Here is a 57671-nt window from a genome sequence, read left to right as displayed (position 1 = left end):
GACGTTATCACCCTCTTTCACCGCGCCGATACGACGGATGTCCAGACGAACGGACGCATAGAATTTCAGCGCGTTACCACCGGTCGTGGTTTCCGGGTTACCGAACATGACGCCAATTTTCATACGGATCTGGTTGATGAAGATAAGCAGCGTGTTGGACTGTTTCAGGTTACCAGCCAGCTTACGCATCGCCTGGCTCATCATACGCGCCGCAAGGCCCATATGAGAGTCACCGATTTCGCCTTCAATTTCCGCTTTCGGCGTCAGTGCCGCAACGGAGTCAACAACCAGCACGTCAACCGCACCAGAGCGCGCCAGCGCATCACAGATTTCCAGCGCTTGTTCACCGGTATCTGGCTGGGAGCACAGCAGGTTGTCGATATCAACGCCTAACTTACGTGCATAGACAGGGTCCAGCGCATGCTCTGCATCGATGAAGGCACAGGTTTTACCTTCACGCTGTGCTGCGGCGATGACCTGCAGGGTCAGCGTCGTTTTACCGGAAGATTCAGGCCCGTAGATTTCGACGATACGCCCCATCGGCAGACCGCCTGCACCCAGTGCGATATCCAGTGAAAGCGAACCAGTGGAGATGGTTTCCACGTCCATGGTACGGTCTTCACCCAGGCGCATGATGGAGCCTTTGCCGAATTGCTTCTCAATTTGGCCCAGTGCTGCCGCCAACGCTTTCTGTTTGTTTTCGTCGATAGCCATTTTTACTCCTGTCATGCCGAGCAAGCCCGGGGAATGAATTCTGTTCTGTTGAAGCAATTATACTGTATGGTCATACAGTATCAAGTGTTTTGTAGAAATTGTTGCCAGAGCAGTTGTAAGGCAAATGCCGTGGCCTGTCGGCGTACCGATTCCCGGTCGCCCGCAAAGCATTCACGCTGGGTTACACCTTGTCCGGCGGCACTTGCCACGCCAAACCACACGGTGCCGACAGGCTTCTCATCGCTACCGCCATCCGGCCCGGCAATGCCGCTAACCGATACCGCATAAGAGGCACGCGCTGCCCGTAACGCGCCCACGGCCATTTCGACCACGACCGGTTCGCTCACCGCGCCGTGCTGTTCCAGCGTCACCGCACTGACGCCAATCATTTGTGATTTAGCTTCATTACTGTAGGTGACAAAGCCGCGCTCAAACCACGCGGAACTTCCCGCGACATCGGTCAGGGTTTTGGCAATCCAGCCACCGGTGCAGGATTCAGCCGCGGTTACCGTTGCGCCCTGCGCCTTCAGCGCTTGCCCGACCTTTTCACTCAGTTGAAATAATTCGCTGTCAGTCATCACCCCTCCTATCAGGTAGATATCTGTCGGACAAGATAGCACTTTCCCAACACAGATGGGGGCGAGGTGTCGATTTTACGAGGGGGGTTCAGAAAAAGTGGAAAATCCCCCGATGGAGCCTGGGGGATGACAGTCATTACTGCATGCTTTTGACAATAGTATCTACGTTATGCCGCACCATATTCACGTAGCTGTCCGCCACACCGCCCGGTTTTGATAACGCTTCAGGATAGAGCTCGCCACCCGCCTGCGCACCGGTGGCGGATGCAATCTGTTTGACCAGGCGCGGATCAAGCTGGTTTTCCATAAACCAGGTATGCACACCGTCGGCCTTGATTTGTTTAATCAACGTGCCGACATCCGCCGCGTTCGCTTCGCTTTCCGATGACAGCCCCTGCGGCGACAGGAAGTCCACCTGATAGGCTTTGGCAAAATAGCCGAATGCATCGTGACTGGTCAGCACCTTACGCTTCTCGCGCGGAATGGGGCTGAAACGCTGCTTCACCCAGCTATCCAGCGCCCTGAGCTTAGCGACATATTTCGCACCGCGGGCTTTAATGACGCTGGCGTCCTGCGGGTCAGCTTTGGCGAGCCCCTCGGTAATGTTCTGCGCATAAATAACGCCGTTCGCCACGTTATTCCAGGCGTGCGGGTCCGTCACCGTTTGTCCGTCTTCCTCCAGCGTTTGCGTGGCAATGCCCTGAGAGGCAACGACCAGTTGGCCTTTAAATCCAGACGCTTTGACTAAACGGTCAATCCACCCTTCCAGCCCCAGACCGTTCACCACCACCACATCCGCTTTACTCAGCAATGCGCTCTCTTTCGGCGACGGCTCAAAAGTATGCGGATCGCCGTCCGGCCCCACCAGCGTCGTTACCTTCACCACATCGCCCCCAACCTGCTGCGTGATATCGCCCAGCACCGAAAAACTGGTGACCACATTGAGCGTTTTCGCCATCGCACCCTGCGCGATTAACCCCAGCACCAGCGCCAGAATTACCTTCTTCATTTTCATACCATCCCCTCAGTTAAAAGCGCTCGCAAGCGATAAGCCAGCCTGCTGCGCGTGCCAAAAATCAGCGAAAAAAGAAAAATCAGACTGGCGGTCAGCACAATAGCCGGCCCGGCCGGAAGGCTAGCCGCCCACGAGAAGCTCAGCCCAATCCAGGCACAAAGCACGCCGCAAAGCCCCGCCAGCCCGAGCATAGCGGGCAGAGTCTGTGCCCAGCAGCGGGCCGCTATTGCGGGCAGCATCATCACGCCCACCGCCATCAATGTACCGAGCACCTGAAACCCGGCCACCAGGTTCAGCACCAGCAGAGCGAGGAATAAACCGTGTAACGCTGATGGCAGCCAGCGGGCATTCACCTGCAACCAACTGCTGTCGAACGCTTCAACCACCAGGCCGCGATAACACACCGCCAGAGCGATCAGCGTGATGCTGGCCACCAGCGCGACAAACAGTGCCGAAGGTCCGTCTACTGCCAGAATCGAGCCAAACAACAAATGCAGCAGATCGACGTTTGAGCCGCGCAGTGACACCAGCGTCACGCCCAGCGCCAGCGAGCCCAGATAGAATCCGGCAAAACTGGCATCCTCCTTCAGCAGCGTGCGGCGACTCACCCAGCCCGCCCCCAGCGCCACGGCGATCCCTGCCACGAAACCGCCGATCGTCATTGCCAGCAATGACATTCCATTCATTAAATAGCCCACAGCAACGCCGGGCAGAATGGCATGCGACAAGGCATCGCCCATTAAGCTCATTCGCCGCAACAGGAGAAATACGCCCAGCAGCGTGGTGCTCAGTGAGAGCGCGAGGCACACCATCAGCGCCCGACGCATAAAGCCAAACTCGATAAACGGTTGAAAAAAGGTATGCCAGATCATGCTGACCTCGCGGGTAACATCGGGGATATTTCGCGCACACCGCCCAGCTCAAGCACCTGCGGAAAAAAGCGCGCTACTTTTTCGCTGTCATGCAGCACCGCCAGCACCGTTTGCCCATGCCGCTGCATATCCAGGATCAGCGACATCAGCATCTCAGTCGTCGTTTCATCGACGCCGGTAAAGGGTTCATCCAGCATTACCAACGGGGCCTGCTGCACTAAGATTCGGGCAAAAAGCATGCGCTGAAACTGGCCGCCGGATAAACTGCCTATCGCTGTTTTCGCCAGCGACAGCAACCCTACCCGATCCAGCGCGTCAGCTACGCGTCGGCGCACCATCCGATCAATGCCGAAACACAATGAGATGCGCGGCCATACCCCCTGGCACACGACGTCCTGCACCGTTACCGGAAACTGCTGATCGAGCGCCTGCCGCTGCGCCAGCCAGCCGATAACCGGGCGACGCGTCTGCCAGTGCACACGCCCGCTTACAGGCGGAATAAATCCGGCGACGGTTTTTAGCAGCGTCGATTTACCGCAGCCATTCTCACCCACAATCGCCATCAGGCTGCCACGCGTAATGCATCCATCAATAGGCGGCGCAATCGCCTCGCCGTCATAGCCGACAAGAAGGTTATCCAGCACAATCATGGCAGTGATACCGCCCACCAGGTGACCAGCCAGATAAACGCCAGCAGCAGGCATACGCCCGCCAGGCGTTTCAGGCTGGAGAGGGAGAAAAGCGAAGATGACATCAATAGCGCCCCAATGTTTATGTTATAACATAACAATAAACAGCGAGCAGATGAATGTAAATCCTTGTCAGCGCCTGAGGGTGTATCGAAATGTAACTCCCCTCCCGGATGGGAGGGGAAGAAGGATTACTGAACGCGAGCCAGTGCGACAGCCTGACCAAGCTGCCAGACAGCCATCGCATAGTGCGTACTGTGGTTATAGCGGGTGATGGTGTAGAAGTTCGGCAAGCCGTACCAGTACTGATAACCGGTGCCGACATCCAGACGCAGCAGGCTGGCCTGCTGATGATTGCCCAGCGAATTCATCGGCGTCAGCCCTGCGGCAGCAAGCTGCGACACACTGTATTTAGTTTTAAAGCCGTTTTCCAGCCCCGGCGCCTGGCCCATCGCCTGCACCGCCACCTGGTCGCCCTTCACCCAGCCGTGCTGTTTGAAGTAGTTTGCCACGCTGCCAATGGCATCTTCAGGATCCCACAGGTTGATGTGCCCATCGCCATTAAAATCAACGGCATACTGTTTGTATGAGGACGGCATGAACTGGCCGTAGCCCATTGCGCCTGCGAAGGAACCTTTCAAATCAAGCGGGTCATCGCTTTCATCACGCGCCATCAGCAGGAAGGTTTCCAGTTCGCCAGAGAAGTACTCCGCGCGGCGCGGGTAGTTAAAGGAGAGTGTCGCCAGCGCATCGAGGATACGGGTTTTGCCCATCACGCGGCCCCAGCGGGTTTCAACGCCGACAATGCCGACGATAATTTCCGGTGGCACGCCGTACACCTGCCATGCGCGTTTCAGCGCCGCTTCATGTTGATTCCAGAACGCGACGCCGTTTTGTACGTTGTCCGGGGTGATAAACTGTTTGCGATAGCGCAGCCACGCGCCGTTTGGCCCACTCGGCGGTAGGCCGGTCGGTGCCTGGCGATCCATCAGACGCAACACATAATCGAGACGCTTCGCCTGGGAGAGAATTTCGTGCAGTTGTTGTCGGTCAAAGCCATGCTTGCTCACCATCTTATCGATGAACTGCTCTGCCGCCGGGTTGTTAGCGAAATCACCGGTCGGGATCAGCGCATTGTGCTGCGGCTCCAGCAGGAAGCCGCCGGATGGCGTGCCAGCCGTTGCCGGTGCGGCGGCGGTGGTTTTTGGTTTGCTGCTACAGGCAGCGAGCAGGACACACAGGGGCAGTAAGGCGATATAACGACGCTTCAACATGGGACATCCATTTAACAATATCGGCAAGAGGTAATTATGGTAAAGCAATCGCGACGCCTCAAGGAAGCGCCATCACGCGTTGCAAAGAAAAAAACTTCACCCTAAGCAAAACGCCCAGACCTTGATCGCGCTATTGGTATTGAAGATACGAATTCAGTACCCTTACGCGCGCATCGGTAAACGCCGATCCCTACACCTTTGACATACAAAAATGACAGGATGCAACGCCATGATTGCGGACAACACTTTTTTACTGGAAGCGGGCCGTCAAACGCTAATGCTGGAACTTCAGGAAGCCAGTCAGCTTCCGGACCGCCTGGGTGATGACTTTATCAAAGCCGCCGAAGCCATCATTAATTGCAAAGGCAAACTGATTGTTTCCGGCATCGGAAAATCGGGCCATATCGGTAAAAAACTCGCCGCAACCTTTGCCAGCACCGGTACACCCGCGTTCTTTGTTCACCCGGCTGAGGCGCTGCACGGCGATTTAGGCATGGTGGAAAGCCAGGACGTGATGCTGTTTATCTCCTACTCCGGCGGCGCGAAAGAGCTGGATCTCATCATCCCGCGACTGGAAGAAAAATCCGTTGTTCTGCTGGCGATGACCGGAAAATCCCACTCGCCGTTGGGTTTAGCGGCAAAAGCGGTGCTGGATATTTCCGTGGAACGTGAAGCCTGCCCGATGCGTTTAGCCCCCACTTCCAGCACTGTGAATACGCTGATGATGGGCGATGCGCTGGCGATGGCCGTAATGCAGGCCCGTGGTTTCAATGAAGAAGATTTCGCCCGTTCGCATCCGGCTGGCGCACTGGGCGCGCGCTTGCTGAATAAAGTGCATCATCTGATGCGCCGCGACGCCGACGTGCCACAGGTGAGTATTCACGCCAGCATCATGGACGCGATGCTCGAACTGAGCCGCACCGGGCTCGGCCTGGTTGCCGTATGTGATGAGCAGTTGCAGGTGAAAGGCGTATTTACCGACGGCGACCTGCGCCGCTGGCTGGTGGGCGGTGGCGCACTGGCAGATAACGTCAGCCTGGCGATGACGGTAAATGGCACGACGCTGAATGCGCAGAGCCGCGCCATTGATGCCAAAGAGCAATTGATGAAGAAAAAAATCAGCGCCGCGCCGGTGGTGGATGACAACGGCCAACTGGTCGGCGCAATCAACCTGCAGAACTTCTATCAGGCAGGCATTCTTTAATCCTTCATTCCCAGACGTTTCGCCAGCCGATGCAGGTTGGCGACGTCTGTCTCCAGCGCCCGTGCGCTGGCCGCCCAGTTGTTGCTGTTTTGCGCCAGCGCCTGGCGGATCATCTCGCGCTGAAAATGTTCGGTAGCATCGCGAAGGTTGTGACACGCAGGTAATACCGGCGCTTCACTTTCCATTACTGGCGCCACCATACTCTCTTCAAACGCAAAATGCTGCGCTTCGAGGATCACTTCGCCACCGCTGCGCGTTGCGCGCGCCAGCACTACCGCGCGATGAACCGCATGTTCCAGCTCACGCACATTGCCCGGCCAGCCATAACTCTGTAAATGCGCCCGCGCCCCGGCGCTTAAAATCACCCGCGACAACCCGAGACGTAACCGACACTGTTCGCAGAAATAGCCCGCCAGCAGCACCACATCATCACCACGTTCACGCAGCGGTGGAACGGAGAGCGGGAAGACGCTCAGACGATGGAACAGATCGGCACGAAAACGCCCGGCCAGCACCTCTTCGCGCAGGTCGCGGTTGGTGGCCGCCAGCACGCGCACATCGACGCGCAGGCTACGGTCATCGCCGACGCGCTGTATATCGCCATACTGCAATACGCGCAGCAATTTGGCCTGCAACGCCAGAGACAGTTCGCCAATTTCATCGAGGAATAGCGTACCGTTATCGGCCATTTCAAACTTACCGCTACGGTTGCTGATTGCCCCGGTAAACGCGCCCTTTACATGGCCAAAGAGCTCACTTTCCGCCACGCTTTCCGGTAGCGCCGCACAGTTGAGATAGACCAGCGGGTTAACCGCACGCGGAGAACCTTCATGAATGGATTTCGCCACCAGTTCCTTCCCGGTACCCGTTTCGCCACTAATCAACACATTGAGATCGGACGCCGCGACGATTTCTATCTCTTTTTTAAGCTGCATCATGTACGGAGACAGGCCAATCATGTCGGTGCTGGCGACAGGTTCAAACGCTGCAGGCGCCCCCGGCAACATATTCTGGCTTTCCAGTTGTTCAATCAGAAGCGCATTACTCAGCGCCCCGGCAGCCAGCGCGGATATCAGGCGCAGTTCCTCATCGCTGAAGACATCAAACTGCTCCGGCTCCATCGCATCCAGCGTCAACGCGCCGATCAGGTTCTGCCCGGCAAACAGCGGCAAGCCGACGCAGGCGTGCACTTTCAGGCTCTCCTGGCCGGGAATTAAACCATCGTAAGGATCGGGCAAATCACTGTCTGCCGGGAAGCGGACGACATCCCCGGCGCGGGCAATGGCCTCAAGACGCGGGTGCCCTTCCAGCGTAAAGCGACGACCCAGCACATCCTGCGCCAGCCCATCGATGGCCAGCGGAACAAACTGACGTGCGTCATAGCGCAGTAATGCCGACGCGTCGCACTCCAGCACCTGACGCAGCGTGGTGATTAAACGCTGAAAGCGGTCCTGATGCCCGATCCCGCGTTGTAGCTCAATGGCGATATTCGCCAGCACATCGACCGAAAAACTCATCACAACCTCATTGTCGTTTTGACAATGCATATTGTCATATTGACTGTATCAATAACAGTCATTTTGACAATAAAAATGCACACAAAAACATTAAACACATATAAAACAACATGTTAAAAAGTTGGCACGCGACCTGCAATAAGCAAAACATCTTTTTTAAAAACACTGCATTTGATTGAGGTTGCTATGTCTATTCTGGTTAAAAATAACATTCATTGGGTTGGCCAACGTGACTGGGAAGTGCGTGATTTTCACGGTACCGAATATAAAACACTGCGTGGCAGCAGCTACAACAGCTATCTGATCCGTGAAGGTAAAAATGTCCTGATCGACACCGTTGACCACAAATTCAGCCGCGAATTCGTGCAGAATCTGCGCAGCGAAATCGACCTGAACGACATCGACTACATCATTATTAACCACGCGGAAGAAGACCACGCCGGTGCGCTGACCGAGCTGATGTCTTACATCCCGAACACGCCCATTTACTGCACTACCAACGCCATTGATTCCATCAACGGCCACCACCACCATCCGGAATGGAATTTCCATACGGTGAAAACCGGCGACAGTCTGGATATCGGTAACGGCAAACAACTGGTCTTCGTTGAAACCCCGATGCTGCACTGGCCGGACAGCATGATGACTTACATGACTGGCGACGCGGTTCTGTTCAGTAACGATGCTTTCGGCCAGCACTACTGCGACGAACGTCTGTTTAACGACGAAGTGGATCAGACCGAACTGTTCGAACAGTGTCAGCGCTACTATGCCAATATCCTGACGCCGTTCAGCCGTCTGGTGACGCCAAAAATTACTGAAATCCTCGGCTTCAACCTGCCGGTCGATATGATTGCCACCTCACACGGTGTGGTATGGCGTGACAACCCGACGCAAATCGTTGAGCTGTATCTGAAATGGGCGGCCGATTATCAGGAAGATCGCATCACTATTTTCTACGACACCATGTCAAACAACACCCGCATGATGGCGGATGCGATTGCTCAGGGTATCAACGAAGTTGACCCACGCGTAGCGGTGAAAATCTTCAACGTCGCCCGCAGCGATAAAAACGAAATCCTGACCAACGTTTTCCGTTCCAAAGGCGTGCTGGTCGGTACGTCAACCATGAACAACGTGATGATGCCGAAAATTGCCGGCCTGGTGGAAGAGATGACGGGCCTGCGTTTTCGCAACAAACGCGCCAGCGCGTTCGGTTCACATGGCTGGAGCGGCGGCGCGGTTGACCGTCTCTCTACTCGTTTGCAGGATGCGGGCTTTGAAATGTCACTGAGCCTGAAAGCCAAATGGCGTCCTGACTTCGACGCGCTGGAAGTGTGCCGCGAACACGGTCGTGAAATCGCCCGCCAGTGGGCACTTGCGCCGCTGCCAGAGGTGAGTGCCAAAGTCACAACCGCGCAGGAAGAATGCGCCTGTGCCGCAGCCGCTGACCTCGGCCCAAGCATGCAGTGCAGCGTCTGCCAGTGGATTTACGATCCGGCAAAAGGCGAGCCGAACCAGGATGTTCAGCCGGGGACGCCGTGGAGCGACGTGCCGGATAACTTCCTGTGCCCGGAATGCTCACTGGGTAAAGACGTCTTCGACGTACTGGCCACGGAGGCAAAATGAATAATGGCATCGTGATCATCGGGTCGGGCTTTGCGGCCCGCCAACTGGTGAAAAACATTCGCAAACAGGACGCTGCCGTGCCGCTGACCTTGATCGCCGCCGACAGCATTGATGAGTACAATAAGCCAGACCTCAGCCACGTCGTCAGCCGGGGGCAAACCGCCGCCGACCTGACGCTGCAAACGGCAGGTGAGTTTGCCGAGCAGTACAATCTGAACCTCTTCCCGCAAACCTGGGTGAGCGACATCGACGCACAGGCCAAAGTGGTGAAAAGCCAGGACAGAGAGTGGCGCTACGACAAACTGGTACTGGCGACGGGCGCATCGACCATCGTCCCGCCGGTTCCCGGAAAAGAGCTGATGCTGACCCTCAACAGCCAGCAGGAGTTCGGGGCCGCGCAAAGCACCCTGCGTGATGCGCAGCGCGTACTGATTATCGGCGGCGGCCTGATTGGCAGCGAACTGGCGATGGACTTCAGCCGTGCAGGTAAAGCGGTGACGGTGGTGGATAACTCCGCCTGCATTCTGGCGTCACTGATGCCGCCGGAAGTGAGCAGCCGTCTGCAACATCGTCTGACCGACATGGGTGTGCATCTGCTGCTGAAAACCCAGTTGCAGTCGCTGGAGCAAACAACATCCGGGATTGTGGCGAAGTTTGACCGCCATCGTCAGGTTGAAGTGGATGCCGTTGTTGCGGCCACTGGCTTGCGCCCGGAAACCGCGCTGGCGCGTCATGCGGGTGTAGAGATCAATCGTGGCGTGAAGGTCAACAGCGCGATGCAGACCAGTAACCCGGATATCTACGCGCTGGGTGATTGCGCGGAGATCAACGGGGCCGTGCTGCCCTTCCTGCAACCGATTCTGTTAAGTGCGATGTGTCTGGCGAAGAATCTGCTCGGCCAGAATGGCGAGCTGAAGTTACCGCATATGCTGGTGAAGGTGAAAACGCCGGATCTGCCGCTACATCTGGCGGGGGAAACGCGCCGTCAGGATCTGGACTGGACTATCGCCACCAGCGCACAGGGCATGCTTGCTCAGGGCTATGACGACAACCAGCAACTTCGCGCGTTTGTGGTGAGTGAAGAGAGAATGAAGGAGGCGTTTAGCCTGTTGAAGTTATTGCCGAATTGATTTGCTATGCCATTGCTGAACTTAACCTTGCTCGCGAATTTTGCAGAGCCCTTCTTAACCTCAGATACATGGACGTATCGCGTCTGATTTTTGCCCCGGTCGCCGGGGCTTTTTTTGGGCTCCGTGCGCGCGTTGTTGTCGGGTGGCGGCTACGCCTTACCCGACCTACCTATTTGCACCATCAGACAAGCCCAAACCACTCGGCATTACGCGCACGACCCGTAGGCCGGATAAGGCGCAGCCGCCATCCGGCATCACGCGCACCGGGCCGCTGCCACCACCGCCTGCCCGAACGCAATTGCCCCATCGCCTGCGGGCAAACTGTGTGGGAAAAGCAGCGTAAAATCAGCCAGATGGTGCTGTAACCGCGCACGCAGCAGCGCGTTATGCAGCACGCCGCCAGCAAATGCCAGCGTTGAGATGCCCCGCGCCTGCGCTTCGCGACGCATCATACCGCCCAGCCCCTGCGCCAGCGCATCGTGAAACACCCACGCTTTCTCCGCCGGGCTGGCCTGCCAGCTCAACCACTGCGGCCAGAATTCTGCAAGGTCGAACCGTTCACTTTGCAGCGGATGTTCGACGCCGGTACACGTCGCCGCCAGCGCTTCCAGACGACAAGCCGCCTCACCTTCATAGCTCAACGTCAGCGGCGCACAGCCCAGCGCGCAGGCCACCGCATCAAACAATCGCCCGCACGATGACGCGCGCGGCGCATTAATACCGCGCTCAATCGCCCGCGCCAGCAGAGGCCAGTTTTGTTCGCGCACGATGGCGGTTTCCGGATAACTTTCCCACTCCGGCACAAACGCCAGGCAGTGCGCCAGCAGGTTACGCCACGGCTGACGTGCCGCCAGGTCGCCCCCCGGCAGCGCTACCGCAGGCAGGCCGCCAAGATGTTCACACTCGCGGTAGTTCACCCGCAGACATTCACCGCCCCACAATGCACCCTTTTCCCCCATGCCAATGCCGTCCAGCGCCAGCGCAACCACATCACCGCCGTCCAGCGGCCAGTTGTGTTCCGCCAGGCACGCGGCAATATGCGCATGATGATGAAGCACCGTTTGATGGGGTAAATCGCGGGCCGCAGCCCACTGCGATGAGTGGTAGCCAGGATGCGCATCCGCCACCACCGCCTGCGGGGTAAAATCGTAGATAGCCTGCATCAAACGCAGCGACTGCTGCCATTGCGCCTCGACACCTTCATCCGTGAGATCGCCAAAATGCTGGCTTAACACCGCCTGCTCGCCGCGTACCAGGCAGAAGGTATTTTTGAGATCTGCCCCCAGGCAAAGCATCGGCGGAATATCGTGAAAACCCGGTGGCAGTGGAATGGCATCCGGTACATAGCCGCGCGACCGGCGTAGCATTTCGCCGTTTTGCCGCACCACCGAGTCATCCATCCGCTGCACAATATCGCGATTATGCAGCAAAAATCCGTCGGCGATATCTGCGAGTTCCGCCAGTGCCAGCGCATTGGTCAGGGCTGGGGGCTTACCGCTAAAGTTCCCGGATGTCATCACCAGTGGGCGATTAAACGCCTGCATCAGCAAATGCTGAACAGGGTTAGCCGGGAGCATGATGCCCACTTCTGCCAGCCCCGGCGCGATGTCATCACACAAGCCGCTGACGCAGGATTTATCCACCAGCACAATCGGTGCTGCCGGGGTGCGCAGTAATCGGCTGGCGTCATCGGGGAGATTCATCGTATTGGGGAGCATCACCGCCAGCGGTTTCGCCGGGCGATGCTTACGGGCGCGCAGCGTCGCTACCGCGCGGGCATTGCCCGCATCACAGGCCAGATGAAAACCACCCAGCCCTTTGATCGCCACAATGCCGCCCGACGTGAGAAGCGTAATCGCCGCCTGTAGCGCCGCCTCGCGGTGCAGCGGTTCGCCTTCGGCATACCACGACAGCCACGGGCCGCACTCGGCGCAGGCCACAGGCTGGGCGTGAAAGCGACGATCGTAAGGATTGCGGTACTCCGCCTCGCAGGCAGAGCACAGCGGAAACGCCGCCATCACCGTCAGGGGACGGTCATAGGGCATGGCGTTAATAATGGTAAAACGTGGGCCACAGTGGGTACAGTTGATAAAGGGATAACGATAACGGCGCTCCTGCGGGTCATTCATCTCCGCAAGACACGCCGGGCAGGTTGCCGCATCCGGGACAATCTGCGTGCTCATCGCCCCCGCGCCGCTCTCGCGGATCACAAAGTCGTCTGGCACGCTCTGCCACACATAAGGCTGAACCTGCGTCTCATCAATGCGCGCTAAAGGCGGGCAGTGTTGATGAAGCGCGGCAAGGAAATCCGCTTCCTCGCCCAGCAAACGAACGAGCACCCCCGCACCGTCGTTGCAGACATCGCCCACGCGCGCCTGCTGCTGAGCCAGCTGCCAGACAAAGGGGCGGAAGCCCACCCCCTGTACTTTACCGCGAATGCGGATTTCGACGCCGTTATGCGTTATCGTCATTCATTACCCTGCCACCGCCTCACGCAGGCGGGATTTCATCGACTGGTAGCTTTCCAGCGCGTAGTTTTCCGCCCAGTTTTGATCCTCAATCGCACTGATATTCACCGCACAGTACTTGGTTTCCGGCGTTTTAGAGATGGGATCGAGGTTGTCCTGGGTCAGTTCGTTACAGGCGCCAATCCACCACTGGTAGGTCATATAGACGCTGCCATGATTGATACGCTCGTTGACGTTGGCACGCGTGATCACTTTACCGCGACGCGACGCCACCCACACCAGTTGTTTGTCTTTTACGCCCAGCTTCTGCGCATCCTGCGGGTTGATTTGCACAAAGCCTGGCTCATCGGCCAGCGATTGCAGCGCCGCACAGTTACCGGTCATCGAGCGGCACGAGTAGTGCCCTACTTCGCGTACGGTGCACAGTACCAGCGGATATTGATCATCCGGGCATTCGGCTGGCGCACGCCACGGCGCGGCAAACAAATGACCTTTGCCATCCGGGGTGTCAAACTGATTACCTGCGTAAAGATACGGCGTGCCTGGGTGATCGAGCGTTGGACACGGCCACTGAACGTGCCCCATGTCGCCCATTTTATCGTAAGTCACGCCAAAGAAGAGCGGGCAAAGCTCACGCATTTCGTCCCAGATTTGCTGGTTATTGTCGTAATGCATGGGGTAGCCCATTTCCTGGGCAATCAGGCTGATAATTTCCCAGTCGCGTTTGACGTTATATTGCGGTTCGATTGCTTTTTCGAAACGCTGGAAGCCACGGTCAGCACAGGTGAAGACGCCGCCGTGTTCGCCCCAGGAGGTAGCGGGCAGCAGCACATCGGCCTGCTCGGCGGTTTTGGTCATAAAGATGTCCTGCACCACCACGAAATCGAGTGCTTCGAACCCTTTGCGCACCAGGCCTAAGTCGGCTTCGGTTTGCAGCGGATCTTCGCCCATGATGTAGTAGGCTTTCAACTTCCCTTCCAGCGCCAGATGCGGCACTTCGGTAATGCGCACGCCCACTTTGTCATCCATCAGGCTGGCGTCAATACCCCATGCTTTGGCGAATTTCGCCCGCACGTCGGCATCGACCACGTCCTGATAACCGGGGAACTGGTTAGGGATCACGCCCATATCGCACGCGCCCTGCACATTATTCTGACCACGCACCGGGCCGACGCCGACATGTTCACGACCCAGATTGCCGGTGAGCAGCGCAAGCGTTGCCAGCCCTTTGACCACATCCACGGCCTGACCAAACTGAGTGACGCCCATGCCCCACATAATGGTGGCGCTGGGAGCCGCCGCGTAGGTACGCATCGCCTGACGAATCTGTTGTGCCGTCACGCCGGTCAGTGCTTCCACCGCTTCCGGCGCATAATCTTTCACGATTTCACGCAACTCATCGATACCGGTGGTGTAGCGCGCAACATATTCTTTGTCGTAGAGATTTTCTTCCAGCAGTACATGGGAAAACGCATTGACCAGCGCCATGTTGCAGCCGTTTTTAATTTGCAGATGTTGATCGGCGATACGCGCGGTTTCAATACGACGCGGGTCGCAGACGATAATTTTCGCGCCTTTCTCTTTGGCCTTGATCACGCGACGCGCCACGATAGGGTGAGAATCGGCGCAGTTGTAGCCAAAGACCAGCAGACAGCTTGAGTGTTCAATGTCTTCGATGGAGTTACTCATCGCGCCGTTGCCCAGTGCTTCCTGCAAGCCCGCTACAGAAGGCCCGTGGCAGACGCGCGCGCAGCAGTCGACGTTATTGGTGTTCAGCACGCCGCGCGCAAATTTTTGCATCACATAGTTGGTTTCATTCCCGGTACCGCGCGATGACCCGGTGGTCATAATGGCGCGCGGGCCGAATTTCGCTTTGATCTCACCTAAGCGTTTTGCCGTATAGCGGATGGCTTCATCCCAGCTCACTGGCGTCAACTTGCCGCCTTTTTCATAGCGGATCATCGGCTGCGTCAGGCGCGGCGTCAGCAGTTTGGTATCGTTCAGGAAATCCCAGCCGTAATAGCCTTTCAGGCACAGCTCATGCTGGTTAGTTTTCCCGTCGGCCGCTTCCGCGCGGATGATTTTATTGTTGTCGACAACCAGCTTCAGTTTGCAGCCAGCACCACAATACGGACAAACACTTGTAATTTTTTTCATCAGTAACAGACCTGTTAAAAGTGAAACGGAGGATCATTAAAACGACAGAGAAATAGAGGTATCGAGCGCAGCGCGACGACGTTTTTCGGCACTGATTTGCTCAAGCTTGTCGCGGTCAACGCAGAAAATGGCGTGCGTCGGGCAGGCTTCCATACAGGCCGGGCCTTGCTCGCGGTGGAAGCACAGGTCACATTTGTTAGCTTCGGCTTTTTCGGCACGCACGTTGAGGCCCGCGCCGCTGTTGCGTACAACCGGGCGAACGACCACTTCCATCGCGCCATACGGGCAGGCCACGACGCAGGTTTTGCAGCCGATGCAGCGTTCCTGCATCACATGGACAAAGCCTTTTTCACGGCGAATTGCGCCGTTCGGGCAGACGTTCGCGCACGGTGCGTCTTCGCACTGACGGCACGCGGTCGCGGTAGAAACATTTACGCCTTTGATCACATGAATTCGCGGCAGGAAAGATTCCGGCGTCAGCGCGGCGCAATCCTGTTCGGCCTGGTGGCTGACCACGCACGCCACTTCGCATGTCCGGCAGCCTATACATTTACTCGCATCTGCAATGATGAAACGGTTCATCAAATTCTCCAGCAATGACAATGAATGAGCCGGAGAATGCATTATTCGCGCCAACTTTTAGGTAACTGTTTATTAAGTATTTTTTATTTGGAACGCGGTGTCTAACCCTGTCATCGTCACGAGTGACGATGACAGGTGACGAGATTACCCCTGCGGGCCTGCCCCCAGAGAGTCGCGCGCGATAAGCTCGCCGAGGAAGGAAGGTTGTGGTTTGAATTCGCCGCCGTCGAGCATGAAAATCAGGCGATGGATGATCTCCTGAATCATCTCTGTCACCGGAATTCTAACGCTGGAGAGCGATGGCAGCATGTACGGCGCAAGCGCGATATCATCAAAACCGACGACGGAGACCTGCTCCGGCACGCGCAGGCCGCGCGACTGAAGCTGTTTCATCGCCCCGATGGCCATGTCATCGTTGCTGGCGACCACCGCGCTAAAGTTAACGCCGCGCTCAAGCAGCATATCAACACCTGCCGACCCCGTCGCTGGCGTCCATTTCCCTTCCACAATCAGCGCATCACGCAGTGGAAGATGGTGTTCAGCTAAAGCGGCCTTGTAGCCTGACAAGCGTTCAATGCCGGTTGGCGAATCAAGCGAACCGGTGATAAACGCGATATCGCGATGCCCCTGTTCAATCAACTTTTCCACCGCATTCTGGCTGGTACGCGCCTGGTCGCAGTAAACACAATGACTGGCGTTACGGCGCAGGCGACGGTTAAGCACCAGCACCGGCTGTTCATGCTGCTGAATAAGTTCGTCGATTTCGTCAACGCTGAGAAATCGCGGGTAGATAATGATGCCGTCACAACGCATATCGAGCAGATACTGAATCGCCGCCCGCTCCTCTTCCGCACTGTGTTTACCATCGGCGAGGATCAACTGACGGCCCTGATTTTCGGTCATCCGCGCGGCGTGAAACAGTAACTCGCTAAAATAGACGCCATGATACAGGGTGTTGGTGACCACCAGCCCCAGCGTTTGCGTGCGTTTGGTCGCCAGATTGCGCGCCAGCAGATTAGGCCGATAGCCGCTCTGTTCAATCGCCTGCCAGACCCGGTCTTTGGTTTCCTGACCCACATAGCCGTTGCCGGTCAGCACGCGTGAGACCGTCGCTTTCGACACGCCAGCCAGCTTTGCCACCTCCAGCATCGTCGCCATTTCGCTTCCCTCGTCAAAAATGATGGGCAGAAGTGTACTTCAGCCACGGCCCTTTTTCAGCTTTTGCCATACATGGCGATCGTCATCACAAATTTAAAAAAATGAATTTTCACCATCTTGTCAGTTTCCAGGAAACTAATCATGATTTTGTGGAACCGGTTTCCTATGCAACGTTTCATCGCCTGGCGATGAGGACCCTACAGATAAGAACAGGATAGATTCCGATGTCCAAAAACTATGCGGCGCTGGCGAAGTCCATCGTCGATTTACTGGGCGGCGTCAGTAACATCAGCGCAGTGACCCATTGCATGACGCGTCTGCGCTTCGTGCTGAAAGACGATTCTCTGGTGGACAGCGCCGCGCTGAAAAGTCTGCGCGGCGTGCTCGGCGTAGTGCGCAGCGATAACCAGTGCCAGGTGATCATCGGCAACACCGTTTCCCAGGCGTATCGGGAAGTGGTGAGTTTACTGCCGGAAAATATGCAACCTGCCGTACCAGAGGGAAAACCGAAGATAACGCTGAAGCGCATCGGCGCGGGGATCCTCGACGCGTTGATCGGCACCATGTCACCGTTGATCCCGGCGATTATCGGCGGATCAATGGTGAAACTTCTGGCGATGATCCTTGAGATGTCCGGCGTGCTCACCAAAGGCACACCCACTCTCACCATTCTGACGGTGATTGGCGACGGGGCATTCTTCTTCCTGCCGCTGATGGTTGCCGCCTCTGCCGCCGTGAAATTCAAAACCAACATGTCGCTGGCGATTGCCATTGCGGGCGTGCTGGTGCATCCGAGCTTTATCGAGCTGATGGCGAAAGCCGCGCAGGGCGAGCATGTGGAATTTGCTTTCGTGCCGGTCACGGCGGTGAAATATACCTACACCGTTATTCCGGCGCTGGTAATGACCTGGTGCCTGTCGTACATCGAACGCTGGGTGGACCGCATCACGCCCGCAGTCACCAAAAACTTCCTCAAACCGATGCTGATTGTGCTGATTGCCGCCCCGCTGGCTATCCTGCTTATCGGCCCGATTGGAATCTGGATTGGCAGCGGCATTTCTGCACTTGTTTACACTATTCACGGCTATCTGGGCTGGCTGTCGGTCGCCATTATGGGCGCGCTATGGCCGCTGCTGGTAATGACCGGGATGCACCGCGTCTTTACGCCCACCATTATTCAAACCATCGCTGAAACGGGTAAAGAGGGCATGGTAATGCCGTCGGAAATCGGCGCGAACCTGTCGCTGGGCGGCTCATCGCTGGCGGTGGCGTGGAAAACCAAAAACCCGGAACTGCGCCAGACGGCGCTGGCTGCGGCGGCCTCGGCAATTCTGGCGGGCATCTCTGAACCGGCGCTGTACGGCGTGGCGGTCAGGCTGAAACGCCCGTTAATCGCCAGCCTGATCAGCGGCTTTATCTGCGGTGCCGTTGCAGGCATTGCCGGGCTTGCCAGCCACTCGATGGCGGCGCCTGGCCTGTTCACCAGCGTGCAGTTCTTTGACCCGGCGAATCCGATGACCATTGTGTGGGTCTTTGGCGTGATGGCGCTGGCGGTGGTGCTCTCCTTTATTTTGACGCTGATCCTCGGCTTTGAAGATATCCCGGTCGAAGAAGCTGCCGCCGATGCCCGCGCACGTCAGGCCGCAGCACCAGCAACAGTCTGAATGACATAACATTTAACGAGGAAACGCATGTCGACATTTCCGGAAGGATTTTTATGGGGCGGCGCACTGGCCGCTAACCAGTGTGAAGGCGCTTATCTTGAAGGCGGGAAAGGCCTGACGACGGTAGATATGATCCCGCATGGCGCAAATCGCCTGCCGGTCAAACTGGGCCTGGAAAAACGCTTTAGCCTGCGTGACGATGAGTTTTACCCCAGCCATCAGGCGACCGATTTTTATCATCGCTACAAAGAAGATATCGCCCTGATGGCGGAAATGGGCTTTACCGTGTTTCGCACCTCCATTGCCTGGGCGCGTCTTTACCCGAACGGCGATGAGCTGACGCCGAACGCGGAAGGCATTGCGTTTTACCGCGCGGTATTTGCAGAGTGCAAAAAGTACGGCATTGAGCCGCTGGTCACGTTGTGCCACTTCGATGTGCCGATGCATCTGGTGGTGGAATACGGTTCCTGGCGCAACCGAAAAATGGTCGAGTTCTTCACTCGCTACGCGCGCACCTGCTTTGAAGCCTTTAACGGGCTGGTAAAATACTGGCTCACCTTCAATGAAATCAACATCATGCTGCACAGTCCTTTCTCCGGTGCCGGGCTGGTGTTTGAAGACGGTGAAAATCAGGATCAGGTGAAGTATCAGGCGGCGCACCATGAGCTTATTGCCAGCGCGCTGGCCACCAAAATCGCCCACGAGGTTAACCCGCAAAACCAGGTGGGCTGCATGCTGGCGGGCGGCAATTTCTACCCTTACTCCTGCAAGCCGGAAGATGTGTGGATGGCGCTGGAGAAAGACCGCGAAAACCTGTTCTTTATCGATGTACAGGCGCGTGGCGCGTACCCCTCTTACTCTGCCCGCGTGTACCGCGAAAAAGGGGTGGTGATTGAAAAAGCCGCGGGCGATGACGAAATCCTGAAAAATACCGTCGATTTCGTGTCGTTCAGCTACTACGCCTCTCGCTGCGCGTCTGCCGGGATGAACGCCAATAACACCAACGCGGCGAACATTGTGAAATCGCTGAAAAACCCGCACATCCAGGCCAGCGAATGGGGCTGGGGCATCGACCCGCTGGGGCTGCGCATCACCATGAACATGATGTACGACCGCTACCAGAAGCCGCTGTTTTTAGTGGAAAACGGGCTGGGCGCGAAAGATGAAGTGAACGCGCTGGGTGAGATTAATGACGACTATCGCATCAGCTATCTGCGCGAGCATATCCGCGCGATGGGCGAGGCGATTGGCGATGGTATTCCGGTTATCGGTTACACCAGTTGGGGTTGTATCGACCTGGTGGCGGCCTCGACGGGCGAGATGAGCAAACGGTATGGTTTTGTCTATGTCGACCGCGACGATGCAGGCAACGGCACGCTGGCCCGCACGCGCAAAAAATCGTTCTGGTGGTATAAGAAGGTGATTGCGAGTAACGGGGAAGATTTGGAGTGACCCCTCACCCCGGCCCTCTCCCACAGGGAGAGGGAGAAACCTCGTTTGTAACCCGGATAAAGTGAAGACACCATCCAGCTACTGCGGGTCAATCAAATCCACCACCATGCCGAGAATTTCATCCATCACCCAGGGCGAAACGGTTGCGGCGTAGCGTGCTTTACGCTCCAGCAAATCAAGAGCACGAAGCTGATAACACAAAACCACTCCAGTGATTTTTCCGCTATCCATGCTATCACCATCCAGCCAGACCGTTACCGCTTTCGAGCGTGCCAGACCGCCACCGCTGGTAATCGGCAGGCATACCGCCGTACCTAAAGCGGCGACCAGTTTTTTTTCTGAAAGCACCAGATAATAGTGTGCACCTTTAAATTCGTGCCCCTCCACCGGATCGCCGTTAACGTGCCAGATTTCTCCCTTTGCCGGAATCCGCTTCCCCTGCGCCATTAAATTTTCTCCTTACCCTTAGGAGTATCAGCTAAATCATCAGCTAATGACTGGTTGAGGCTGGCAATTTCGTTTTCATCGATGCCATCCAGGATTTCAGCAACCGAGCGACGCCCTCTGGCCCGACGCTTTGCAGGCGTGATGCTGACGGTATCGCCGTGCGCTTTTACATTGAGCATCGTGCCAACGACCCAGCCCATTAACGATGCAATTTCGCCGGGGATGGTTACCACGACCGCCCCGCCCTGCTGCCTGAGTTTTGTTAACGGCATATATCCTCCGATGAGTGCAACAAAGTCTCACTCAGCATATATCCCGAGTAACACAAAGTCACACTGAAATCGTGCGATTTTTATTACTGACACAAGGGAGGAATTACAAGAAACGGGGAGAATGTAAGGTTACAGCAGTGCCGGATGGCGCTAACGCTTATCCGGCCTACGATATTGCATAGATTGGTAGGCCGGATAAGGCGTAGCCGCCATCCGGCATTGTTATTCCTCGGCCTCTAACTGCGCAAACCCGCCATTGCCTTCCCAACCCTCAAGCCGCTGATAAACCACGTCTACCGCGTCTTTAATCGCCTGGGTCATCGGGTAATAGAAGCCGACAATATCCGGCTGAATGCCGAGGAAAATCACCTCGCCGACATCTTCTTTGAGCTGATCGACCAGGTAGTTCAACGGCATGTTATGGGTGGTCATCATAAACATCTCGGCGATGTCGTCGGGGTCGATAATGCGGATCTCGCCAGGGTTAAGTCCCATGTCGGTGGCATCGACAATCAGCAGACGTTCCGGGTGCAGTTCGCGAATAGCGAAGACGTCGTTTTCTGGCGCGCTGCCGCCGTCAATTACCACCCAATTGCCTTTCGGCGCGGCGGCACACATTTCAGCGAGCAACGGGCCTGCGCCATCATCGCCCATCATGCTGTTGCCCACACAGAGTAATACGTCAGTCACGAAGCCTCCGAACCATCAAATAAATCGCACTTTCCTGATAAATCGCGTGCAGCATGCCGAGCATCGCTTCGCTCCACTCTTTTTGCTGCGCGGTCTGTACGGCGCGCGCTTTATCAAACGCGTTCGCGAGCATAGAGACGTGATTACTGTCGATAACGATTTCACCGTATTTCGGCACGCCTTCCATTTTGCGCCGCGCGACGCTGCCCTCTTCAAGCGTAGCAATCCATGCCAGGTATTGATCCCACGGGCAGGTCAGCGCGGCTTCGAGGCAGTCGATCACCCCGAGGTGGTGGCCAATCGCCAGGCTGTAATAGACAACCTGCTGCGCCTCAGAGGGCGTCGCATCGTTCTCATCAATAAATTTACGGCTCAGTTGACTGAACACCACCGTTTCGCTCATCGGATACGCGCCTCTTCAACAACGTGATTAAGCTGGCCGACAATTTCGGTCAGACGGGGATCGCTTTCGGCTTCCAGCCAGCGCTGAACCTGGTGATCGCCCTGCCCCAGCAGACGCATATAGTCGTCAGCAATCTGGCGGCCATAGCGATAGCCCGCCAGGCGGCGCGCGGCGCGGTCAACGCGAACGCGCAGCGGCTGGTTCATATCCGGGTGCAGCAGTTCTGCCGGTTGTGCGTCCAGTTCACCCGGCGCGCGGGCGTGGATTTTCTGTTCCAGCAGGCCGAGCGCCATCGCAAAGCCATACAGCGTGGCAGCCGGCGTCGGCGGGCAGCCAGGGATGTAGACATCCACCGGCACGATTTTGTCGGTGCCGCCCCAGACGCAGTACAGGTCGTGGAAGATTCCGCCGCTGTTGCCACAGGCGCCGTAAGAGATACAGATTTTCGGGTCCGGCGCCGATTGCCAGGCACGCAGCGCCGGGGAACGCATGGCGCGGGTGACTGCACCAGTGAACAGCAGGATGTCCGCATGACGCGGCGACGGCACTACTTTAATGCCGAAGCGTTCCGCATCAAACAGCGGCGAAAGCGTAGCGAAAATCTCGATTTCACAGCCGTTACAGCCACCGCAGTCGACGCGGTAAACATACGCGGAACGTTTGATATTTTTCAGTAACGCCGTTTTCATGCTGGCGATGGACTCTTCCACCGTCATCGGCACCGGCATGCCGTTATCATCACGTGGGCCTAATAAAGCACTCATCAGCTGGCCTCTTTCATATGGCGAGTCAGTTCAATACGGTCGGACGGCACCAGGCATTTCTGGCGTTTGCATTCCGGGCAGGTTTCGAAGCTTTCGCGATGTTTCTCCGCGCGGCTGTCGCCGTTGTGCCTGAGGATCGCAATGGCGTAGTCGATCTCTTTTTGCACCGCGAACGGACGCTGACAAACACGGCAGTTGCAGATGTCAAAGCGAGACTGCTGTAAGAAGTCCTCTTTTTTCCACACCGCCAGCTCGTACTCCTGCGACAGTTTAATCGCCGCCGTTGGGCACACTTCTTCACAGCGGCCGCAGAAAATGCAGCGGCCCAGGTTGAATTGCCACGCCAGTTGGTTGGTGGCTAAATCCGTTTCCACGGTCAGGGCGTTAGACGGGCACGCGTTCACGCAGGCCGCACAGCCTACGCACTGCTGCGGGTTATGTTCCGGTTTGCCACGGAAGTTTTTATCAACCGGCAGCGGTTCGAGCGGATACGACGACGTGGTCGTCCCGGTTTTGATCACTTTTTTGATAAAGGTAAACATGGCGATTCCTTATTTCAGCGGCGAGTTTTTACGCTCGATGCTGTAGCGCTCAAGTTCTTTGTACGGCACCACTTTGCTTTTCTTCTTACGCACATCAACCACGGTCATGCGGTCGGTACAGGAGTAGCAAGGGTCGAGGCTACCGATAATCAGCGGCGCATCGGAAACGGTGTTGCCGCGCAGCATATAGCGCAGGGTCGGCCAGTTGGCATAGGTCGCCGCACGGCTGCGCCAGCGGTAGAGTTTCTGGTTATCACCGGTCATGCTCCAGTGGATATCATCGCCGCGCGGCGCTTCGGAAAAGCCAAGGGCGAAGCGATGCGGAATGTAGGTAAAGCCTTCCACCGCCAGCGGGCCGCCAGGCAGGTTATCGAGGCCGAAATCGATCATATTCAGCGCGGTAAACACTTCGTTGATACGCACTTTCAGGCGCGAAATTACGTCACAACCCTGCTCGCTGTGGACTTCCATCGGCAGCAGGCCATAACCGACAAACGGGTGATCGGCGCGGGTGTCGCGGGCGTGTCCGCTGGCGCGAACCATCGGGCCGACGTTACTGAAGTCGCGGGCGATTTCCGGGTCGAGACGACCAATGCCGACGGTGCGCTGTTCCATGTTCGGCGTACTGAGCAGCACGTCTACCAGGTCCTGCACGTCGCGGCGCATCTGCTGCGCCAGCTGACGGGTCTGGATCATGTCATCTTTCAACAGGTCGCGACGAATACCGCCAATCAGGTTCAGGCCGTAGGTTTTACGCGCCCCGGTGAGGATTTCCGCCATTTTCATGGAGGTCTCACGCACGCGGAAGAACTGCATAAAGCCGGAGTCAAACCCGGTGAAGTGGCAGGCCAGGCCGAGGTTCAGCAGGTGCGAGTGCAGGCGTTCCACTTCCAGCAGAATGGCGCGGATCATCTGCGCGCGTTCCGGCACCACGATGCCCATCGCATTCTCAACGGAGGTGGTGTACGCCGTACTGTGGGCGAAGCCGCAGATACCGCATACGCGATCCGACAAGAAAGTGACTTCGTTGTAGCCCATGCGGGTTTCCGCCAGCTTTTCCATGCCACGGTGGACGTAGAACAGACGGTAGTCGGCGTCGATAATATTTTCGCCGTCCACGAACAGACGGAAGTGACCCGGTTCATCAGAGGTAACGTGCAACGGGCCAATCGGCACCACGTTGTTCTTTTTGCTGCCCAGTTCGTTGATGAACTCGTAGGTTTCGGCATCGGTGGTCGGCGCCGGGCGCTGACGGTAATCCATACTGTCTTTACGCAGTGGATAAAGTTCGTCCGGCCAGTCATCCGGCAGTACCAGACGGCGTTCATCCGGCAGGCCAACCGGAATCAACCCGTACATGTCGCGTACCTCGCGCTCGCCCCACACGGCGGCAGGCACGCGCGGCGTCACGGACGGATATTCCAGCGTGTTGGCGTCCACTTCGACGCGCACCGTTACCCAGCATTTCGTGCCCTGCTCCATGGAGAGCACGTAATAGACCGCGTAGTGGCCGTTCAGCTTGCGTTCGTCGTTGCCGAACAGCACCGACAGCCAGCCACCCTGTTTGTAGTAAAGAAACTCCACCACTTCCGGCAGGTAGTTCACCTTCACCGTAATAGTGAGCTGATCTTTCGTCTGCCAGGCTTCATCCAGCACCACGCCGGGGAAAGCCTGATGCAGTGCAGCGAGGTAATGTTGACCGATTTTTTCTTCAGACATGCTCAAACTCTCTTAATCACGCCGCCAGCAAGGAGACGAAAGCTAAAAACGCAAAACCAAAACCCGCCCAGGTGACGCGAGAGGTGGCACAAAAACGCAGACGCGCCATGCTGTTTTCGAACAGGGCGATAACCAGCACGCCGACAACCAGTTTGACGACCGCTGCCACCACGGCCAGCACAAGGCCGCCAACGCTGAAGCTGGTCATCTGGCCCCAGGGAATGAAGACGCCTACGAACATTTGCAGCACCACCAGTTGTTTCAGGCTGATACCCCACTTCAGAACGCCAAAGCCGCTGCCGCTGTACTCAGACAGCGGGCCTTCCTGCAACTCTTGCTCTGCTTCCGCCAGGTCGAACGGCAGTTTGCCCATTTCGATAAAGGTGGCAAACGCGCAGGCGCAAAGAGCCAGCAGCAGCGGCAAGGAGTGAGAAACAGGCCAGTGATAAACGGTGTTCGCGATATTACTGATGTGCGTAGACCCCGCCACCAGCGCGGCCACCCACAGGCCGAGCAGCAGAATCGGCTCCACCAGCACACCCAGCATCGCTTCACGGCTTGCGCCGAGGGCGGTGAACGGGCTACCGGTATCCAGCCCGGCGATGGCAAAGAAGAAACGGGCAATGGCGAACAGATAAATCAGGGTGATGAGATCGCCCAGAGAGGGCATCAATGACCCGACTGTTACCACCGGCAGCGCGGTCGCAATGGTGAGCATCACGCCCACCATCACAAACGGCGTCAGACGGAAGACCCAACCGGATGCATCCGGCCCGACGCTCTGGCGGCCCAGCAGTTTGATAATGTCGCGGTACTCCTGCAACACGCCCGGCCCACGGCGGTTATGCATACGCGCGCGGGCCACGCGGGTAATGCCGGACAGCAGCGGCGCGGCGGCAAACAGCACCAGCGCCTGCAGTAATGCAAAGAAAACGGTCATTCTCAGGCTCCTCGCGAAATCACAATCACCATCAGCACGGCAAGCTCAACGAGTGCCACACCGCGCAGCAGCGCAGGCGCACTGGCGTTCTGCCAGCCTGGCACCAGACGCACCGGGTTTAGCCAGTCGCGCAGTTTCAGCACCACGGCAAACGCCTCTTTCACCGGCATAGCAAAACCGTGCGCAGTGACCACCATCGATTGCTCATGGTCATAGCCACACACCCACGCCGCGCCGCGTGAACGGTTTGGCAGACGGTCGCCTTTGAAAATAAGCATGATGATGAATGGCAGCAGTGGACAGGCAATCAGCAGCAAGGTGATCATCGGTTGAGACACCACGGTGCTCGCAGTCTGCAATGGCAGCGGCACGGCGGAGGTCAGCAGCGGCAGCAGCCACGGTGCCGCGACACCGCCCACGACACACAGCAGCGCCATCGCAACGGTGCTCACGCCCATCAGCAGCGGTGCGCAGCAGGCGTTTTCCGCCTCTTTCGTGCGCGGTGCGCCGAGGAAGGTAACGCCATAGACTTTCGCCATACACATCACTGCCAGCGCACCGGTAATGGCAAGCCCCACCGCCAGCAGCGGCCCTAACAGACGACCAATAAACAGGTCGCTGGTGCTCAGTTTGAAGAAGGATTGATAGATAACCCATTCGCCCGCGAAGCCGTTCAGCGGCGGCAACGCGGCCATCGCCATCAGGCCAACCAGCATGGCAATGGAGATAACCGGCATTTTTTTGCCGATACCGCCCAGTTTTTCGATATCGCGATGCCCGGTGCGATACCACACCGCGCCTGCGCCGAGAAACAGCGTGGTTTTAAACAGGCTGTGGTTCACCAGGTGATAGAGGCCGCCGGTCAAACCCAGCGCCACCAGAACCGGCTGTTGCAGCGCAATACCGGTCACGCCCGCGCCAAGGCCGAGCAGAATGATGCCAATATTTTCCAGCGTGTGGTACGCCAGCAGACGCTGAATATTGTGTTCCATCAGCGCATAAAGCCCGCCAACAAACGCGGTGATCATCCCCAGCACCAGCAGGGCAATGCCCCACCACAGCGGTTGATTCACGCCAATCAGCGAGACGGTCAAAATGCCGAGCAAACCGACTTTCATTACGACGGCGGAGAACAGCGCCGCAGCCGGCGCGCTGGCGTTAGCATGTGCCTGCGGCACCCAACCGTGCAGGGGAATAATCCCTGCCAGCAGGCCGAAGCCCAGCACGCTCAGTACCCAGATGTCAGAGCCCAGCGGCATAACCAACGTCCGTTGATTCAGTACGGAAAGTTCCAGCGAGCCGTAGCGTTGCCACAGCAACCAGCAGGCAACCGCCAGCAGAATTGTGCCCAGGCGGCCCAGCGCAAACCACAGTTTGCCGGAGGCGGCGCAACCGGTCAGGAATGCCCCGCACAGCGCCATGATTTCCGCCATGACGACCAGCGAACCGAGGTTATCCGCCACCGTGGCGCACACTGCCGCTGCCATAAGAATGTTCATCAGCCAGCCATTGGCTTTCGCCTGCGGATGACGGTGCCAGGTAATATTGAACACGCTGATAAACAGGCCGCACAGACCAAAGGCAATCAGCCAGATGGAATTCAACGGCGTGGCCAGCACGCGATGTCCCACCAGCGGGAGCACTCCGGCAATCGGCTGCGCGTGCGTTAACACGCCAAACCCCGCCAGCGCTGTGCAGGCACTGCCAACCGCACCGCCAATACCAGCAACCCAGCCGCTCAGCGGTTTATTGAACGACAGCAGAAAGGCGAGTACCGCCGCTGCGGCAAACCAGGCAACAGCACTGTCAATTAACCCCATCACGCTCATTTCGCCTCTCCTTCCTGCATGCTCTGCAACAGCGACAGATCGCCTAAGTCGGTATTAAAGGTCAGTTCGCGTTTGCGCTTGCTGACGCGAGCAATATCCATGTTATTGACCAGATGCAGCGCTTTGGTCGGGCAAGTGCGTACGCAGGCCGGGCCTTCTTCGTCGAAGTTGCACAAATCACATTTCACGGCGATAGCGCGAACGCCCGGCACCCAGTCAAGCAGCGTGCTCACGCGTGCAGGCGCAGGCGGCGCAGGCAATGCTTTCGGCGTATTGGCGTTGGCCGGGATATCCAGCGGACGGCTGCCGGAGAATTCGATAGCCCCAAACGGGCAGGCGATACCGCACAGTTTGCAGCTTACGCACAGGCTTTCGTTGAGCTGCACCGCACCGTCAACGCGGTTGATGGCGTTCACCGGGCAAACGGTGGCGCACGGCGCGTCTTCACAGTGGTGGCACATCTGCGGGGCAGATTCTTTTTCATTGCGCATTACGCGCAGACGCGGCATGGACTGCAATCCATGATGGCGATGCGTCTCGGAACAGGCGGCTTCGCAGGTGCGGCAGCCAATACAGACGCTTGAGTCAGCAATTACAAAACGGTTCACCAGGTCTTCCTCAGGTGACAGTCATTTTTGACGAAATCATGCAGAGCAGGTGTCATTTCGACACCTGTCGACACACCGGTACTTCAGGCTACTTTGGCCGTATTTGCGCCTTGCGCCAGCGGGTTGAACGTCACCGGGCTGTCGCTTTCCAGCGCGGCATACAGGGCGTCATAAACCGGGGCGATTTTTTCCAGATAGTGTTCCAGCACCTGCTCGCGATCACGGCATTTGACGCCGTTATCCACGGTGCCGTCGGCGTTTAACTCCGCGCGGGCAATACATTTTTTGTCTTGTCCGTCACGGGTTTCGACGGTGTATTCGATGGTGTGGCTGTTGAAGCCGCCGACCAGGCTCACGGAAAGCACAAAGTGTTCGAACAGCACGAAGCTGAGGTCCTTATCCGGCGCGCAATTCACCGCGTGATGCAGGCGTGCTTTCGAAAGCGTGATCCCCTGTACCAGCGAGTTGCAGTAAATACGCCACTGTTCCTGTTGGCGATGGTGTCGATCGGCGATGAAGTCAGCTTTTTCGCTAATTTCCCAAATGGTCATGTCAGGTTACCCGGTTGATAGAGACTCACCCTGATAAGCACGTTCCATGCCAGTTTTTATCTCATTGAAAACAAAGAAGTTTAATCATTATGACAGCAAGGAGTGACATGTCATTTCGTCAGTTTGACACTGTCATCGACAGTACAAATGCATCAGATTTCATCTCTGGCATCGTTATTGCATTAACCGGGGCAATGAAATGTTGGAGGCGTTATGCACGAAATTACGCTCTGCCAGCGGGCGCTGGAAATCGTCGAACAGCAGGCCACCCAGCACGGCGCGAAACGCGTAACCGGGGTCTGGCTCAAAGTTGGCGCATTTTCCTGCGTTGAAACCAGCGCAATGACCTTTTGTTTTGATCTGGTATGCCGCGGCACGTTAGCTGAAGGATGTAAATTACACGTCGAAGAACAAGAGGCGGAGTGCTGGTGCGAAAAATGCCAGCAGTATGTTCAGTTGCTCTCCGTTCACGTGCGCCGCTGCCCTCAATGCCAAAGTAACGATCTGCGCATTGTGGCGGATGACGGTTTACAGATTCAGCGAATTGAAATAGACCAGGAGTAAGCTATGTGTACCACCTGTGGTTGTGGAGAAGGTAACCTCTATATAGAGGGCGACGAACATAACCCGCACTCGCCGTTTCGCAGTGCGCCTTTCGCCTCTGCTGCACGGCCAGCAATGACCATTACGGGCGTGAAAACCCAGGAATTTGAACCGACGCGCACTGACAACGGCGACCTGCATTACGGTCACGGTGAAGCGGGAACCCACGCGCCGGGCATGAGCCAGCGACGCATGCTGGAAGTCGAAATTGACGTGCTGGACAAAAACAACCAGCTCGCCGCACGCAACCGCGCACGCTTTGCCGCCCGAGAATTGTTAGTACTGAATCTGGTGTCCAGCCCCGGCTCCGGTAAAACCACCCTGCTCACCGAAACGTTAATGCGCCTGAAAGACAAGGTGCCTTGCGCGGTTATTGAAGGTGATCAGCAAACGGTGAACGATGCCGCGCGGATTCGCGCCACCGGCACCCCTGCCATTCAGGTCAACACCGGGAAAGGTTGCCACCTCGACGCGCAGATGATTGCCGATGCCGCACCGCGTCTGCCGCTGGATAATCACGGCATTCTGTTTATCGAAAACGTCGGTAACCTGGTGTGCCCGGCAAGTTTTGATCTCGGTGAAAAACACAAAGTCGCCGTGCTGTCCGTCACCGAAGGCGAAGACAAGCCACTCAAATATCCGCATATGTTTGCCGCCGCGTCTATCATGCTGCTCAATAAAGTTGACCTGTTACCGTACCTCAACTTCGACGTTGAGAAGTGCATCGCTTACGCCCGTGAAGTGAACCCGATCATTGAGGTGCTGCTAATTTCCGCTACCAGCGGCGAAGGCATGGACACCTGGCTAAACTGGCTGGAGGCACAGCGATGTGCATAGGCATTCCGGGGCAAATCTGCGCCATTGATGGCGTGCAGGCAAAAGTGGAAGTCAGCGGCGTAAAGCGCGACGTTGACCTGACGCTGGTTGGCGCGATGGATGAACACGGCCAGCCGCGCATCGGCCAATGGGTGCTGGTGCACGTCGGCTTCGCCATGAGCATCATTAACGAAGAAGAAGCCCGCGACACCCTCGCGGCGCTGCACAATATGTTTGAAGTCGAGCCGGACGTCGGCGCGCTGCTGTATGGCGAGGAGCACTAATGCGTTTCGTTGATGAATATCGCGCGCCCGAGCAGGTGATGCAGCTTATCGCACATCTAAAATCCCGCGCGGCGCTTCTGAACTACACCGCCGCGCGCCCGTTGCGCATCATGGAAGTCTGCGGCGGTCATACCCACGCGATTTTTAAGTTTGGCCTCGACCAGCTTCTGCCGGATAACATCGAGTTCATCCACGGGCCGGGCTGCCCGGTGTGCGTATTGCCGATGGGGCGTATTGATAGCTGTATCGAAATCGCCAGCCATCCGGAAGTGATTTTCTGCACCTTTGGCGATGCGATGCGCGTGCCGGGGAAAAATGGCTCGCTGATGCAGGCGAAATCGCGCGGCGCGGACGTGCGGATTATCTATTCGCCGATGGATGCCCTGAAACTGGCAAAACAGAACCCTGATCGCAAAGTGGTGTTCTTTGGTCTGGGGTTCGAAACCACCATGCCAGCCACCGCCATTACGCTGCAACAGGCACGTATCCAGCAGGTCGATAACTTCTTCTTTTTCTGTCAGCACATTACGCTCATCCCGACGTTGCGCAGCCTGCTGGAGCAACCGGATAACGGCATTGACGCGTTCCTTGCGCCGGGCCACGTCAGTATGGTCATTGGCACCGACGCGTATGGATTCATCGCCAGCGATTTTCATCGTCCATTAGTGGTCGCTGGATTCGAACCGATTGATCTACTGCAAGGCGTGAACATGCTGGTTGAGCAGAAAATAGCGGATAACATTCAGGTAGAGAATCAATACCGCCGGGTCGTGCCTGATGAAGGCAACCGACTGGCGCAGGTGGCTATCGCCGACGTGTTTACCGTGAAAGGCGACAGCGAATGGCGCGGTCTGGGGCTTATCAATGACTCTGGCGTACAGTTAACCGAAAAATATCAATCCTTTGATGCTGAAGCGCACTTCAAACCTGCGCCGCAAAATGTGAGTGATGACCCGCGTGCGCGCTGCGGCGACGTATTAACCGGGCGCTGCAAACCGCATCAATGCCCGCTGTTCGGTAACACCTGCAATCCACAAAGTGCATTCGGTGCATTGATGGTTTCCTCCGAGGGAGCGTGCGCCGCCTGGTATCAATATCGCAGTCAGGAATCAGAAGCATGAAAAGTATCCAGTTAGCCCACGGCAGTGGCGGCCAGGCGATGCAGCAGTTGATTGGCGACCTGTTTATGCAGGCATTCGCCAACCCGTGGCTGGCGGAGCAGGAAGACCAGGCGCGCCTTTCTCTGGCATCACTGACCGCGCAGGGCGACCGTTTAGCCTTCTCCACCGATAGCTACGTTATCGACCCGCTTTTCTTCCCCGGCGGCAACATCGGCAAACTGGCGGTGTGCGGTACGGCGAATGATGTCGCGGTCAGCGGTGCGATCCCACGCTTTCTCTCCTGCGGTTTTATCCTCGAAGAAGGCCTGCCGATGGAAACGCTGGAAGCGGTGGTGAACAGCATGGCAGCGACGGCGAAAGCGGCGGATATCGCTATCGTGACCGGTGATACTAAAGTAGTGCCGCGCGGTGCGGCGGATAAACTGTTTATCAATACCGCCGGTATGGGCGCGATTCCGGCGGATATTCACTGGGGTGCGGCGCAGTTGCAGCCGGGCGATCAATTATTGGTGAGCGGCACCCTGGGCGACCACGGAGCGACTATCCTTAACCTTCGCGAGCAAATGGGGCTGGATGGCGAACTGGCGAGCGACTGCGCGGTACTGACGCCGCTGATTCAGGCGCTGCGTCATATTCCTGGCGTGAAAGCCCTGCGCGACGCCACCCGTGGCGGCGTGAACGCCGTGGCGCATGAATATGCCGCCACCAGCGGTTTTGGTATTGAACTGCACGAGCAAAAACTGCCGCTGAAAGAGGCGGTCCGTGGCGTATGTGAACTGCTGGGGCTGGATGCGCTTAACTTTGCCAACGAGGGCAAACTGGTGATCGGCGTGGCGCGCGAAGCCGCTGACGCCGTGCTGGAAGCACTTCGCGCACATCCGCTGGGGCGCGATGCGGCGATGATTGGTGAAGTGACCGAACGTAAAGGTGTGCGCGTTGCCGGGTTGTACGGCGTGAAACGCACGCTCGATCTTCCGCACGCAGAGCCGCTGCCGCGGATTTGCTGAGTGCCGATATTGTGCCGGGGGCGCTTCGCTTGCCCGGCCTACGGGTAAGCGTGGCGCCCTCAGTATCGTGCACCGGACATGATGGTTTGACCGTTGTAGGTCGGGTAAGCGCAGCGCCACCCGACAAAAAAGCAGGCTCCGCCCTGTCATTACTCTTTTTTTCTTTTTTCGTACCCTCACGGTACGTTTGTGGGTTAATCAATGTCGTATACACCGATGGGCGATCTCGGTCAGCAAGGGCTGTTCGATATCACCTGAACACTTCTGCAACAACCCGATCTGGCGGCGCTTAGCGAAACGCTAACGCAACTGGTGAAGCAATCTGCCCTGGCCGATCGGGCAGCCATCGTACTGCTGCAGGCAGGCAATCACCGCGCCAGCTATCATGCGACGCATGAAGCAGGAAAACCCATTGCCTACGACGACGACAGCCTGCTGGCGAACGGCCCGGTGCGTCGACTGCTCTCGCGCCCGGACGCGCTGCACTGCGACTATCACGAATTCAGTGAAACCTGGCCGCAGCTCGCCGCCAGCCAGCTCTATACACCCTTCGGTCACTACAGCCTGCTACCGCTCGCCGCAGAAGGCCGCATTTTTGGCGGCTGCGAATTTATTCGTGACAACGATCAGCCATGGACGGAAAAAGAGTACCAACGGCTGCAAACCTTCACCCAGATTATCGCTGTGGTAACCGAGCAAATTCAGACTCGGGTCACCAACAACGTCGATTACGACTTGCTGTGCCATGAGCGCGATAACTTCCGCATTCTGGTTGCCATTACCAATGCTGTGCTCTCGCGTCTGGATATGGATGACCTGGTGAGCGCGGTGGCCAAAGAGATCCACTATTATTTCCGCATCGACGCCATTAGCATCGTGCTGCGCAGCAATCGCAAAGGCAAACTCAATATCTACTCGACGCACTATCTGGATGTGAACGACCCGGTTCACGATCAGAGCGAAGTGAACGAGGCCGGTACGCTGACCGAGCGCGTGTTTAAAAGCAAAGAGATGCTGATGCTTAACCTGCGCGAGCAGGACAAGCTTGCCCCTTACGAACGCATGCTGTTCGACATGTGGGATAACCAAATCCAGACGTTGTGCCTGCTGCCTCTGATGTCGGGTAATACCATGCTGGGCGTGCTGAAGCTTGCCCAGTGTGATGAAAAAGTGTTTACCGCCACCAATCTTAAGCTATTGCGCCAGATTGCCGAACGCGTCGCCATCGCGGTAGATAACGCTCTCGCCTATCAGGAAATTCATCGCCTGAAAGAGCGGCTGGTGGATGAAAACCTGGCATTGACCGAGCAACTCAACAACGTTGAAAGCGAGTTCGGCGAAATTATTGGTCGCAGCGAAGCCATGTACAGCGTGCTTAAGCAGGTTGAGATGGTTGCGCAAAGCGACAGCACGGTGCTTATCCTCGGCGAAACCGGCACCGGAAAAGAGCTGATTGCCCGCGCCATTCACAATCTTAGCAACCGCAACGGTCGCCGGATGGTGAAAATGAACTGTGCCGCTATGCCTGCGGGTCTGCTGGAAAGCGATCTTTTTGGTCATGAGCGCGGCGCGTTTACCGGGGCGAATTCTCAGCGCATTGGCCGTTTTGAACTGGCCGATAAAAGCTCGTTGTTCCTCGATGAAGTCGGCGATATGCCGCTGGAGCTTCAGCCAAAACTGCTGCGTGTTTTGCAGGAGCAGGAGTTTGAGCGCCTCGGCAGTAATAAGCTGATCCGCACCGATGTGCGCCTGATCGCCGCCACTAACCGCGATCTGAAACAGATGGTTAACGATCGTGAATTTCGTAGCGATCTCTACTATCGTCTGAACGTCTTCCCGATCCACCTGCCGCCGCTGCGCGAGCGCCCGGAAGATATTCCGCTGCTGGTGAAAGCTTTCACCTTTAAAATCGCCCGTCGCCTGGGCCGCAATATCGACAGTATTCCGGCAGAAACCCTGCGCACCCTTGAACGCATGGAGTGGCCAGGCAACGTCCGTGAACTGGAGAACGTGATTGAGCGTGCCGTGTTGCTAACGCGCGGCAGCGTGCTACAACTCTCTTTGCCAGAAGTAACCATTACCCCGGATGAACCCTCCATGCCTGCGGCGGCCTGCGCGATGGAAGGGGAAGATGAATTCCAGCTGATCACGCGCGTGCTTAAAGAGACCAACGGTGTCGTCGCCGGGCCAAAAGGTGCGGCACAACGCCTGGGGCTGAAACGCACTACGCTGCTGTCGCGCATGAAACGTCTGGGGATTGATAAAGACGCGCTGCTCTCTTAAGTTGGATTCCGATAAAAGCCAGCGTTGCGGCGCTGGCTTTTTACAGGACAAAACAGAGATCTCACTTTCAAAATCTGCGTACAATAATCCAGTATTTCGCCAGATTGTCTCCTGTCTTCACACCCCTGATTTGCCTACCTTAGACACATCACCTGTTCTGAGGAGCAACCTGTATGACCCATCGTATTCAACGTCTGAAAGACGCCCTTTTCGCTCACCCACGTGAAATTTCTCTGGAGCGCGCCCTGCTCTATACCGAGAGCCATCGCCAGACAGAAGGCGAGCCGGTGATCGTTCGCCGCGCTAAAGCCACCGCGCACATTCTGGATAACGTCGCCATCAGCATTCGCGATGACGAGCTGATTGCAGGCAATCGAACGATTAAACCGCGCGCCGGGATTATGTCCCCGGAGATGGACCCTTACTGGTTGCTTAAAGAACTGGATCAGTTCCCGACGCGCCCGCAGGATCGATTTGCCATCAGCGATGATGACAAGCGTTGCTATCGCGAAGAATTGTTCCCGTACTGGGAAAAGCGCTCGATGAAAGATTTCATTAACGGGCAGATGACCGATGAGGTAAAAACCGCCGTTGGTACACAGATTTTCAGCGTTAACCAGACCGACAAAGGCCAGGGTCATATCATTATCGACTACCCGCGCCTGCTGAATAATGGCCTCGCCGCGCTGGTTTTGGAGATAAAAGCACACTGTACTCAGCAGCCGGAAAACCATTTTTATGCCGCAGTGTTAATTGTGCTGGAAGCCGCGCAGCGCCATATTCTGCGCTATGCCGTACTGGCGGAAACCCTGGCCGTAGCGTGCCCGGATGCCACGCGTCGCCAGGAGTTGCTGTCTATCGCCGCGACATCCCGCCATAACGCCGAACAGCGCCCGGAGGATTTCCATCAGGCGTGTCAGCTGTTCTGGTATATGAACATCATTTTGCAGTATGAATCTAACGCCAGTTCGATTTCCCTGGGCCGCTTCGACCAGTACATGCTGCCCTTCTGGCAGGCTTCGCTCAATCGAGGCGTTGACGCGCAAACCCTGCGTGAACTGCTGGAATCCCTGTGGGTGAAATGCAATGACATCGTGCTGCTGCGTTCCACCAGCAGCGCCCGTTATTTTGCCGGTTTCCCGACGGGCTATACCGCACTCCTCGGAGGCTTAACCGAGAATGGCCGCAGCGCCGTAAATGCCCTTTCGTTTATGTGTCTGGATGCCTATCAGAGCGTACGTCTGCCGCAGCCTAACCTTGGCGTGCGCGTCAACGAACTCATTGATCGCCCGTTCCTGCGCAAAACCGCCGAGACCATTCGCCTCGGTACCGGCATTCCGCAAATTTTTAACGATGAAGTGGTCGTTCCGGCGTTTTTAAACCGTGGCGTGTCGCTGGAAGATGCGCGCGATTACGCCGTTGTCGGCTGCGTTGAGCTGTCGATTCCGGGTCGCACCTATGGGCTACACGATATCGCCATGTTTAACCTGCTGAAGGTAATGGAGATCGTGTTGCATGAGAATGAGGGCAACCCGGATATCACCTGGGAAGGATTGCAAACGCAAATCCGCGACAAGATCCGCCATTACATCAAACTGATGGTCGAAGGCAGCAACATCTGCGATATCGGTCACCGCGACTGGGCGCCAGTGCCGCTGCTCTCATCGTTTATCAGCGACTGCCTGAAAAACGGCAAAGACATTACCGAAGGTGGCGCACGTTACAACTTCTCCGGGGTTCAGGGTATTGGTATCGCCAATCTGAGCGACTCGCTGCACGCGTTAAAAGGCATGGTATTTGACCAGCAACGGATGAGTTTTGACGAACTGTTGGCGGTACTGAAAGCCAACTTCGAAACGCCAGAAGGTAAAGAAGTTCGCGCGCGGCTGATTAACCGCTTTGAGAAGTACGGCAACGATATCGATGAAGTAGATAATATCAGCGCCGATCTGCTGCGTTTTTACTGCAAAGAGGTCGAAAAATACCGTAACCCGCGTGGGGGGCAATTCACACCCGGTTCCTATACCGTTTCGGCGCACGTGCCGCTGGGATCGGTGGTTGGCGCGACGCCGGACGGTCGTTTTGCCGGGGAACAACTGGCGGATGGCGGGTTGTCACCCATGTTAGGCCAGGATTGCCAGGGGCCAACGGCGGTGCTGAAATCGGTGAGCAAGCTGGATAACTACTTGCTGTCGAACGGAACGCTGCTCAACGTGAAATTTACCCCGGCAACGCTGGAAGGTGAAGGCGGCCTGAGCAAGCTATCAGATTTCCTTCTCGCCTTCACCAAACTGAAATTGCAGCACGTGCAGTTCAACGTGGTCAACGCCGATATGCTGCGCGAAGCCCAGCAGCGTCCGCAGGATTTCGCCGGGTTGGTGGTCCGTGTTGCCGGATACAGCGCCTTCTTTGTTGAGCTGTCGAAGGAGATTCAGGATGACATCATCCGCCGCACCGCGCATCAGCTGTGAGGTAATGGAAATGCGCGCCGATAAGGCGCGCATCTTTAACATCCAGCGCTATTCGCTGAACGACGGTCAGGGCATCCGTACGGTGGTCTTTTTTAAAGGCTGCCCGCATCGCTGCCCGTGGTGTGCCAACCCGGAATCGCTCTCGCCCAAAATCGAAACGGTGCGCCGCGAAAGTAAATGCCTGCGCTGCGTGCGCTGCCGCCAGGATGCAAATGAGTGTCCTTCAGGCGCATGGGAACATATTGGCCGCGACGTCACACTGGATTAGCTGGAACGTGATGTCCTGAAAGATGAGATCTTCTTTCGCGCATCGGGCGGCGGCGTCACGCTGTCCGGTGGCGAAGTATTGATGCAGGCTGAATTTGCCACGCGCTTTTTGCAGCGTTTGCGTCAATTAGGCATTCGCACCGCGATTGAAACCGCTGGCGATACCGCATTCAGCCGTCTGCTGCCCCTGGCGCAAGCCTGTGATGAAGTGTTGTTTGATCTCAAAATCATGGATGACGAACGCGCCCGCGAAGTGCTGAATATCAATCAACCGCGCGTTCTGAATAATTTTCAGCGACTGCTGAAGGAAGGTATTCGGGTGACGCCGCGTTTACCGCTGATACCGGGTTTTACGTTAACCAACGAAAATGTGGCGCAGATCCTTACGTTTCTGGCCCCGCTTCCCGTCTCGGAAGTTCATCTGTTGCCGTTCCATCAGTATGGTGAGCCCAAATATCACCAGCTCGATAAAGTCTGGCAGATGGCGGGTATCCCGGCCCCCACGGAGCAGGAGATTGCCCCACTGCGGGAGAAAGTGGAACGCGCAGGCTATCGGGTGGTGATGGGCGGGTAACTATTTCGTATTGGCTTTCTTGCGGTATTTCTCAGGCAGTTCCGGAACCGGACGTTTGTCATCAACCAGATGTCGGACGGTAAGAATCGGATGACGCCAGAGCATTCGCGGCCCCGCCCAGCGCATGACTTGCTTCATTTCTTCACGCTTCGCCGGCTGATAGCAGTGCACCGGACACTGCTTACAGGCCGGCTTTTCTTCCCCGAATACACACTTATCCAGGCGTTTTTGCGCGTAGGCAAAAAGCGCGTCGTAATGCCCTTCTTCGCCACAAGCCTGGGGGCATTTCTTCTCGTACAGCGCGATCATTTTTTTAATCGTCAATTTCTCGCGATCGATACGTGTTCCGGACATAACGCCTCCCGATAATAAAGATGCATTCATTCTACAACTTAATCCTTCCCGACACCATTACACCAGAGTGGCAAACCCTTAGCACCCTACGTAAATAAGAATTATTTTCATTTGAATATGCATTGTGCTATACAACATAGCATGAGCTATATTTGATGAGTTATTAACCATTTTGCTATGAGGGATACTATGCCGCATTTGTCACGTCTGAAGTCCTGTCTCATCGCGACACTTTTCTCTACGCTTGCGATTTCACCCGCATGGGCCAAAGAGAAATTCAAAGTCATTACCACCTTTACCGTAATTGCCGATATGGCGCAAAACGTGGCAGGCGAGGCGGCAGAGGTCAGCTCAATTACCAAACCTGGTGCAGAGATCCATGAATATCAGCCCACACCGGGTGATATTAAACGGGCTCAGGGCGCGCAGTTGATACTGTCGAATGGATTAAACCTTGAACTGTGGTTTGCACGCTTCTATCAGCATCTTTCTGGTGTACCGGAAGTGGCAGTTTCTGATGGCGTGAAGCCTATGGGCATTACCGAGGGCCCCTATAACGGTAAACCAAACCCTCATGCCTGGATGTCGGCGGAAAATGCGCTTATCTACGTTAATAACATCCGTGACGCACTGGTAAAATACGATCCAGAAAACGCCGCCACTTACCAAAAAAATGCCGAACGCTATAAAGCGCAAATCCGCGAGACTCTCGATCCCCTTCATGCCGCGCTGCAAAAAATACCCGCAGACAAACGCTGGCTGGTCACCAGCGAAGGCGCGTTTTCTTATCTGGCGCGTGATAACTCTCTTAAAGAGTTGTACCTCTGGCCAATCAACGCCGATCAGCAGGGAACACCCAAACAGGTACGCAAGGTAATCGACACCATCCGGGCGAATAAGATCCCTACCGTATTCAGCGAAAGCACCGTCTCTGACAAACCAGCACGCCAGGTCGCTCGTGAATCTGGCGCGCATTACGGAGGCATACTTTACGTCGATTCTCTCAGTGCCGCTGATGGCCCGGTTCCAACCTATCTGGACTTGTTGCGCGTCACGACAGAAACCATTGTTAACGGTATTCATGACGGTTTAAGGGGCGAAAAATGAGCCAGAATGCGATAACCGTTAATCAGGTGACGGTGACGTATCGCAACGGCCATACAGCACTGTGGGACGCCACGTTTCAGGTGCCCGGCGGGTCGATTGCCGCACTCGTCGGCATCAACGGTTCTGGTAAATCGACACTGTTTAAAGCACTGATGGGTTTTGTCCGCTTGGGGAGTGGCACCATTTCCATTCTGCAGCAGCCTGTCAGCAGGGCCCTGAAGCAAAATTTAATCGCCTACGTGCCTCAGTCCGAAGAAGTGGACTGGTCCTTCCCGGTACTGGTCGAAGATGTCGTGATGATGGGACGTTACGGTCATATGGGATGGCTGCGTCGCCCAAAAGCAGAGGATCATCAGCGCGTTGAAGCCGCACTGGCGCGCGTGGATATGCTGGAATACCGTCATCGCCAGATTGGCGAACTTTCCGGCGGGCAGAAAAAACGTGTATTTCTCGCCCGAGCGATTGCCCAGGATGGCCAGGTTATTCTGCTCGATGAACCCTTCACTGGCGTAGACGTCAAAACGGAGGCACGCATTATTTCGCTGTTGCGAGAATTGCGCGACGAAGGCCGCACGATGCTGGTTTCTACTCATAACCTCGGTTCAGTGACCGAATTCTGCGATTACACCGTCATGATAAAAGGCACCGTTCTGGCAAGTGGCCCGACCGATACCACCTTTACCGCAGAAAACCTTGAACGCGCCTTCAGCGGTGTACTGCGTCATGTCGCACTGAGCGGCGGTGAAGAGCACATTATTACCGATGATGAACGCCCTTTTATCTCACGGCGCGTGGCAGGAGACTAATCATGAACTGGCTGTTTGAGCCGTTTGGCTATCAGTACATGCTTAACGCCATGTGGGTCTCGGCAATGGTTGGCGGGCTATGCGCGTTTCTTTCCTGCTATCTGATGCTCAAAGGCTGGTCGCTGATTGGCGATGCGCTATCGCACTCTATCGTCCCAGGCGTTGCGGGCGCGTACATGCTCGGCCTGCCCTTCTCGCTTGGCGCGTTTCTCTCTGGTGGGCTGGCGGCGGGCAGTATGCTCTTTCTCAATCAACGTTCGCGGCTAAAAGAAGATGCCATCATTGGCCTTATTTTTTCCTCTTTCTTTGGGATTGGGCTTTTTATGGTTTCGCTCAACCCTATGTCAGTGAACATCCAGACGATCATCCTTGGCAATGTTCTGGCTATTGCCCCGGAAGATATTCTGCAACTGGCGATAATCGGTACGTTTTCACTGTTGATTCTGTTGTTGAAGTGGAAAGATCTGATGGTCACATTCTTCGATGAAAATCATGCGCGTTCAATTGGGCTAAACCCCGGGCGCCTGAAACTGCTTTTTTTCACCCTGCTTTCGGTTTCGACGGTCGCGGCGCTCCAGACCGTGGGCGCATTTCTGGTTATTTGCCTGGTCGTGACTCCCGGCGCTACCGCCTGGCTACTCACCGACCGTTTTCCACGTTTGTTGATTATTGCCGTGTTGATTGGCAGCCTGACCAGTTTTTTTGGTGCCTGGCTCAGTTACTGGCTGGATGGCGCAACGGGCGGAATAATTGTGGTTCTGCAGACCCTGTTGTTCTTGCTGGCGTTTGTCTTCGCCCCGAAACACGGCCTGCTGGCAAATCGCCGCCGCACGCGGATGAGTAAGGAGTCGCCATGTTCGTAAGCACGTTGCTGGAACCCTTCCAGTTCGATTTTATGATCAATGCCCTGGTCGTCTCGACCATTGTTGCGGTTCCCTGCGCGCTGCTCTCCGTCTTTTTGGTGCTGAAAGGCTGGGCGCTGATGGGTGATGCCATGAGCCATGCGGTTTTTCCGGGCATTGTGCTGGCCTATATTGTGGGCATTCCCCTGGCGATCGGCGCGTTTGTCGCAGGGTTATTTTGCGCGCTCGCAACAGGTTATCTCGACGACAACAGCCGCATTAAGCGGGACACCATCATGGGAATTGTTTTTTCTGGCATGTTCGGCGCGGGGCTGGTGCTTTACGTCTCCATTCAGTCTGAAGTCCATCTCGACCACATACTTTTTGGTGATATGCTGGGCGTTTCATGGCGTGATATTCTGCAAACCGCGCTGATAGCACTGGCAGTTGCCGTAATGATTACACTGAAATGGAAAGATTTACTGCTTCATGCCTTTGACCCGCATCAGGCAAAAGCCAGCGGTCTTAATACGCCGTTATTGCATTACGGCCTGCTTTGCATGATTGCTCTGACTATTGTGGCCACACTAAAATCTGTCGGTATTATTTTATCTATTTCACTGCTTATCGCTCCCGGTGCGATTGCCGTTTTACTGACGCGCCGCTTTGCCCGGGCGCTACTGGTGGCCACACTATTATCAGTTACCACCTCGTTTACCGGCGTGTATCTCGCTTTTTTCCTCGACAGCGCCCCCGCACCGACCATTGTCGTTTTGTTCAGTGTGATATTTGTGATGGCCTTTATTTATGCGCAGATAAGAGAAAGACGCCGTGAAACACTACTCACTTCAGAACGGCTTGAGAGCAGATAACACTGCATGTCGGGGTGAGGTATCCACAATTGTCGACGCTCACGATAGTCACATCTGCGCCACTAACGTAATGAATGGAACCGCACACGCAGAACCACGCTGATTTTTAATCTAGCGTCGTATTGATGATACAATCTCAACCCTATGAGCTGAATTTCATCGGCGGCGTTGACGCGACCCAATGCGCTATCCTGGTCACGCATGAGAACCGAAATTCTCACTAACGCATTAAAAGTAAAGAGAATGGAAAAACGAATTCGATGAGTACGATTGACAATTTAGACGCCCACACTCCAATGATGCAGCAGTATAAATTTAAACTAATAACTTATTGATTTTAAAAATATATTTATAAAAAATTAGAGTTAAGCTACAAATGAGCTACAAATGAGCTGTAAATTATAAAAGCGAAACCATCTCGCTTTTATGTACGTTTTACCAAAACTATGAACATGACATTCGTCATAGATTCATAAATATGTTTTATAAACATATTAAATTCTCTTTTTACTCTGGTTTGTTTCACTATCTAAATGGTTTGACATAATTGGAGAAAGTATGCTTTTTTCTTTTTTTGCAATTAAAGCCGTTATATCTATATTATCGCAATCCAGATTATCTCCCCACCAATGCATAAATTTATTCACTGCGGGAGTCATATACTTTTTAACCTGGTACCCCCCCCATTTTTAACGGAGGTGATAAGTAGAATCAGGTCATGCGTTGAATATGCTGCATCGGCGTGAAGCCATTCAGTGCCATATTCGGACGTTCGTGATTATAAAACCATTGCCACTGCGTGGCATAGCCCTGCAATTCGTCCAGTGAGTTAAACAGGTGCTGGCCCAGCCAGTCATAACGTACCGTCCGGTTATATCGCTCAATACAGGCATTCTGTTGAGGTTTGCCAGGCTGAATAAAACGAAGTGTTATATTCTGCTGAGCTGCCCATGACATCAGTACCTTGCTGGTATATTCTGGCCCGTTATCGCATCGTATTGCTGCCGGTTTACCTTTCCATTCAATGAGTTGTTCGAGAGTCCTCACTACACGATTTGCTGGCAGGGAAAAATCCACTTCAATCGCCAGTGCTTCACGATTAAAGTCATCGATGACATTCAGTAAACGGACGGAGCGACCATCTGATACCGGTGTTCCGGCCTCGGCTTGCTTCAGAATGGACATGATCTGGCTGTCAGTAAAACGTGATTTTTTCATAGCGCTCTCCCCGGTTCAGATTACGAGAAAATTCTACTTATAAACACACCGGTTTTTCGGGGGGATTACCACCTCATGATATTCATTATTCGTAAAAATAGAAGATATTACCTTCAAGTTATCAACTTCGATTTCTCTAACAACTATTCTAAATATATCTTCCGTAGGATGAAAATTAGTTTCCTCTAATGTCATATTGAATTTATCAAGCACCTCATTCATAAGTAAGTTAACTTCATCGAATGCTTTTTTATATTTACTCATTATAATACTCCTTTTATTTGCATTATAGAAAACATTTAATATAGGATATATTTAAAATGTCAAGCATCATAACGGTTGGAATATTTATAATTTTCATTATAGATATGAAATACAACCTCATAATTGAGGTGTAATCCTATATGGATAGCCTCCATTTGTTTTACAGCCTGATTCAGATATCATATATAAATGTTTTTTTGCTCGTGATGAAATGACATAAAGAAGTCTACGGGCAACATAATTCTGATGTTCAAGACTGCACCCTATAATATCATTCCAGTTAGGTATTTTTCCATTAAGCAGGCTGGTGCAAATGACGACCTCAAACTCATCACCCTTTGTTGAGTGACAAGTCGTTATTTTTATGCCACTTTTTGAATTAAAAAACGAATGCAAGTCATTTGCTTTATAAGTCATCTTATACTTACTCATTCTATTTTGAGTGGCATCAATCAAAGATTCTGCTTCTTTGAAGTAATAGCTTTCAGAATTGCAATCAATATGCACATAGTCACAAAAACAACTAATCACTTTATTTATCCAATCAGAAATATCACAATCATAATCAATTGTAATAGCTATTTTATTTATCCACTTCATCATTTGCTTTGAGGATAAAGATTCAGTCCATGGTTCTAAAACGTCTAATTGTTTGTGAAAATCACGAAGCAATTTCTGTCTCAGATTGAAATTATTAGGTGTTTTTTTAATTAAAAGCAATTTAATCAGATTCAGCCAAAAGTTCTCATTATTCTTTGGTATTGGAGAAACCATTACTCCATCTATTTCAAAATGAGGATTCAGAGCAATAATCTCATTAGATAATTTAATTACATCAAACCAACCTGGACACAAAACTGCGATCTCATTAGGAGGGGTACCTTTTCCTAAGTGAATATTAATTACACTTGAAATGTATGACGATAATTGAGTAAAGTCTATTGTGCTTTCAGTGACAAGAACTGATTTAAACTCTTTATACTCTGAAAGAGAATGGATCTTATATGGCTCATCTTTATATTTACTATAAAAATCAATAATTGATTGACTACTTCTAAAGCAACCAGTCAATCTCATCTCAGCCAAGTCATCAAGCTCAAAAAAATCTATTAATTCACTTCTATTCTTTACAATAGCTCCAAGCCCAGTATAAATAGCCTGTTCCTTATCCCCTATTAACGACACGATGGTATTTTTTTTCGTAACAATGAGCCGTAATATTTCATACTGTATATGAGATGTATCCTGATATTCATCCACCAGAATATGCTTTAAAAGCAATGAGAGTCGTTCACATAACAAATCATATTTATCCAGAAGACGACATGATAGATTAAGAATTAAGTCGAAATCTATTAAACGATTGGAATTTAGATAAGTATGGTATTCCATTACAACGGAATGCTCTTTTTGGCCAGGATGATAAAGTGGCTTGAAATTTAAATTCAATGCCGTATTTACCTTATCATGAATTGATAATTTATATTTTTCTTTTATCTCATTAATTAAAAATTCCTTTTCATGCTCATCAATTACACTAAAACCTTTTCGAAGTCTTGGTATTCTATCCACATTAGGCTTAATAATCCAATTAAGACAGAAACTATGTATTGTACCAATCCATAACGAATCACTATCGATTCCGAATGACATGATTCTTTCAAGAATCGTGTCTGCCGCTATATTGGTATATGTTAAAGCAATTATTTTTTTCTTACCTATTTTAAATAATTCTTTATTCTCTAATATATAGCATAGTTTTGATACTAATGTCTTAGTTTTACCCGAACCAGGACAAGCAGTTAACAATAAGTGATCATCGAATCTGACCGCATCCATTTGTTCGGAAGTTAAATTTCTGTATGGCATATCACAACTCCATAAAGCGAACAAAAGTATCACTAAAACATTCTTTATATTGTGTTAATTTACTGGCTAAATCAGGCTTACTATTTATGGTATTGAATTCCTTCTCACAATCCTCCCCCATATATGACATATTGTAGGAAAGTATTTTCTCATATATAGTATTAAGTTCACGATCTCCAAGAGCAAACTTAACTGCACTCAAAATATAGTCGGGAATTCTATTATTAACATTAAGATGTTCAACCATACTCGTGGCTAACCAACCTTTACCTATTTTGTTTGCGAACATTAATGCTCTTTTATAACGAACTCTCTTATCAGTCGATGAGATCTCGGCCACTGCTTTCTTATAGTTTGCTTCTTGCTTATAAGCAGTCTTCATTACTGATATAAACAGTTTTTTATTCTGCAAATATTTAATAAGCTCAGTCTCAAATGTATTCGTTGCATAATAAGCATTAACAAATTCATTATTACTTGCATACTTATCCAACTCTACTTTTCTTCTTAACCCATCAACTTCAGCATTAACTAAAGATTGAACAAATTCCTCATCAAATATTTCATCACTTTCTTTTACATATGCCGAATCCAGATCGGTCAATATTGCACATTTCCGCTTCAAACGATGTTTATTAAAAAGATTTGATATATGTGTAAATACTGTTCCATCTACTTTTATTAAACTAATACCTAATTCATCTAAACTGATTCCCAATGTCGCCTTTACCATTGCTGGTATCAGTATTAATTCAGCATCACCTTCGACAAGAATTACACTTTTTGCAAATAAAATATCACTACGAATTGCATCGAGATATCTTTCAATGGATGATATTTCTTTTGGTTTTAATCCATTTGAAGGCTGGTAAACATCAGTATAACCCTTTTGACGGGATAAAATATTCATCGAAGAGATCTTGGATACAGAACTAATTTGAGTTGAATGTGTAGAAACAAAAACTTGAGTATTTTTGAAATTAAAGTTATCGAATAATGTTTTTTGAATATGAGTATGAATATGAGCTTCTGGTTCCTCTATTAACAGAAAATGAGTAATATGATCCTCGCTATCTCTAATTTCTTCATATTCATAGAGTTTCAAAGCAAGGTAAATAAGATTAGCCCCACCAAGGCTTAAATCATCAATACGGCCAGAACCATCATAATCTAAGGAGTCTTCAACCACTAAGCCAAGTGATTGAATTAATTCAGTAAAATCTTCTGGGAGTTGTGATGATACTAAAATTTTTGGTGAATAAGTTGAACCAACAGTATTAATTAATGATGATGATATTTTATTACTTAACCTTTCAATTTCAGGTATGGATGATATTTTTGAATTTATTTCCTTAACATTATCAACGATATCATCTCTATCATCAATTTGTTTACTTTTTAAAGTTAACAGCTTATAGAGTGGATTAGTCTTATAATATTTAAGATCAGCTACAACATTTCGCAGTGCTTTAACATAAGTACAAGCGACCTCACTACCTAAAGCGAAGTAAGGTGGTTTTTTTATTCCTAAAGATCCAGCATCATCATCATTTGGATTAGGGAAAATATATTTATTGAAATCTCCAACTATAGTTTCATAGATTTCATTGTCATTGAAATCAACTTTAGTTCTGACAAATGCAACAGCTTCATAGGTTTCTTTAGATATAATATGATTAGATATAAATTCTTTGAAAGCAATCCGTCGTTTATTGGTCGTGGCATTTTCAGTTGTTAATTCATACAATTTTTTCCTAATATGAAACTTAGGTCTGAATATAAAAGTATAATTCCCATTCGTTATAGATTTATCATTCCCATCGTTAAGTGTATAGTTAGCAAGAACTTGTTCTTCTTCAGATTCACTTAAATCATCGAAATGGAGTGTGATTATGATCCAATGTCCAAATGGCTCACCTATGCCACGATGAAAGTCTTCATTAAGGAGTATCCTCGAATTCATAGGAAGAGAATCATCTAAAATAAGTCTGATGGCATTAAATAGGTTTGTTTTACCTGAAGCATTCTCACCAATGATTGTATTTACTGAGTTTTTTACAAAGTAGAAATTTGAATTACGAAAATTTTTATAGTTTCTGATTGATAACTTATTGATATACATAGAAATATACTAACTCCCTGTTTCATTTTTTCTATACATCAGATTACTCCATTGTAAGCGAAGCACCAAGACCAACTGTTCAAAAAGCTTAGTTAAGTCAAGGAAAAGCAATGTTGACCTTAATTGATCAAGTAAGTCTGATGATTCACTCAGAACAGACATGCTCCTGGAACACCTCATTACGGGGATTATGGAGTTTCTCACACACAATCGAAGCAGCCAATTCAGGGCTTGTTCTGCGTTGTAACAGAAGCGTACGAAATCAACATAAGCAAAGTTTTACGTATTTCTTGCAAGGGTCGCCGTTGCATGAATTTTTTCACTCTTATAACTAAAGCAAGGGCTAACTCAGCGAAGCCGCTGCGCTTGCTTCTTCGAGTTCCCCTTGCTTTTCTGCTCTTCGGTTAGAAAAGAAACCAAACCGCTACCAACCTTGAATATCTATTTTTTTGAATAGGTCCCCCCTCCTTAACTACCACTATCAAAAATAGAAAAATCATCTTACAAATAACCCCACACACATCATTTTAGATTGCGACCTTATTAAATTAAAAATTCAACCTTAGATGGAATTTAATGTATAAGGAATGTCTTACTGTAATGGAGAATTTTAAACATTAAAAATTATAGATATGGTTTGTCATAGCCTGTACATCTATTCACCCCATGCATATGCACTAAAAAAGCATTTTTTGAATACTGGAGTTGCCCCTGCTAAAACGGACACGGCTAATTAACTGCTAATATGGCATCAAGATATTAGCGTGGCGATTTCATGTTCAACCCCTTGTGTGGATGCAGATTATTATAATCCTCTATCCATTCTGCCATTTTTCCATCACTGAGACTGCATCCGGCAGATCATTTACTTACACGTAATTCCGCTTGAACGTCTTTACAAACGATTCTGCCATGCCGTTGCTTTCCGGATGCGTACTGGTGTAGTACACACGATGAACCCCAGTGAACTGGCGAATGTGCGCGTGGCATCGGCTATGCTGCAATTATGCCAATGACAGTGGCTCCATTGACGGCAATGACCTGACATCTACAATCCCGCTACAAAGCACTTACTCCATGAGTCATTGCACTTGCTGAGCTAAACAAACACACTAAAACCAGATAATAATTAATCGCTGTATAAGCTCGTAACAAGCGGAACTTTAAGGCAAAATAGGGCCATCTTCCCCCTTCACAAGGTTACGCTAATGGCCAGAAAACCTAAAGAAATCAAAACAGACCCGTTAGAGGTCATCCTGTGGAAAGCAGCTGACAAGCTACGTAAGAACATTGATGCAGCCGAGTACAAGCATGTCGTGCTGGGCCTGATTTTCCTTAAGTATATTTCTGATTCTTTTGAATCTCATTATGAGTTGCTGAAGGCTGGTGAAGGCGAGTTCACAGGCGCTGACCCGGAAGATAAAGACGAGTACACTGCTTACAACATTTTCTTTGTCCCTGAGCTTGCACGCTGGAACTATCTAATATCTAAGGCCAAGCTACCCGAAATCGGTAAGCTGGTTGATGATGCTATGGAGCTTATCGAAGCGGGTAACCCACAGCTAAAAGGTGTGTTGCCGAAAGTCTACGCTCGCCAGAACCTCGACGCCACTGTACTGGGTGAACTGATAGATCTGATTGGCAACATTGCACTGGGAGATGCCAAAGCGCGTTCTGCTGATGTATTAGGCCACGTATTCGAATACTTCCTTGGTGAATTTGCACTGGCAGAAGGCAAACAGGGCGGTCAGTTCTATACGCCAAAATCCATCGTAAGCCTGCTGGTTAACATGCTGGAACCCTATAAAGGCCGAGTCTTTGACCCTTGCTGCGGTTCCGGTGGTATGTTCGTTCAGTCAGAAAAATTTGTTGAAGCGCATCAGGGAAATATTGACGATATTTCGATTTACGGTCAGGAATCCAACCAGACCACCTGGCGTCTGGCAAAAATGAACCTGGCTATCCGGGGTATCAATTCAGAACACGTCCGCTGGAACAGTGAAGGCTCATTCCTTAACGATGCCCACAAAGATCTAAAATCTGATTTTATCATTGCCAATCCACCGTTTAACGTGTCTGACTGGTCCGGTGAGCAGCTTCGTGGCGATGCCCGTTGGCAATACGGTATCCCACCTACCGGGAATGCTAACTTTGCCTGGATGCAGCATTTTCTGTATCACCTGTCGCCAAAAGGTCAGGCTGGTGTTGTACTGGCAAAAGGGGCTTTAACATCTAAAAGTTCTGGTGAAGGTGATATCCGTGCCGCACTGGTAAAAGATGCCAATGTGATTGACTGTATCGTAAATTTACCTGCAAAACTGTTCCTGAACACCCAGATCCCTGCGGCGTTATGGTTTATGCGTCGTGATCGTGAAAATAGCAGCCAATATCGTGATCGCAGTAAAGAAATTCTATTTATTGATGCCCGTAATCTCGGTAATCTAATTAATCGTCGTACCAAAGTGCTTTCTGACGACGATATCAAGACCATTGCGGATACCTACCATAACTGGCGCAATAAAGGTGGTGAATATGAAGATATCCCTGGATTCTGTGCGTCCGTAGACATTAATGAAGTTGCTAAACTTGATTATGTGCTGACGCCTGGCCGTTATGTTGGTCTTGCTGATGAAGAAGACGATTTCGACTTTAAAGAACGGTTTACGGCTCTTAAAGCGGAGTTTGAGGCGCAACTGGAAGAAGAAGCGCGTCTAAATAAATCTATCGCTGAAAATCTGGCGAAGGTGGTACTATGAGTGAATGGGTGGTTAAAAATTTAGATGAAGTTGTTGAATACTTCATTGATTACAGAGGGAAAACACCTGTTAAAACAGGTTCAGGCATACCACTTATCACGGCCAAAATTGTCAAAGATGGATGTTTACAAACACCTACTGAATTTATTTCGGTCGAGGATTACCCACTATGGATGACTCGTGGCTATCCAGAAGTAAACGATGTTGTTTTAACCACAGAAGCTCCATTGGGTGAAGTTGCACTTATCAAGAATAAAAATGTCGCCCTTGCTCAACGAATTATTACCCTAAGAGGGTATAAAAACATCCTGGATAATAAATTTCTAAAATATTGGTTGCAATCAGAACAAGGCCAATATGAACTTGAATCACGAGCGTCCGGCACAACCGTTTTTGGTATTAAATCATCTATCCTTAAAAAAATTCCAATATCTCTGCCACCTTATAATGAGCAAGTTGCTATAAGTTCTGTATTGTATTCTATTGATGAAAAAAAAGATCTGCTTCATCGCCAGAATAAAACACTTGAATCTATGGCTGAAACGATATTCAGGAAGTGGTTTATTGAGGAGCCGCAGGAGGAATGGGATACAGTGCCTTTAAGTAAAGTAGCTACTTTTACGAATGGTTTAGCTTGTCAAAAATTCCCTGCAATTTCAGGGGAGCCAAGCATGCCTGTTTTGAAGATAAAAGAGCTTAGTTCTGGTATATCTTCGAACACTGATTTAGCTACTGCTAACATCAAAGAAGATTATATAGTAAATCATGGTGATGTTATTTTTGCTTGGTCTGCATCTCTAATGGTAAAAATTTGGTCAGGGCCTGTTTGTGTGCTTAATCAACATTTATTCAAAGTTACATCGGATACATACCCTAAATGGTTTTATTTAGAATGGTGTAAACATTATTTAAAAGAATTCATTAGTATATCTCAAAGTCATGCAACGACAATGGGGCATATTAAAAGAAAAGATCTTGACGAAGCTATGGTAAAAATCCCTTCGAACAATGAATTAGTTAATATGACGGCGAAAATTGGGCCATTACTTGATCAAAGAATAGAAAAAATGAGGCAAATCCGAACCCTCGAAACCCTGCGCGATACTCTACTTCCTAAACTGATGAGCGGTGATGTACGGGTTCAGTATGCAGAAGAAGCAATCGCATCAGTAGCATAAAATAATTAAGCGGGCTCACAACCCGCTATCTGGTTAAGCAGCAATAAGGACAGTACGCATGGCAAAGATGACCGAATCCGATATTGAAGTAATGGCGATTGAGTACCTGCAAGGGCTGGGTTATGAATACGTTTACGGCCCGGACATTGAACCCAGTGGAATCAATCCGTTACGTAGCTATCAGCAGGTTATCCTTGAAGATAAAGTGCGTACAGCATTGCAACGAATTAACCCGCACCTTAGTGAGCAGAAGTGTGAGGAAGCGCTAAAACAGGTGATGCAGATAAGCACACCTGATCTGATGGCAAACAATCTGGCCTTTCATCGCCTGTTGACCGAAGGAATCAATATCGAAGTCAGCAAGGATGGTAATACACAAGGAGAGCTGGCCTGCCTGATCGACTTTAACGATCCCACGAATAATGAATTTTTGGTTGTGAACCAGATAACCATTAAAGAAGGCAATCATACCCGCCGACCAGACCTTATTTTATTCATCAACGGTCTGCCGTTAGTCGTTATCGAACTTAAAAATGCCGCTGACGAAAATGCAACGGTTGCAGGTGCTTATAACCAGATAAAAACGTATCAGAACCAAATCCCCAGCCTGTTTACCTACAATGCCTTTAATGTTGTTTCAGACGGACTGGAAGCCAAAGCGGGAACGGTTTCCGCCGATTTCAGTCGTTATATGACATGGAAAACCGCTAATGGTAAAACACAAGCTACCAGTACCCAACCACAGCTCGAAGTTTTATTACAGGGGTTGCTTAATCCTGTAACGCTGTTGGATGTGATCCGCCACTTTATCGTGTTTGAAGCCAGCAAACATGAAGACAGCAAAGGGATTATCAGTATCCGTACCGTTAAAAAAATGGCTGCTTATCACCAGTACTACGCGGTTAATGCAGCAGTACTTTCCACTATTCGTGCCTCAGGTGTAAATGCAGATTCCCCCTCTGCCGAAGTAGCACTGCGCCAGCAGGGACGTAACAGTAAAGTTCTTGTTAATGCGCAAAAAACCGGAGATCGTAAAGCGGGGGTCGTGTGGCATACCCAGGGTTCCGGTAAATCGCTTTCGATGGTGTTTTATACCGGGAAGATTGTACTGGCGCTGAATAATCCAACAGTGGTAGTGATCACTGACCGTAACGATTTGGATGATCAGCTATTCGGTACGTTTTCTTCTGCCACTCAGCTACTTCGTCAGACACCAAAACAGGCCAACAACCGGGAAGAACTCAAAGAATATTTGCGTGTCGCCTCTGGCGGTGTGGTGTTTACTACTATTCAAAAATTCCAGCCTGATGATGGCAGCAATATCTATGAGTTGCTGTCCGACAGAACTAATATTGTCGTTATCGCTGATGAAGCACACCGTTCCCAGTACGGTTTCAGCGCCAAAGAAGTTGACGTGAAAGACAGCGAAGGCAACGTAACAGGTAAACGCACCGTTTACGGCTTTGCCAAATATATGCGTGATGCCTTGCCCAATGCTACCTATCTTGGCTTTACCGGAACCCCCATAGAAAAAACGGACGTAAACACACCTGCTGTTTTTGGTAACTACGTTGATATCTACGATATCTCACAGGCCGTAGAAGACGGTGCAACCGTGCGTATCTTCTATGAAAGCCGTCTTGCCAAAATTGCCATCAGTGACGAAGGTCGCCAGCTAATTGAAGACTTCGACGATGAGTTTAACGAAGACGAGCTGACGCTTACCCAGAAAGAACGGTCTAAATGGGCCAGAATCGAAGGTTTGATTGGCAGTTCAAAACGTATTAAAGCTATTGCGGCGGATATGGTTCAGCACTTTGAACAGCGCTTAAACTCTAATGCCGATCATGGCAAGGGCATGATTGTCACCATGTCCCGTCGTATTGCTGCTGAACTTTATAAAGAAATCATAGAGTTAAAACCTGAATGGCACAGCGATAATCTAAATGATGGCGTGATTAAAGTCGTCATGACCTCTTCTGCTGCTGACGGACCAGAAATCGCTAAACACCACACCACAAAAAAAGAACGTCAGGTTTTGGCTAATCGTATGAAGGATGACGACGACAAGCTGAAACTGGTGATAGTGCGTGATATGTGGTTAACCGGCTTCGACGCTCCCAGCATGCATACGCTGTATATCGACAAACCAATGAAAGGCCACAACCTCATGCAGGCAATTGCCCGTGTGAACCGTGTGTATAAAGATAAGATAGGCGGTCTGGTTGTTGACTATCTGGGCATTGCCTCTGATTTAAAAGAAGCCCTCTCCTTTTACTCTGATGCAGGTGGACGTGGAGATCCTGCTGAGGTTCAGGAAGAAGCTGTAACGCTCATGCAGGAAAAGCTGGAAATCCTGGAAGGCATGATGCATGGCTACGATTACAAAGCTTACTTTGCCGCAACTACTTCACAACGCCTGACAATTATTCTTGAATCAGAAAACCATATTTTAGGGCTGGATAACGGTAAAGGTAAAATGCGTTTCCTGGCTGCGGTTGCAGCCTTGTCGCAGGCATTTGCATTGGCGACACCGCACGATAAAGCAATGGAAGCGGCACCCGAAGTAGCATTCTTCCAGGCAGTAAAAGCCAGACTGAATAAATTTACTGAAAACTCAGACGGATCAGAAGAAGAACACAATGACAGTCTGGAAGTTCGGGTAAAACAGACTATCGATCAGGCTCTGGTTACCGATAAAGTTGTTGATATTTTTGACGCTGCTGGGATACAAAAGCCAGATATTTCCGTTCTTTCTGAAGAATTCCTTCAGGAAATGAAGGATTACCAACACAGAAATATTGCTTTGGAAACGCTTAAAAAACTGCTTTCTGACGAGATTAAGGTTCGCTCGAATCAAAGTATCACCCAAGGCAAAAAACTGATTGATATGCTGACCTCTGCAATCAATGGCTACCAGAACAAGGTACTGACCGCAGCGGAGGTAATTGATGAGCTAATCAAGCTTGCCAAGACTATCCAGGAATCTGACAGCCTTGCCAGCCAGTTAAACCTCAGCGCTTATGAATATGCCTTCTATTCTGCTGTTGCAGATAACGACAGTGCTCGCGAGTTAATGGAAAAGGAAAAACTACGAGAACTGGCAGTCGTACTTACAGAGGCTATCCGCAACAATGTCAGTCTTGACTGGACAGTGAAAGAAGCAGCAAGAGCAAAAATTCGCGTGGTGGTAAAACGTCTGCTCAAAAAATATGGTTATCCACCCGATATGTCCTTGCTCGCCACAGAGACCATTTTGAAGCAGGCTGAACTTTTAGCTGGAGAATTAGGAAAATGATTCCCCTAAATTTTAACATACAAACTATTTTAAGTTATACAGGAGAAGCTAATGGATAGCAGGCCATATCTTAAAACAGTACTATATATACTATCACTATGGCTTCTATTTTTATCATTATTAATTATGTCCTACGATAAGGTTTTGAATCGCCACGGGTTTAACAGACACCTCAGAGTCATTTAAGATGGCTTAAAGAGAGGTGCCCATGAGCGGTAAGCGTTATCCCGAAGAGTTTAAAACTGAAGCAGTCAAACAGGTTGTTGATCGCGGTTATTCTGTTGCCAGCGTTGCAACACGTCTCGATATCACCACCCACAGCCTTTATGCCTGGATAAAGAAGTACGGTCCGGATTCTTCCACTAATAAAGAACAGTCAGATGCTCAGGCCGAGATCCGCCGTCTCTAGAAAGAGCTGAAACGGGTTACCGACGAACGGGACATATTAAAAAAAGCTGCGGCGTACTTCGCAAAGCTGTCCGACTGAGGTACGCCTTTATCCGTGACAACTCCTGTTGCTGGCCTGTTCGCCTGCTCTGTCGGGTGCTGGATGTTCATCCGAGTGGTTTTTACGCCTGGCTTCAGCAGCCGCATTCACAACGCCATCAGGCAGACCTGAGACTGACAGGACAGATTAAACAGTTCTGGCTGGAATCGGGATGCGTCTATGGTTATCGCAAAATCCATCTGGATCTGCGTGACAGCGGGCAACAGTGCGGAATAAACAGAGTCTGGAGACTGATGAAACGTGTCGGAATAAAGGCTCAGGTCGGATACCGAAGCCCGCGGGCACGTAAAGGCGAGGCCAGTATCGTGTCACCCAACAGGCTCCAGCGACAGTTCAATCCGGATGCTCCTGATGAGCGTTGGGTAACGGACATAACCTACATCAGGACCCACGAAGGCTGGCTGTATCTTGCCGTTGTTGTTGATCTGTTCTCACGCAAAATTATCGGCTGGTCCATGCAATCCCGGATGACAAAGGACATTGTCCTGAACGCACTGCTGATGGCTGTATGGCGGCGTAATCCCGAAAAACAGGTGCTGGTTCATTCGGATCAGGGCAGTCAGTACACAAGCCATGAGTGGCAGTCGTTCCTGAAATCACACGGCCTGGAGGGTAGCATGAGCCGTCGCGGTAACTGCCATGATAATGCGGTTGCAGAAAGTTTTTTCCAGTTGTTGAAACGTGAACGGATAAAGAAAAAGATCTACGGAACGCGAGAAGAAGCCCGCAGTGATATTTTTGATCACATCGAAATGTTTTATAACAGTAAGCGTCGGCATGGTTCTAGCGATCAGATGTCACCGACAGAATATGAAAACCAGTATTATCAACGGCTCGGAAGTGTCTAGATTATCCGTGGCGATTCAGTTCCATAAGTTAAGAATAACCTCAAGCAAACCAAATCAGATACCCCCTAATAAAACAAAAATAAATTTGAATACCGTAAAATCTGGTGTCATTAATATCTTGAAAACAACAAAAAAGGAGATAAATAATGATATCAAGAGAAAATAATAAAAATAACCTATTCCGTGTAAAGTCTAAAAATGGTGTCCTTCGTTGCCTTAAGGCTGGCATGGATATAAATATGTGCAATAGTAAAGGTCAAACTGCTCTTTTTACCTGTAATGTACCTGAAGCTATACAGGCAATGATTGACGCTGACATTGACATTCACCACTTGGATAATGACGGTAATAATGCATTATTCTATGCTCAAAATGTTGAAACAGTGGAACTTCTTGTCAGCAATGGTATTAATGTTAACCACCGGAATAAGTCAGGCACCCTTGCGATTCAACATATTGATGTTTCACCAGGGTTAGTAAAATATCTTATCAAAGCTGGACTAGATATCCATACCAAAGATAGCTATGGCAACTCCTTTCTTTTCATTCCATTTGAAGGATATGTATACGATGCACTCATTGAGGCTGGTTGCGACATTAATCATAAAAATTTAAGCGGGCAGACAGCATTCGATTACTGGCAGTCAGAAAACCACAGCATAGCTGGTAAATATACTCACTGGGAATCTAAAAACGATAACTACATTCGTTTTCTTATCCGTAATATTCATCTTAAAGACAGTTCAAAAATTGTATTCACGAACATTACATTTAAATCAATTGAGCTGTTGTCGTTACTTATAAAGCAAAAAAATGAATTTGAGATAAGTGATAAGTGCATTATCACACCAACAAATGCCGACGTTAAAAAATTAATTTTACAACTAAAGAAACTGACAGACATTAGTCATGTTTGGTTTTACATAAACAGTACATATCTACTGACTCACTATGTAGGAAGACTGCTAATTAAATGGTTAATATGTCATGATATAAAAGTTGATATAGAATCACTAAAAGAACGCTACTTCTATGAAGAAATCCTCCAGGAAAAATCACAGAGAGAGCAAAAGGTTTTACGAACAACGCTTCAACCAGTTACCTGTAAAGCAATTACAAAAAAAAGATTATGAATTGAATCTGCCTGAACACTCTCCCCTTGGCTTTAACCTTTAGTTAGATAGCCAAGGGGTGCTAACATCATTAATTTAATACAAAGCCCCACATTGCACCTTAGCACTTTGATAAATTTATTTTTTAAAACACCCTCATCGCCAATTCATACAATATCAATCACTACTCTCAAACCAAATCAATCAAATAAAACACAGCACT

General features: G+C 51.8%; 46 protein-coding genes and 4 pseudogenes (1 of these 50 running past the window's edge). 22 read left to right on the top strand and 28 right to left on the bottom strand.

Annotated features, from left to right (window positions below):
* From recA to mltB, 6 genes are all read right to left on the bottom strand, one after another.
* On the bottom strand, positions 1-714 hold the 5' portion of the coding sequence (recA, locus tag NMC31_RS17080) for a recombinase RecA (protein ID WP_015963302.1). 351 nt of this gene lie to the left of the window's left edge; the window shows 714 of its 1065 coding nt (coding positions 1-714); the start codon lies at positions 712-714; its stop codon lies off the left edge, out of view.
* Between the two features lie 80 nt (positions 715-794).
* Positions 795-1292, bottom strand: a complete 498-nt coding sequence (pncC, locus tag NMC31_RS17075; RefSeq protein WP_253898591.1) for a nicotinamide-nucleotide amidase — start codon at positions 1290-1292, stop codon at positions 795-797.
* A 136-nt stretch (positions 1293-1428) separates the two neighbouring features.
* On the bottom strand, positions 1429-2307 hold the full coding sequence (locus NMC31_RS17070) for a metal ABC transporter substrate-binding protein (RefSeq protein WP_253898590.1): 879 nt from the start codon (positions 2305-2307) through the stop codon (positions 1429-1431).
* The gene (locus NMC31_RS17065) at positions 2304-3179 is read right to left on the bottom strand and encodes a metal ABC transporter permease (protein ID WP_253898589.1); all 876 of its coding nucleotides are present in this window, start codon (positions 3177-3179) and stop codon (positions 2304-2306) included. The genes NMC31_RS17070 and NMC31_RS17065 overlap by 4 nt, the downstream gene beginning before the upstream one ends.
* On the bottom strand, positions 3176-3862 hold the full coding sequence (locus tag NMC31_RS17060; RefSeq protein WP_253898621.1) for a metal ABC transporter ATP-binding protein: 687 nt from the start codon (positions 3860-3862) through the stop codon (positions 3176-3178). The genes NMC31_RS17065 and NMC31_RS17060 overlap by 4 nt, the downstream gene beginning before the upstream one ends.
* A gap of 197 nt (positions 3863-4059) precedes the next feature.
* Complete coding sequence (gene mltB, locus NMC31_RS17055) at positions 4060-5142, bottom strand: lytic murein transglycosylase B (protein ID WP_149463448.1); 1083 nt, start codon at positions 5140-5142, stop codon at positions 4060-4062.
* Between the two features lie 229 nt (positions 5143-5371).
* Here mltB and gutQ point away from each other — a divergent pair, with 229 nt between their 5' ends.
* The gene (gutQ, locus tag NMC31_RS17050) at positions 5372-6346 is read left to right on the top strand and encodes an arabinose-5-phosphate isomerase GutQ (RefSeq protein ID WP_253898588.1); all 975 of its coding nucleotides are present in this window, start codon (positions 5372-5374) and stop codon (positions 6344-6346) included.
* Here gutQ and norR read toward each other — a convergent pair.
* Positions 6343-7863, bottom strand: coding sequence for a nitric oxide reductase transcriptional regulator NorR (norR, locus tag NMC31_RS17045; protein ID WP_253898587.1), 1521 nt, complete (start codon positions 7861-7863; stop codon positions 6343-6345). The genes gutQ and norR overlap by 4 nt on opposite strands.
* A gap of 186 nt (positions 7864-8049) precedes the next feature.
* On the opposite strand from norR, the gene norV reads away from it, so the two are divergent.
* Positions 8050-9492: an anaerobic nitric oxide reductase flavorubredoxin gene (norV, locus tag NMC31_RS17040; RefSeq protein WP_253898586.1), complete on the top strand. Its 1443-nt coding sequence runs from the start codon at positions 8050-8052 to the stop codon at positions 9490-9492.
* Complete coding sequence (gene norW / locus NMC31_RS17035) at positions 9489-10622, top strand: NADH:flavorubredoxin reductase NorW (RefSeq protein ID WP_253898585.1); 1134 nt, start codon at positions 9489-9491, stop codon at positions 10620-10622. The genes norV and norW overlap by 4 nt, the downstream gene beginning before the upstream one ends.
* 254 nt (positions 10623-10876) lie before the next feature.
* Here the strand turns inward: norW and hypF are convergent, their stop codons facing one another.
* The 4 genes from hypF to NMC31_RS17015 all read right to left on the bottom strand — a co-directional run bounded on the left by hypF (position 10877) and on the right by NMC31_RS17015 (position 16987).
* Complete coding sequence (hypF, locus tag NMC31_RS17030; RefSeq protein WP_253898584.1) at positions 10877-13093, bottom strand: carbamoyltransferase HypF; 2217 nt, start codon at positions 13091-13093, stop codon at positions 10877-10879.
* 3 nt (positions 13094-13096) lie between these two features.
* Complete coding sequence (gene fdhF, locus NMC31_RS17025) at positions 13097-15247, bottom strand: formate dehydrogenase subunit alpha (protein ID WP_253898583.1); 2151 nt, start codon at positions 15245-15247, stop codon at positions 13097-13099.
* A gap of 36 nt (positions 15248-15283) precedes the next feature.
* Entirely contained in the window at positions 15284-15829 is a 546-nt protein-coding gene (hydN, locus tag NMC31_RS17020) for an electron transport protein HydN (RefSeq protein ID WP_015963289.1), read from the bottom strand.
* 144 nt (positions 15830-15973) lie between these two features.
* The gene (locus NMC31_RS17015; RefSeq protein ID WP_253898582.1) at positions 15974-16987 is read right to left on the bottom strand and encodes a LacI family DNA-binding transcriptional regulator; all 1014 of its coding nucleotides are present in this window, start codon (positions 16985-16987) and stop codon (positions 15974-15976) included.
* Positions 16988-17211: 224 nt separating this feature from the next.
* On the opposite strand from NMC31_RS17015, the gene ascF reads away from it, so the two are divergent.
* Both ascF and NMC31_RS17005 read left to right on the top strand, forming a co-directional pair.
* The gene (gene ascF / locus NMC31_RS17010; RefSeq protein WP_253898581.1) at positions 17212-18651 is read left to right on the top strand and encodes a PTS cellobiose/arbutin/salicin transporter subunit IIBC; all 1440 of its coding nucleotides are present in this window, start codon (positions 17212-17214) and stop codon (positions 18649-18651) included.
* Positions 18652-18678: 27 nt separating this feature from the next.
* The gene (locus NMC31_RS17005) at positions 18679-20103 is read left to right on the top strand and encodes a 6-phospho-beta-glucosidase (RefSeq protein ID WP_253898580.1); all 1425 of its coding nucleotides are present in this window, start codon (positions 18679-18681) and stop codon (positions 20101-20103) included.
* 78 nt (positions 20104-20181) lie between these two features.
* Here the strand turns inward: NMC31_RS17005 and NMC31_RS17000 are convergent, their stop codons facing one another.
* The 11 genes from NMC31_RS17000 to hycA all read right to left on the bottom strand — a co-directional run bounded on the left by NMC31_RS17000 (position 20182) and on the right by hycA (position 28868).
* Positions 20182-20550, bottom strand: a complete 369-nt coding sequence (locus tag NMC31_RS17000) for a type II toxin-antitoxin system PemK/MazF family toxin (protein ID WP_253898579.1) — start codon at positions 20548-20550, stop codon at positions 20182-20184.
* Positions 20550-20822 carry an AbrB/MazE/SpoVT family DNA-binding domain-containing protein gene (locus NMC31_RS16995; RefSeq protein WP_113857670.1) on the bottom strand — a complete coding sequence of 91 codons (273 nt, stop codon included), beginning with the start codon at positions 20820-20822 and terminating at the stop codon, positions 20550-20552. Before NMC31_RS16995 ends, NMC31_RS17000 begins: the two co-directional genes overlap by 1 nt.
* 222 nt (positions 20823-21044) lie before the next feature.
* Positions 21045-21512: a hydrogenase maturation peptidase HycI gene (hycI, locus tag NMC31_RS16990; protein ID WP_149463437.1), complete on the bottom strand. Its 468-nt coding sequence runs from the start codon at positions 21510-21512 to the stop codon at positions 21045-21047.
* Positions 21505-21915 carry a formate hydrogenlyase maturation HycH family protein gene (locus tag NMC31_RS16985; protein ID WP_108476402.1) on the bottom strand — a complete coding sequence of 137 codons (411 nt, stop codon included), beginning with the start codon at positions 21913-21915 and terminating at the stop codon, positions 21505-21507. The genes hycI and NMC31_RS16985 overlap by 8 nt, the downstream gene beginning before the upstream one ends.
* Positions 21912-22679: an NADH-quinone oxidoreductase subunit B family protein gene (locus NMC31_RS16980; protein WP_149463436.1), complete on the bottom strand. Its 768-nt coding sequence runs from the start codon at positions 22677-22679 to the stop codon at positions 21912-21914. The genes NMC31_RS16985 and NMC31_RS16980 overlap by 4 nt, the downstream gene beginning before the upstream one ends.
* The gene (locus NMC31_RS16975) at positions 22679-23221 is read right to left on the bottom strand and encodes a formate hydrogenlyase complex iron-sulfur subunit (protein WP_149463435.1); all 543 of its coding nucleotides are present in this window, start codon (positions 23219-23221) and stop codon (positions 22679-22681) included. The genes NMC31_RS16980 and NMC31_RS16975 overlap by 1 nt, the downstream gene beginning before the upstream one ends.
* A gap of 9 nt (positions 23222-23230) precedes the next feature.
* Positions 23231-24940: a formate hydrogenlyase subunit HycE gene (gene hycE, locus NMC31_RS16970; protein WP_253898578.1), complete on the bottom strand. Its 1710-nt coding sequence runs from the start codon at positions 24938-24940 to the stop codon at positions 23231-23233.
* 16 nt (positions 24941-24956) lie between these two features.
* Positions 24957-25880 (bottom strand): respiratory chain complex I subunit 1 family protein, encoded by a 924-nt coding sequence (locus NMC31_RS16965; RefSeq protein WP_253898577.1) that lies wholly within the window; start codon positions 25878-25880, stop codon positions 24957-24959.
* 2 nt (positions 25881-25882) lie between these two features.
* Positions 25883-27709 carry a formate hydrogenlyase subunit 3 gene (gene hycC / locus NMC31_RS16960; RefSeq protein WP_253898576.1) on the bottom strand — a complete coding sequence of 609 codons (1827 nt, stop codon included), beginning with the start codon at positions 27707-27709 and terminating at the stop codon, positions 25883-25885.
* A complete protein-coding gene (locus tag NMC31_RS16955) occupies positions 27706-28317 on the bottom strand; it encodes a 4Fe-4S dicluster domain-containing protein (RefSeq protein WP_015963276.1) in 612 nt (203 codons plus the stop codon). Before NMC31_RS16955 ends, hycC begins: the two co-directional genes overlap by 4 nt.
* Positions 28318-28400: 83 nt before the next feature.
* A complete protein-coding gene (gene hycA / locus NMC31_RS16950) occupies positions 28401-28868 on the bottom strand; it encodes a formate hydrogenlyase regulator HycA (protein ID WP_253898575.1) in 468 nt (155 codons plus the stop codon).
* 213 nt (positions 28869-29081) lie between these two features.
* Between hycA and hypA the strand changes: the two genes are divergently transcribed.
* The 8 genes and pseudogenes from hypA (at position 29082) to NMC31_RS16910 (ending at position 38294) form a co-directional block, all read left to right on the top strand.
* A complete protein-coding gene (gene hypA, locus NMC31_RS16945; protein WP_149463430.1) occupies positions 29082-29432 on the top strand; it encodes a hydrogenase maturation nickel metallochaperone HypA in 351 nt (116 codons plus the stop codon).
* Between the two features lie 3 nt (positions 29433-29435).
* Positions 29436-30308, top strand: a complete 873-nt coding sequence (hypB, locus tag NMC31_RS16940; protein ID WP_253898574.1) for a hydrogenase nickel incorporation protein HypB — start codon at positions 29436-29438, stop codon at positions 30306-30308.
* Positions 30299-30571 (top strand): HypC/HybG/HupF family hydrogenase formation chaperone, encoded by a 273-nt coding sequence (locus NMC31_RS16935; RefSeq protein WP_253898573.1) that lies wholly within the window; start codon positions 30299-30301, stop codon positions 30569-30571. The genes hypB and NMC31_RS16935 overlap by 10 nt, the downstream gene beginning before the upstream one ends.
* Positions 30571-31692: a hydrogenase formation protein HypD gene (gene hypD, locus NMC31_RS16930; RefSeq protein ID WP_149463427.1), complete on the top strand. Its 1122-nt coding sequence runs from the start codon at positions 30571-30573 to the stop codon at positions 31690-31692. Before NMC31_RS16935 ends, hypD begins: the two co-directional genes overlap by 1 nt.
* The gene (gene hypE, locus NMC31_RS16925; protein WP_253898572.1) at positions 31689-32699 is read left to right on the top strand and encodes a hydrogenase expression/formation protein HypE; all 1011 of its coding nucleotides are present in this window, start codon (positions 31689-31691) and stop codon (positions 32697-32699) included. Before hypD ends, hypE begins: the two co-directional genes overlap by 4 nt.
* A gap of 264 nt (positions 32700-32963) precedes the next feature.
* A complete protein-coding gene (gene flhA, locus NMC31_RS16920; RefSeq protein ID WP_253898620.1) occupies positions 32964-34982 on the top strand; it encodes a formate hydrogenlyase transcriptional activator FlhA in 2019 nt (672 codons plus the stop codon).
* A 173-nt stretch (positions 34983-35155) separates the two neighbouring features.
* Positions 35156-37453, top strand: coding sequence for a formate C-acetyltransferase (locus NMC31_RS16915; protein ID WP_253898571.1), 2298 nt, complete (start codon positions 35156-35158; stop codon positions 37451-37453).
* Positions 37419-38294, top strand: a pseudogene (locus tag NMC31_RS16910) ([formate-C-acetyltransferase]-activating enzyme). The gene NMC31_RS16915 and the pseudogene NMC31_RS16910 overlap by 35 nt, the downstream one beginning before the upstream one ends.
* On the opposite strand, the gene NMC31_RS16905 reads toward NMC31_RS16910, so the two are convergent.
* On the bottom strand, positions 38295-38648 hold the full coding sequence (locus NMC31_RS16905) for a nitrous oxide-stimulated promoter family protein (RefSeq protein WP_253898570.1): 354 nt from the start codon (positions 38646-38648) through the stop codon (positions 38295-38297).
* A gap of 189 nt (positions 38649-38837) precedes the next feature.
* Here NMC31_RS16905 and sitA point away from each other — a divergent pair, with 189 nt between their 5' ends.
* The 4 genes from sitA to sitD are packed head-to-tail and all read left to right on the top strand — an operon-like array spanning position 38838 to position 42275.
* Complete coding sequence (sitA, locus tag NMC31_RS16900; RefSeq protein ID WP_253898569.1) at positions 38838-39755, top strand: iron/manganese ABC transporter substrate-binding protein SitA; 918 nt, start codon at positions 38838-38840, stop codon at positions 39753-39755.
* The gene (gene sitB, locus NMC31_RS16895; RefSeq protein ID WP_253898568.1) at positions 39752-40561 is read left to right on the top strand and encodes an iron/manganese ABC transporter ATP-binding protein SitB; all 810 of its coding nucleotides are present in this window, start codon (positions 39752-39754) and stop codon (positions 40559-40561) included. Before sitA ends, sitB begins: the two co-directional genes overlap by 4 nt.
* A gap of 2 nt (positions 40562-40563) precedes the next feature.
* The gene (sitC, locus tag NMC31_RS16890; protein WP_253898567.1) at positions 40564-41424 is read left to right on the top strand and encodes an iron/manganese ABC transporter permease subunit SitC; all 861 of its coding nucleotides are present in this window, start codon (positions 40564-40566) and stop codon (positions 41422-41424) included.
* Positions 41415-42275 carry an iron/manganese ABC transporter permease subunit SitD gene (sitD, locus tag NMC31_RS16885; RefSeq protein WP_253898566.1) on the top strand — a complete coding sequence of 287 codons (861 nt, stop codon included), beginning with the start codon at positions 41415-41417 and terminating at the stop codon, positions 42273-42275. Before sitC ends, sitD begins: the two co-directional genes overlap by 10 nt.
* A 711-nt stretch (positions 42276-42986) precedes the next feature.
* Here sitD and NMC31_RS16880 read toward each other — a convergent pair.
* From NMC31_RS16880 to NMC31_RS16860, 5 genes and pseudogenes are all read right to left on the bottom strand, one after another.
* A pseudogene (locus tag NMC31_RS16880) lies at positions 42987-43424 on the bottom strand (integrase core domain-containing protein); the annotation flags it as partial.
* A gap of 102 nt (positions 43425-43526) precedes the next feature.
* Positions 43527-43757 carry a hypothetical protein gene (locus NMC31_RS16875; protein WP_097365577.1) on the bottom strand — a complete coding sequence of 77 codons (231 nt, stop codon included), beginning with the start codon at positions 43755-43757 and terminating at the stop codon, positions 43527-43529.
* 117 nt (positions 43758-43874) lie between these two features.
* Complete coding sequence (locus tag NMC31_RS16870; RefSeq protein ID WP_223610845.1) at positions 43875-45626, bottom strand: UvrD-helicase domain-containing protein; 1752 nt, start codon at positions 45624-45626, stop codon at positions 43875-43877.
* A 1-nt stretch (position 45627) separates the two neighbouring features.
* Positions 45628-47748, bottom strand: coding sequence for an ATP-dependent nuclease (locus NMC31_RS16865; RefSeq protein WP_097365576.1), 2121 nt, complete (start codon positions 47746-47748; stop codon positions 45628-45630).
* A gap of 759 nt (positions 47749-48507) precedes the next feature.
* Positions 48508-48754: pseudogene (locus NMC31_RS16860) on the bottom strand (integrase core domain-containing protein); the annotation flags it as partial.
* 202 nt (positions 48755-48956) lie between these two features.
* On the opposite strand from NMC31_RS16860, the gene NMC31_RS16855 reads away from it, so the two are divergent.
* The 5 genes and pseudogenes from NMC31_RS16855 (at position 48957) to NMC31_RS16835 (ending at position 57469) form a co-directional block, all read left to right on the top strand.
* Complete coding sequence (locus NMC31_RS16855) at positions 48957-50504, top strand: type I restriction-modification system subunit M (RefSeq protein WP_049205064.1); 1548 nt, start codon at positions 48957-48959, stop codon at positions 50502-50504.
* A complete protein-coding gene (locus NMC31_RS16850) occupies positions 50501-51682 on the top strand; it encodes a restriction endonuclease subunit S (RefSeq protein ID WP_253898565.1) in 1182 nt (393 codons plus the stop codon). Before NMC31_RS16855 ends, NMC31_RS16850 begins: the two co-directional genes overlap by 4 nt.
* A 58-nt stretch (positions 51683-51740) precedes the next feature.
* Positions 51741-54980, top strand: a complete 3240-nt coding sequence (locus NMC31_RS16845) for a type I restriction endonuclease subunit R (protein WP_253898564.1) — start codon at positions 51741-51743, stop codon at positions 54978-54980.
* Positions 54981-55188: 208 nt separating this feature from the next.
* A pseudogene (locus NMC31_RS16840) lies at positions 55189-56336 on the top strand (IS3 family transposase).
* Between the two features lie 146 nt (positions 56337-56482).
* Positions 56483-57469 carry an ankyrin repeat domain-containing protein gene (locus tag NMC31_RS16835; protein ID WP_049205056.1) on the top strand — a complete coding sequence of 329 codons (987 nt, stop codon included), beginning with the start codon at positions 56483-56485 and terminating at the stop codon, positions 57467-57469.
* The last annotated feature ends 202 nt before the right edge of the window (positions 57470-57671 follow it).

Origin of the sequence: Pseudocitrobacter vendiensis, from assembly GCF_943590815.1 — a bacterium.
Lineage (GTDB): Bacteria > Pseudomonadota > Gammaproteobacteria > Enterobacterales > Enterobacteriaceae > Pseudocitrobacter > Pseudocitrobacter vendiensis.
The sequence above is the reverse complement of the archived record's forward strand: the minus strand, read 5'-3'. Positions and strand labels throughout refer to the sequence as shown.

Excerpts from the sequence above, each read along its gene's own strand:
- pncC (WP_253898591.1), bottom strand. The coding sequence starts at position 1,292 with ATGACTGACAGCGAATTATTTCAACTGAGTGAAAAGGTCGGGCAAGCG.
- NMC31_RS17070 (WP_253898590.1), bottom strand. The coding sequence starts at position 2,307 with ATGAAAATGAAGAAGGTAATTCTGGCGCTGGTGCTGGGGTTAATCGCG.
- NMC31_RS17065 (WP_253898589.1), bottom strand. The coding sequence starts at position 3,179 with ATGATCTGGCATACCTTTTTTCAACCGTTTATCGAGTTTGGCTTTATG.
- mltB (WP_149463448.1), bottom strand. The coding sequence starts at position 5,142 with ATGTTGAAGCGTCGTTATATCGCCTTACTGCCCCTGTGTGTCCTGCTC.
- gutQ (WP_253898588.1), top strand. The coding sequence starts at position 5,372 with ATGATTGCGGACAACACTTTTTTACTGGAAGCGGGCCGTCAAACGCTA.
- norR (WP_253898587.1), bottom strand. The coding sequence starts at position 7,863 with ATGAGTTTTTCGGTCGATGTGCTGGCGAATATCGCCATTGAGCTACAA.
- norV (WP_253898586.1), top strand. The coding sequence starts at position 8,050 with ATGTCTATTCTGGTTAAAAATAACATTCATTGGGTTGGCCAACGTGAC.
- norW (WP_253898585.1), top strand. The coding sequence starts at position 9,489 with ATGAATAATGGCATCGTGATCATCGGGTCGGGCTTTGCGGCCCGCCAA.
- hypF (WP_253898584.1), bottom strand. The coding sequence starts at position 13,093 with ATGACGATAACGCATAACGGCGTCGAAATCCGCATTCGCGGTAAAGTA.
- fdhF (WP_253898583.1), bottom strand. The coding sequence starts at position 15,247 with ATGAAAAAAATTACAAGTGTTTGTCCGTATTGTGGTGCTGGCTGCAAA.
- hydN (WP_015963289.1), bottom strand. The coding sequence starts at position 15,829 with ATGAACCGTTTCATCATTGCAGATGCGAGTAAATGTATAGGCTGCCGG.
- NMC31_RS17015 (WP_253898582.1), bottom strand. The coding sequence starts at position 16,987 with ATGGCGACGATGCTGGAGGTGGCAAAGCTGGCTGGCGTGTCGAAAGCG.
- ascF (WP_253898581.1), top strand. The coding sequence starts at position 17,212 with ATGTCCAAAAACTATGCGGCGCTGGCGAAGTCCATCGTCGATTTACTG.
- NMC31_RS17005 (WP_253898580.1), top strand. The coding sequence starts at position 18,679 with ATGTCGACATTTCCGGAAGGATTTTTATGGGGCGGCGCACTGGCCGCT.
- NMC31_RS17000 (WP_253898579.1), bottom strand. The coding sequence starts at position 20,550 with ATGGCGCAGGGGAAGCGGATTCCGGCAAAGGGAGAAATCTGGCACGTT.
- NMC31_RS16995 (WP_113857670.1), bottom strand. The coding sequence starts at position 20,822 with ATGCCGTTAACAAAACTCAGGCAGCAGGGCGGGGCGGTCGTGGTAACC.
- NMC31_RS16985 (WP_108476402.1), bottom strand. The coding sequence starts at position 21,915 with ATGAGCGAAACGGTGGTGTTCAGTCAACTGAGCCGTAAATTTATTGAT.
- NMC31_RS16980 (WP_149463436.1), bottom strand. The coding sequence starts at position 22,679 with ATGAGTGCTTTATTAGGCCCACGTGATGATAACGGCATGCCGGTGCCG.
- NMC31_RS16975 (WP_149463435.1), bottom strand. The coding sequence starts at position 23,221 with ATGTTTACCTTTATCAAAAAAGTGATCAAAACCGGGACGACCACGTCG.
- hycE (WP_253898578.1), bottom strand. The coding sequence starts at position 24,940 with ATGTCTGAAGAAAAAATCGGTCAACATTACCTCGCTGCACTGCATCAG.
- NMC31_RS16965 (WP_253898577.1), bottom strand. The coding sequence starts at position 25,880 with ATGACCGTTTTCTTTGCATTACTGCAGGCGCTGGTGCTGTTTGCCGCC.
- hycC (WP_253898576.1), bottom strand. The coding sequence starts at position 27,709 with ATGAGCGTGATGGGGTTAATTGACAGTGCTGTTGCCTGGTTTGCCGCA.
- hycA (WP_253898575.1), bottom strand. The coding sequence starts at position 28,868 with ATGACCATTTGGGAAATTAGCGAAAAAGCTGACTTCATCGCCGATCGA.
- hypA (WP_149463430.1), top strand. The coding sequence starts at position 29,082 with ATGCACGAAATTACGCTCTGCCAGCGGGCGCTGGAAATCGTCGAACAG.
- hypB (WP_253898574.1), top strand. The coding sequence starts at position 29,436 with ATGTGTACCACCTGTGGTTGTGGAGAAGGTAACCTCTATATAGAGGGC.
- NMC31_RS16935 (WP_253898573.1), top strand. The coding sequence starts at position 30,299 with ATGTGCATAGGCATTCCGGGGCAAATCTGCGCCATTGATGGCGTGCAG.
- hypD (WP_149463427.1), top strand. The coding sequence starts at position 30,571 with ATGCGTTTCGTTGATGAATATCGCGCGCCCGAGCAGGTGATGCAGCTT.
- hypE (WP_253898572.1), top strand. The coding sequence starts at position 31,689 with ATGAAAAGTATCCAGTTAGCCCACGGCAGTGGCGGCCAGGCGATGCAG.
- NMC31_RS16915 (WP_253898571.1), top strand. The coding sequence starts at position 35,156 with ATGACCCATCGTATTCAACGTCTGAAAGACGCCCTTTTCGCTCACCCA.
- NMC31_RS16905 (WP_253898570.1), bottom strand. The coding sequence starts at position 38,648 with ATGTCCGGAACACGTATCGATCGCGAGAAATTGACGATTAAAAAAATG.
- sitA (WP_253898569.1), top strand. The coding sequence starts at position 38,838 with ATGCCGCATTTGTCACGTCTGAAGTCCTGTCTCATCGCGACACTTTTC.
- sitB (WP_253898568.1), top strand. The coding sequence starts at position 39,752 with ATGAGCCAGAATGCGATAACCGTTAATCAGGTGACGGTGACGTATCGC.
- sitC (WP_253898567.1), top strand. The coding sequence starts at position 40,564 with ATGAACTGGCTGTTTGAGCCGTTTGGCTATCAGTACATGCTTAACGCC.
- sitD (WP_253898566.1), top strand. The coding sequence starts at position 41,415 with ATGTTCGTAAGCACGTTGCTGGAACCCTTCCAGTTCGATTTTATGATC.
- NMC31_RS16875 (WP_097365577.1), bottom strand. The coding sequence starts at position 43,757 with ATGAGTAAATATAAAAAAGCATTCGATGAAGTTAACTTACTTATGAAT.
- NMC31_RS16870 (WP_223610845.1), bottom strand. The coding sequence starts at position 45,626 with ATGCCATACAGAAATTTAACTTCCGAACAAATGGATGCGGTCAGATTC.
- NMC31_RS16865 (WP_097365576.1), bottom strand. The coding sequence starts at position 47,748 with ATGTATATCAATAAGTTATCAATCAGAAACTATAAAAATTTTCGTAAT.
- NMC31_RS16855 (WP_049205064.1), top strand. The coding sequence starts at position 48,957 with ATGGCCAGAAAACCTAAAGAAATCAAAACAGACCCGTTAGAGGTCATC.
- NMC31_RS16850 (WP_253898565.1), top strand. The coding sequence starts at position 50,501 with ATGAGTGAATGGGTGGTTAAAAATTTAGATGAAGTTGTTGAATACTTC.
- NMC31_RS16845 (WP_253898564.1), top strand. The coding sequence starts at position 51,741 with ATGGCAAAGATGACCGAATCCGATATTGAAGTAATGGCGATTGAGTAC.
- NMC31_RS16835 (WP_049205056.1), top strand. The coding sequence starts at position 56,483 with ATGATATCAAGAGAAAATAATAAAAATAACCTATTCCGTGTAAAGTCT.